Here is a 57,671-nt window from a genome sequence, read left to right on the forward strand (position 1 = left end):
CCGGGGGGGTCGGGGGGGGCGCCGGGGTGGGTGTCCCTACAACACCCCCCCTGGGGGGGGGGGGGGGGGCCCCCCCCCCCCCCCCCCCCCCGCCTCCTGGAAGTAGGCCGCCAACGATTCCGGAAGGCCGACATGGACGACCAATCGGACGTCCGGTCGGTCTATACCCATGCCGAAGGCATTCGTGGCCACCATGACACGGCATCGGGCCCGCATCCAATCCGCTTGGTGGCGCTCCTTCTGCCCGGTCCGCAGGCCTCCATGGTAGTGTGTGGCTGAAACACCGGCCCGTTCCAGCCGATCCGCCCATCGTTCAACGCCCACCCGCGTGCTGTCGTACACAATGGCTGGCCCCGGGACCGCCTCCAGGATGTCAAGCAGTCGATGCATGGGGTCGGCCACATGGAACACCGAGAACGTCAGGTTCGACCGGTCGCAGCTCCCTGTCCACCGGAAGAGCCGCCCCCTGCCAGGCCTCTTTCCCAACCCCAGCCCTCCTTTCACCCTCTTTCCCAACCCCAAGCCCCGGATCATGTCGCGCTGGACGGCCGGTGTAGCCGTCGCCGTGAGGGCCATGAGGGGGATGATTTTGGGCTGTTCACCCTTCAAACTCCCCAGCTCCGTCCGGAACGGACCGATCCGGCGGTACGACGGCCGGAAGGTGAGCCCCCACTCGCTCACGCAGTGCGCCTCGTCCACCACGAGCAGCCGGACATCCAGGTGTCGCAGGAGGCGCCGGAACGCTTTCGAAGGAAGGCGTTCCGGCGCCAGGAAGACGAAGAATGGCTCCGACCGCCGCGCGAAGGACAGGATGGTCCGGTACAGCAACGGAGAGACCTGCCCGGCGAGCGCGAACGCCGGAATGCCCCTGCCGACCAGTCCGGCGACCTGGTCGGCCATGAGCGCAACCAACGGGGATATCACGAGCGTACACCCCCCTCGCAGCAGCCCCGCCATCTGGTAACAGATGGACTTCCCGGACCCCGTAGCCAACAGGGCCAGCACATCGCGCCCGTGGACAGCCGGAGCAATCACCTCCCACTGGCCCGGACGGAACGCATCGTAGTGCCAATAGTGGCGCAGCAATGCCTGTGCTTGCTCACGGCCACCGCCGGAGCGCATCCACCACGTCTTCTGCCACATCCTTTGCACGCCGGTCCCCAGTATCCACCAGAATATCCGCTTGTTCGTAGACCGGAGATCGTGTGGCCAGCAGGGATACCACGCGCTCCCGCAACGCGGGACCCGTCAACATCCGGCCGTGTGCATCCAACAGCAGCGGACGCGTTCCGGCCCTGCGTGCCAATCGTCGGCAGAGTACATCCACGGGCGCGCGCAGGCCCACCAGGACCCCTTGCTCCTTGCAGAAGGCGAGATTCCGGGGATTCATGATGGTCCCACCGCCGAGCGACACCACCACGCCCTCCAAGCCGGAGGTCGCCTGCAGGGCCTGCTGCTCCGCATCCCGGAAAGCCTGCTCACCAAGCACATCGAAGATGGCCGGAATGGACATGCCCTCGGTCTCCATGATCATCCTGTCCAGATCCATGGAGTCATACCCCAGCAATTGTGCAACATGCGGCGACACGGCCGATTTGCCGGATCCCATGAAACCGGTCATGTAGATCCGTTTCCGACGCACGTGAACGCTAAATTCCGACATGATTCCGCAACAATGGATCCTTCAGTATGCCGACCTACCGGCTGGACATAGAATACGATGGTACGGATTGGAGCGGTTGGCAGATCCAACCGGATCGTCCGACCATCCAGGAAGCCATTGAACGCGCATTGCGGACGGCCGTTCGATTGGAAGACCTGTCCATCACGGGTTCCGGACGCACCGATGCGGGCGTCCACGCATCGGGCCAGGTAGCCCACTTTTCAACAGAGGCCGTGTTGGATCCGGTACGACTGAAGGCGAGCCTGAACGGCCTCGTCCCCCGCAGCATTGCCATCCGTGGGGTGTGCCATGTCGCGGACGACTTCCACGCCCGTTTCCAGGCACGCTGGCGACGCTATCGTTACCGCATTTCCGTTGAACCCATCGCGCTGGAACGCTCCTTCGTCTGGTATGTACGGCCTGAACCGGACTTCACCGCCATGAATTCCGCCGCCGCCCTGTTCATCGGACAGCACGATTTCTCTTCATTCTGTCGCACGAAATCGGAAACCACCAACCGCCGATGTCACGTATATGAGGCGTCCTGGTCGGCCGGACCGTATCCTGGCCGCTGGGATTTCGTCGTGCGGGCGGATCGGTTCCTGCATGGCATGGTCCGCTCCATGGTCGGCACCCTTCTCGACATCGGGCACCACAAACACGAACCAACCGTTATCCCTCATATCCTTGATGCCACGGACCGGACCCTCGCGGGTCCCGCGGCCCCGGCCCATGGCCTGGTCCTGGAAGCCGTGGGCTACGAACCATGAAACCTGTGAACATGCCGTCCCTGTTGTTGTTTTTCCTGCTGTTGCTTGGATGCAACACCGACACTGCTACGCCACCCTCAACCACGATCGAGGTGGTTTCCCCCGACCTTGCGCGGGCCTTGCCGGACTCCACGTTGGAATTGACCCTCCGGGTGACCGCCGAACGGAACGTGACGCGCGTGACCGTGAACTCGGTACCCATGGTGCGCGAGGACGCCGACGCATTGTGGTCCGGCAACGTTCCGTTGACCGGAGGTCTGAATACATTGAACATGGAAGTCTGGAGCGACGCTGAGGTCCTCCTCTCCGAGGAAACCCACACCTTGGTGGCCCGGGCCGAAGTGCGCGTCAATGAGGACAATACGCTGCCGTTCTACATGGGTGGTCACACGTTGACGCCGGTAACCAACGACTGGCTCATTCTTACGGGTGGGTCGTTCGGTGCAGGCGGCGAGGGGTACAATGACATCCACTTCCGCCCGGACGATCTTCCCCTTTTCGTACCGGATCAGAAAGGCATGGCCGCCGTGCGTGTCGGCCATACCGCCCTTGCGCTACCGGATGACCGCGTGATCGTGCTGGGCGGTGGCACGGCGGGCAACATCACCGATCCATCCGAGCTCGTCGAGATCGTGGAAATCGTCCAGAAAGAAGGGTATGCCATGGAAATTCCGGTCATCGGTGATCCCATCCGGCGCATGTATCATACCGCCAGCCTCAAGACCGGCGAAAACGGCACCTTCATAACACTCTTCGGCGGCCGCGGCGATGTCCAATACACGCCTGTGCCCGAGCTCGGCATCCGCAATGATGTTCGCCTGTTCGAACTCAGGAACGATACGCTCTTTGCCCGCACTACCGCCATCGGCCCCGGCATCGAGCCCATGGCCGGCCATGTCCAGGTCGCGCTGGACGATGCGCCGCTGGGCGAACACCGTCGGTACCTGGTCCACGGCTTCCGCATGGGAGACACCCTGGTCCCCGAAACCATGATCTTCGACGAGGATACCGAAGCAGGATTGCTGTTCGCATCCGCCCCGGGACCGGCGCACCCCCGCTTGCGGAGCGCCGCCGTTCATATACCTGGAGTGGGGGCCGCGCTCTTCGGCGGGCGTTCAGCCGACGGCTCGGAAATGATTTCCGAGATCGAACTGTTCGTGGAGGCGGCCAACCGCTTCTTCTCCATCCCGGTCGTCGGAGAGCTCATGCCGCAGCCACGATTCGGCCATACGGCCACGCGATTGGCCGACGGGCGTATTATCCTGGTCGCCGGATTCGACGAAACCAATGCCCCACGACGTGACGTGGACATCCTCACCCTTACCTTCTGAGTCCATGGACCCTGTAACCCTGCGCATACCCTCCGAAACGGCCCAGCTCAACCAGGTGATTGTCCACACCCCGGGTGCCGAAATGGACCTGGTTTCGCCCGTGAATCGGGAAGAACTGTTGTTCGAGGACATCCTGTTCGTCAGCCATGCCCGTAAAGAGCATGAACTGATGTGCCGGGTGTTCGAGAAAGTAATCGGATCGGACGGTTCGGTCGTCCAGATATCAACCCTGCTCCGGGAGTCCCTCGAGATGGCCGATGCACGCGAGCGGTTCGTGGAGGAGTTGTGTGCCGTATCGCCGGGCCGCAACCTGCAGGCCTACGCAGATGACCTGAAACGTCTCTCTCCTGACGAGTTGACCCATTTTGCCCTGGCCGGCAAGAGCTCGCTGCCCATCAACGCGCTGCCGCTGCCGAATTTGTTGTTCATGCGGGACCTGGCCGCCGTGGTGGGTGATCACATTGTCCTGAGCCACGCGGCCACCTCTGCCCGGGCACGGGAGAGCGTCATCATGAACGTGGTGGTCCAACACCACGGTGCATTCGAAGCCTATCGGGACCGGATCGTGACCCTCCCTCCCGGACTCACCTTCGAGGGTGGGGATTTGCTGGTCGCATCGGAAGACACCGTGCTCATTGGGAGTTCCGAACGCACGTCGTTCGGGGCGGTCGTGGCGGTAGCCCGGCAGCTGTTCGCCCGCACGCCCATCCGGAATGTCATCATGGTGAACCTGCCGAAGGAGCGCTCCTGTATGCATCTCGATACGGTGTTCACGTTTGCATCGCCGACGGAATGCGTGGTCTTCCCGCCTCTCATCGAGACCTCCGGGCTGCACAACGTGTTGCACATCACGCCGGGCGATGATCCGCTGGGATTCTCTTGCCGGATCCAGGACAGCCTCCATTCGGCCCTTGAAATGGTCCTGGATCGCAAAATCACGTTCATTCCCTGCGGTGGCCACGACCCACTCAGCCAACAGCGAGAACAATGGACGGATGGTGCAAACCTGTTCGCTATCGCCCCCGGCGTGGTCATTGGATACGAACGGAACGCCCGGACGTTCGACGAACTGGCGCGCCTCGGATACCGCGTGGTGACCGCGCAGGGATTCCTGTCCTATTACGAGGAGAGCAGCTTCAAGGCCAGCGAAAAGATTGCCATCAAACTGGATGGTCACGAGTTGTCCCGCGGTCGGGGCGGACCTCGATGCATGACCATGCCCCTGGCCCGAACGGAACCATGAGTCTGGAATCCCTCATTGCGCCGCACCGTCAATGGATGAAGACGGCCCTGCGCGAAGCCCAGCGGGCCTTCGACGACGGGGAAGTCCCTGTTGGCGCAGTGGTGGTCCAGAACGGACAGATCATCGGTCGAGGGCACAACCAGGTGGAGCGCTTGAGCGACCCGACGGCCCACGCGGAAATCCTGGCCATTACGGCCGCATGCGCCACGACGGGCAGCAAGCATCTGGAGGGGGCCACGCTGTATGTGACGCTGGAGCCCTGCCCCATGTGCGCAGGCGCCAGTGTGTTGGCCCGCGTGGAGCGGATTGTCTTCGGTGCATTCGATGCGAAGGCCGGCGCGGCGTCCACGCTCTACAATATCCCCCAGGATAATCGCCTGAACCACTATGTGGATATCCTGTCGGGCGTTGAAGAAGATGCGTCGGCAGACCTCTTACGGGCTTTTTTCGCGAAGAAACGAACCGGAAATGGCCAACACTGACGTTCCCGATACGCAGGAAACGGCCCGGCCCGCCTATGACACGGTAGTAGTGGGTGCCGGCCCGGTCGGGTTGGCGTGTGCCATTGAACTGAAGCGCATTGGGCATCGGGTCCTGGTCGTCGACAAAGGGGCACTCGTGAATTCCCTGATCGGCTATCCAACGAACATGGAGTTCTTTTCCACTCCGGAATTGCTGGAAATCGGGAATCACCCGTTTTCCACCCGCAATTACAAGCCTCGCCGGGAAGAAGCGTTGGACTATTACCGCAAGGTGGCGCAGACGGAAGCCCTGGAGTTGGCTTTGTTCGAAGAAGTGCTTCGCCTGGACGGCGAACAGGGCGCGTTTATCCTGCACACCGCGCATGCTCGTATCCGGGCCCGATTCGTGGTGGTTGCGACGGGCTTCTTCGACATTCCCAACCGGTTGGGCGTACCCGGTGACGAACGGGCCATCCACTACTACAAGGAGCCCTATGCGTACGCCGGACGGCGCGTAGTCATCGTCGGGGCCAAGAATTCAGCCGCCAAGGCCGCTTTGGATTGCCGGAGGAATGGTGCCGACGTCACCATGATCGTCCGGGGACCGGACATCGGGGCGTCAGTGAAATACTGGATTCGCCCGGACTTGTTGAACCGGATTGAAGAGGGCGCCATCCGGGCGTTCTTCAATTCCCGGATTCTTCGGCTTGGAACCGGCACGCTGACGTTCCAGACCGGCAATGAGCCATCGCAGACCATCCCGAACGATGTCGTCCTGGCACTGACCGGCTACCGTCCGAACTACGATCTGCTCAGCGCGCTCGGTGTGACCTGGCAGGACGACCATGCATGGACCCCGTTGTACGACCCTGAAACGTTCGAAAGCCATCGGTCGGGAGTATTCCTGGCGGGAACAGTGTGCGGCGGATTGAACACGAGTCGTTGGTTCATTGAGAACGGACGATTCCATGCGGCGCGTATTGCTGCCGAATTGGATGGTCGTTGACGCGCGGGTCCATTCAAAGTGCACCAAGGATCTGGCGGGCCAACTCCACACTTGGATCCTGTCTGAGGGCAGCCTCGGCTTCGCGTCTGGCCTGCACCATGTCGTCCAGGCGGAACCAGGCCAACGCCAACTTGGCCCGCGTCCCGGCCCGGTCAGGTGCCTGGTCCAGAGCTCGCTCCAGGAATTCAACGGCGAGGGATTCCCGCCCATTGTTCAGATGGAACGTGCCCAGGTTGTCCAGAGCCTCGAATTGACGCGGATTGATCGCGACACCCTGTTCAAAGGCGGTACGGGCACCTTCCAGATCATCGAGAGCAACCCGTGCGAAGCCCAGGTTGCTCCACGCAGGAACATACCGCGGATCGAGCTGGAGGGCATCCTCCAGATGGTTGACGGCTTCGTCAATTCGGCCGTCCTGCAGTCGGGCCGTGCCCAGGTTGAAATGTGCCAGGACGTTCCACGGTTCGTCCGCGATGGCTTGGATGTATTGAACAATGGCATCCTCGAGGCGCCCCCGTAACTCGAGGAATTGGCCGTAGTTCAACCGGACATCCACTCGCTTGGATTGAACCACCAGTGCCCGGCGATACAATTGCTCTATCTTTACGGGGTCGCGGCCGGTACGCTGATAAGCCTGGGCAAGGGCATTCAGTCGCTCCACGCGGTCCGGATCGTCCAGAAGTGCAGCCTCCAGCGCCGGGATGGCCTGTTCGTCCTTCCCCAGTAATTGAAGAGCATATCCGGTCAGGTACGATGCTTCTCCGCTCGTATGACCGTCCGATGCTGCAGAATCAAGCATATCGACGCCTTTCCGAATCAACGCCATGTCTCCGGTCTGGCGGCCCAATGTGACATTGGCCATGCCTTCGTACATCCGACCTTCTCCCGACGTGTCCCGTTCGAAGTACGGTCGCAGTGTGCCGGACTCGGCTGTCCGGATGGGGGCAGGTGCCCGTTCATCGTCGATTACGCGAATCCAGTGGTCCGTGAACGAAGAATGAGGGGCCTCCTCCAGGTCCGCCTTGGGCATGTGGCACGCAATGCAATTGGCGGTCGGCAGATGGTCCAGTCGAGCAGGATCGTCCGTGAACCGTGATTGCAGTTCATCCGGTGCGTGACACGACTGACACGTTACATTGAAGTAGGACGGGCCCTGGTCCCGGAATCCTTCGTGCGGATCGTGACACGTGGTACACTGCAATGGATCCGGCAAACGGAGGGTCTCTGTGAAGCAGGCGCTCTGCTTCATCCGGTCCGCATGGGAAATGACGCCAATGGCTCCTGTCGTACTCTGCTCATGGGTATCGAAGAAGGACACCCAATCGGCCAGATCCTGTGAAGGGCGGAAGTCATACGCCGTACGATCCGTACGCAACAGACTCACGGTACTGTTCAGGTGACACTGCTGACAGACGTCGAGTTGCCTGTCGAGAGACAAATGCGCCGGGTTGACAATGGTATAGTCCGGTCCGTCCTCCGGCTCCGGCGAAGCCAATCGTTCGTCCACGTGCAATTGGCCAGGGCCGTGACATTTTTCGCAACCGATCCCGAACGGAACCGAAGCGTACGCCCCGTCCGTCTGGGGAATGGACTCCGGGACCGAATTGTGGCACGCCATGCACCGGTCCGCAATTTTCCTGTCGAACCGCGAATTGTTGGACTCGTATCCCGGCGAGAAATCCCACGTCTCCGCATTCGTATACCACGTGATGGGCAACTCGTAGAACCATCCATTCTCCTCGGTCAGATACGTACGGGCAACGGTACCGGAACCGACAACGTATTCCATTTCCCGGACCAGCCGGTTCTGAACCGAACCGGACGGGGATCGCAGGACCTCTTCCATGAAGTAGCCCTCCGCTGTCTTGAACGTCCGGTACTCATAACCCGAGGAGCGGTCCACGATAACCGTGTCATCGAAGCGTTCCACGGCTGTGTCATTGGAAAGGGGGAAGAACGAATTCGCCATTCCGTGCTCCTTGAATCCGTTGTATTGCGATTCATGACACTGGAAACAGGCCACATCACCCACATAGCCGGTCTCCAGGTTCACATTCCTGAATTGCGATGCAGTCACATCCTCAGCTACCGCAGCGGCGTCTTCATCGGTGCTCCCTGAGCAGGCTGACAGGAACAGCGCTGTCGCCAGGAGCAGACCAGCGCTACCCAGACGAAGGAGTCCGGATGTTGGCAGTATGGACGTACAACGGATCATGCACATAAAAAAGCGGGGTGGATCAATTTGATCCACCCCGCCTTTCGATTCTTCTGTGACGGTGTGTTACAGGCTCACGGCAATGGTGAACATGGACACGTTGTCAAAGAAATCCGTTGAACGCAGAGCATAATCAATCTGGACGTTCGTTCCACCCATCGGCAGATCCACACCGGCACCGAAGTTGGTACCGTTGAAGAACGACAGGTCGGAGTCGCTGACCAGGTCAACGCCACCACGCAGGTAGAGAACGTCGAACAGACCGAGCTCGATACCGCCGCTGTACTGGTCCTGATCGAACGAGTTGGAGCGGAAGTTTCCGAGAACCGTCAGAACGGCGCCATCGCTGACTTCGCGGGCATAGGATACGCCCACATTCAGCAACGACGGCAGTTCAACGCCTTCAGCATCAATGATGAGCGCGTTGTTGTTCGCATTCGGCGGCTGATCCGTCAACTTGACAGAACGCGTGAGACCGACACCCGAGTACCGGATGGAAGAACCGATGTTCTTCAGGGCAACGCCGAGGCGAAGTCCCGTCTCACCGACGACATAGGTCATACCGGCATCGAAAGCGACAGCCGTGGCGGCTACGTCATCCATGTTCTCGTTGATGACCTTCATCGTGATTCCCGCCGAAATACGATCCGTGAACACACGTGCATACGTCACACCAGCGGTGATGAACGATGCGTCATACGTCACAGACGTGATTTCCGGCTGGATTTCCGTCTGAAGAGGAATGTCTCCAAAGTCCCACGAGGAGACCATGAAGGCCAGGTTGTTGTTGCCGAAGTTCTGCGCAACACCGAAGTAGTTGACGCCGATGTCGGCGACATACTCCATGCGGCTGAACAGTGCTGCCGTACCCGTGTTCAGGGCAAGGCCGGCCGGGTTGGCATAAAGGGCCTCAAGGCCGTTCATACCGGTGATTCCACTGGTGAGTGAAGCGCCCAGTGAGGCGCTGCGTGCTGTCATCGGTACAAGAAGCTGCGTTGCGCCAGCGGTACCGCGGCGCTTGTCATCTCCTGCATTCGCGTCCAGCGCGCTCATGCCGATCATTGCGACGATCAGCAGTGCGTTCAGAAAGATTCTGGACATATTGGTCATTTCAGTTGTCCTCCTAGTAGTCTCTATTGCGGTGTAAGAAGTGCATTGAGAGGCCGCTGTGAGGCGGGCGAACCCGCCTCACAGGACCCGTTCAACTAGAAGTTGTTGAGTTGGACACGCTTCTTGACGACGCCAAACTTGAGCACTTTCTCACCGAGGTCCGTATCGACGTGGATGATATACATACCACTCGCGATAGGCAGACCTTCATCGGTGGTCAGGTCCCAAGGGAACATGTTGGCTGGGCTGTTCTTCTCGAGCACCTTGATCAGCGTACCGTTCAGCGTGAAGACGCGGATGGTAGCCGTGTTAGGCATGTTCGTGAAGCGCACCTGGTCAACAAGCTGGCTGACTTCGTAAGCCGATGCACCTTTGTAGGGGTTCGGTACGATTCCGATGTTGTCCAGTGCTGCCGTGGCTTCCTCGGTGGTTTTGGCGCGAGCGCCGAGACCGTCCGTGGAGAACGTGAAGGCGTCACCGGGCTGGTTCGGCTTCGTCGTGGCTACACGGAAGACGGTTCCGCCCTCCGGCATGTCCGCATCGTAGACCTGGCCAGCTACGTCGCCGCCGTTCCAGTTCACGAACACCATGCGTGCAAACGTCTCCCGGCTGTGATTGTATGGATCACAGGAGCCGTTGTCCGGATAGCAGGTATCGATCAGCGTCTGCAACCATTCGTTGTGTCCGGATTCTCCCGGCGTCATGGATGGCGGCAGGTACCAATAGCTCCAGTCCGTCTGAGGATCGTTGTTGCCACCGGAAACGGGGTGATCGTCATGGTCGATTCCCCAACCATCGCCTACCCAGTCAATACCTGCGAGGACCATGCGGACGTCGTCCGAAGGATCATTCGGCGTGCCGATACCCGTGCGCCATACCTCGAATGGTACACGCAGCAGTGAATGACCGTCAAAGATGTTGAAGCGATCATAGGCATAGCACCCATCGACTGTCGGGTTCGTTACCAGAACTTCACCCGCGTCCTGTCCGGCGCGCCACGCGTTGTAGCACTCCTGCGTCAGTCGGACTTCGAAGTCATGAGGAACCACGTCATCCCAGCCATTACGCATGGCACGGCTCACGAACGTAGGATACGTGGCACTGTGGCCAGCGGAGCTGCTGCGGCCCGTGTGGAGTCCCCACGCAGAACCATTGACCTGCTGGCGCGACGTCGGGCGGTCCGTACCAGCCGAGAACGGGAAGCCGTTGCCGTTGAAAGCGAAGGCACCGTTTTCCGGCGGATCCAGAGGTCCGGCGGCATTCGCTACCACCAGGAAGGCTGCGATGTCATTCGGAGCGCCACCCACGTTCATGGACAGCCCTTCGAACTGGACGACATCGTTGCCCTCAGGAGCGGCGACGCCTGTCGCGGCTACTGCTGCCGTTCCGTCGAACACTTTCGTACCCGAAGTGGTGTTCGTCACGTCGTACGTAACGACCACGGCACTCGACGACTTGCCAAGCTTCCCTTCCGGTTCGCGTGCTGGTTTGCCATCGATGTCACCCTCTTCGAGACGGTAATCTTCAGTCTGGACAAACTGCTTGCCGAGCTCGGCCGTATCAACCGTGTAGAACTCGACAGCGTAGTTGCCGCCTGTGATTCTCGCCGGGTTGACGACGTTCGCGGAAATACTGCCATCACCGACGTTGGTCTCAGCGGCGGCTCCGACAATGTCAGCCTCTGCGTTGGCCCGCGTGGCGGCAATTGCTTCGTCAGACAGGATGAGATCCGTACGGCTTGGTACGGCGCTTACCCGGGTAATCGGACCGGCATAGACCTTCTGTCCGGACTCGGCGTTGTAGGCATAGGCCTGGACGCCGAACTCGTACGTGCGGTAGTTGGTCAAGCCATCCACGACGTGGAAGTGCTGGACGCCGCGGTCCGAACCGTCGGCCGTGAGGAACGTGAGTTCCGTGCCTTCAATGACGCGCGTGACGCCGTTGACTACGTCATACGTAGCAAGCACAACACCGTCCTGGTCGGACGTGCTGGCGTACTGGTACACGACATAGCCTTCGAATACGTAGTCGCGGTCGGCAACGTCCGGAGACAACAGCGGGTCAATCACGCGGTACGAATCCAGGTAGTTGTTGTCCGAAGGATTGTAGCCCCACTCGAGCAATACCTGGTTGCTGTTTTCCGTTACGGAGACACGCGGACCAGCCGGTGGCGACGGCAGCGCGAAATCGATGTCGAACACGGCCTGGGCCAGTACGTCATCGGCCTTCATCTGCGTCACCGAGTTCAGGTGGTTGCTCCCGAAGGAGGTCACGACACCGAACACCATTTCCTGCTCATCATTGGGCTGGATGGTGAAGGGGCCCGTGGACATCACGAACCGACGGTCAGCCGGAGCAATTGCGCTGCCCTGGTTGTCCGAGTTGACTTCACTCCAGAATTCGCCGCTTTCAGGGTCGCCCGGGAACATGAACGAGGTCGGAATGGACGAAAAGTCGCGACCATTGCCACCGAAGGTGAATCGCTGACCATCCTTCCAACGGCCCTGCATGTAGTTGTAGAAGTCAGGGCCCGTTTGCGGGTCACCTGTCACACCACCGCCGTTGTTGTAGTAGGCGAAGGCCGTCATGGACAGGCGCTCGCCCGGGTTGTCAACTACGCCATCGCCATCGTCATCGACTCCGTTGGAATCCACGAGTGGACCCTGGAAGAAGTCGTAGCCGGAGGCAGGTACGTTGGCACCATAAGCACCGTCGTCGTCGTTGTCGGCATTATAAACGAAACCCATACCCAGGGTGGTATCTGAACCGACATAGTCGTCAAATGCCGCGCCGAGGTCAGGATCGGAGAAGATGCCGAGGTACGCGTCCTCGAGCGGAGTCGTACCACGGTAGAACAAGCGGAACTTGTAGAACGTGGTGTTGCCGATGGCTCCTGCCGTGTTGAAGGCAAAGGCCGATCCATGGGCTTCCAGTCCAATAGGAGGAGTATCCGTATTGTTGTGGGAGTTGCCCCGGTCGTTCATGACCCACCAGAGCATCTGGTCGCCCAGGATCTGGGGACGTTCGCCCGCGCCGAGGTTGATTTTCCGGTCCACGCGGCTGGCCAAGGGCTGGTCGAGAAGCTCGATCAGGTTGCCGTCGGCATCCAGGGTCGGAGCACCGAGGCCGGTCGGCCAGTCAGCAAGATCCGGAACGGCAACGCCTGTGCCTTCGTAGGAGACCACGTCTTCCTTGGAGACCTTCCAGATCCGGTCCCACGGAGAACAGTCGGCCGGAGCCGTGCCGTCATCATTGAGGGGACCCGACCAGAATTCCCACGGGCCGTACGTGGTAGCAGCCATGCGCAGCTGACCTGCAACCTGGCCGCCCACCCAGATACCGGAGGCGAAGATGGCGTTGTGGCCACCGCCCTTCGGAATCTCGTAAACGTTGTTTCCACCGGCCCAGAAGAGGCCGCCGTTGTTCATGACAAGCGCCCGGACATTGTTGATGTCCAAGAAACGCTGTGCTGTCGATCGCTCGCAATTGCCGACGTTCTGGGCTTCAGCCGTCTGGCCGAGCAGACCCAGTGTTACCGCGGCAACCAGGAGTGTTATTTTTCTGATGTAGTGCATATTGTTCCGTGCATTTCGGTCAATAAAGGTACTTGAGTTCAGACAGTTGTGAGGAGGTAGGGGCGGACCCTGACGGGTCCGCCCTGCTACGTTCCACACATCAATCAGAAGTCAAGCCGGACACCAACACGCGTCAGGCGTGGGATACCGAAATTACCCAGGTTCCGCGTACGATGGCGGTACAGCTCCTCGGCGACCGGAAGGCTGCCGGACAGGAACGTGGCACCACCTGGCGTGGAGAGGAAACCGTCGTCATCCGGCAATCCTGTGGCGCGCCAGACACCGAACACATTGTCGGCATCAAGCAGGTTCTGGACCCAGATGAATGCGGACAGGTTCGTGCGATCGCCCACGGCGAACTTGCGGTCAATCCGGAGATCGATACGCGTCGTCCACGGGGTGCGGTCGGAGTTGATACCACCGGACGGGATCGGAGCCTTGGACTCGATCACGCTGAAGGGCTCAACCTGGGGCGTGTAAGGAAGACCGGACTTGCCGACTGCAAGCACGTTGACTCCGAAGTTCTCGAGCAGTTTGACACCGCCAACCGTCGGTCCCTGGCCCTTTCCGAGACGGTAGTCCACGGACAGGTTCAGGTTGTGACGCTGGTCGAAATCAAGCGGCGAAATGAAGTTCGGAGGCGTTTCGTTGATCCAGACAATCGTACTGGTCGTCGTTGAGCTTGAACCCGTGCCTTTCGCGAAGGAAAGGGTGTAGTTCGCGTTCAACGAGACATTGTTCGTCCGGCGAAGATCGAAATCGAACTCGAAGCCCTTCACGGTACCGAAGTCCCGGTTCTGGTAGGACGAGTACGGAATCGGCCGTGCCGTGGTAATGTCTTCCAGCTGGATCAGGTTCTTGATCTGACGGAAGAAACCGGAGATCGTGAGTGCGCTCCGCGTGGAGAGACGCTGGCGGAAGCCGAGCTCGTACTCAATCGTCTTCTCCGGCTCCAGGCCGTTGTTGTTGATCCGGCCACTGGTCCGTGACATGCCGGCGAGCGACGTGAAGTTGTTGCTCGACGGACGCTGTGCAACGACACCGTAGCGGGCGAAGAACAGCGCCTGGTCAGTTACCGGGAACGACACACCGATACGCGGCATGACCGTCACCTGCGGTTCGTAGTCGCGGAAGACTTCTTCCGTGACCAGGTTGCCCTTGGACTGCGGCGAGGCACCGGAAAGAAGGATTTCGCCAGCCTGGACAATCTCACCATTGGTGTTGTAGAAATTGCCTTCAAGGTCGCGGAAGCCTTCAACAGCGCCGCTGTTGTAGTACACGGCGAAGTCTTCACCGATGGCACCGGACGCAAGACCTGCCTCACCGGCACGGACAATCGGAAGACGGGAGAACTTGTCGAACAGCACGCGGGTGTTGTTGTCGAACACATCGACGCGGACACCCAGGTTCAACACGATGTCCCGGAATTCGATCTTGTCCTGGACGTAGCCGCCGTAGTAGATCGGCTCATGCGGCGCCACATTGTACGCTGCATCACCGAAATCGGCCGTGTTGTCCGTCACATAGGCATCCAGATTCTCGTCATCCACTTCCTTCGTTCCACGGAAGTTGTATCCGACATAGCCGACGCGGGACTCCAACTGGGTCCACGTCAACTGGTCGTAGGACGTGAATCCGGTTTCACCCGTTGCGAGGCTTTCAGGGCCGTCTGCATCGGCAACGAAGCGGGAAATTGAAAATCCATTGACCTCGTGGTTACGAATGGTTTGTTTTTCGAATTCCCCTCCGAATTCCAGCTGGTGGATGCCGATCTGCGTGGTCGCCATGGCATTCACACGAAGCTGTGTGTTGTGAAAGCGGAAAAGTCTTGATGCTGGCCCCAGACCGCCACTTGGCGAAACGAGCGAGGCGATCGTCTCAGAGTTCGGGAAACTGCCATCATCATAACGGAACTCGTAACGAGGAATCTGCACCGTGAACTCGGTGTCATCAGTCGCATCATCCGGCGTTCCGTGGTCGTCAATACGCGTCTCTGCGTCGAAACGAACGTTCTTGTAACCACGGATGGTTGCATAGGCCTCGTCCTCGAAGTCTCCGTAACGAAGGATGTCGTCGAACGAGTCACCGAAGCGCGGATCGTAGTTCTTGCCCGTGCGGTCGGTATAATCGACCTGCAGCTGGTAGAACGTGGAATTCGACAGATAGTGCGTCCACGTCGTGAAGAACTGGACGTCCGTACGAGGACGAACTTGTACGGGGTCCGGTGCAAATACGGAACTGCGCGTGGACTGCATATCAGTGGTTTCTTCTCCCACGTAACGCCCGCCTACACGGATGCGCACGTTCTCAATGAGGTTGAACGTCAGATTGCCGTTCAGCGCGAGACGGTTGTATCCGGCACCACGCTTGGATTCATCGAGCTTGAAGAGCGCCGGGTCAATGCGACCTGCGGATTCCACCATCTCAGGATTGCTGATAACCGTGCCTTCCGGGGCGCTGATCGTGGTACCATCGGAGAACCCGATGACGCCACCGACAGCAACCACGTTGCCGCTATTGTCCACGTACTGCGAACCTACGGTTGCGCCACCCGCCAGAGAGGCGGGTACGGGGATGACAACATCGTTGCCCTCACCGTCCACGCCCAGCAAGGATACCGGGAATGCATCCAACTGGTCCAGCACATCGCGGTCCAGACGGAGTTCACCGACGGCACGTGGAGCACGATCGGTTTCATCCGTATACTCGGCTGCCAGGAAGAAGTTGACCTTCTCGCCTACCAGCGGACCACCGATGGCCATGGAAGCCAGGTTGTAACCGAAGTCGTCAAGGGACTCGGACGTGACACCCTCGAAGGAACCGAAGAACTTCGGTGACCCCGACTTGGTCGTGATGTTGATGATACCGGACATCGCGTCGCCGTAGCGGGCCGAGATGTTACCGATGATCATTTCCTGCTCCTGGACGGCCGACTGCGGAAGTGCAGCAGAACCGACCACCTTGACGCCGTCAATGAAGAAGGTGACCTCACTGCCGCGACCACCGCGGATGTTCAGTGTATTCGATCCTTCCTGGGAAACGACACCGGCCTGGATGGACGCGACCGCAGTCACACCCCGCACAGGCAGGTTAACGATATCCTCGGCGGAAACGATTTTCGGGACACCGATGGCGTCCTTCTGGATAAGTGGACGTTCGTATTCGACAACAATTTCGTCGAGCTCGACACCGGCCCGAAGCGTGAAGTCAATGTCCTGGGCGGTGTAACCCGAAGACACTTCTACGCTTGCGATGACCGACGATGAGTAACCGACGAATGAAGCTTGTACGTCATAGGTACCTACCGGAACACCGATGATGAAATAATTCCCATCGATGTCGGTAATTGTACCCAACTGCGTGCCGACGAGAGCCACGCTGGCACCCGGCAGCGGGTCCCCAGTGTCTCCGTCGATTACGGTGCCTTCGATTTTACCCGTGTTCTGGGCAAAAGCCAAAGCAGGCGCAATCAGCAGCATGAGTACTGTCATGCCCCATTTACGTAACATAAGCTACCTCCTCTAGTGTATGATGTGTGGCTTATAATCATGTGCCACGAGTGGCACAATATGAGTCGCTGGATTCAGCAAGGCCAAAGCAGCCATGTATCGGCCAGCGAGTTTTCTACGGACAGAGGACCAAGCCTCCGGACTGAACGGACAGGGATCAAGCGTAACGCGCCACGTATCCTCTTCACGATCCAACAGGAACTGTCCCGAACGGCATCACCGTTCGTGACAGATTTCAGGTTTCGCTTGAAAGGTGGGGTTGGAAATGCTGTAACAGATGCCCAAATGCCGTTCTGGTCTGGTTGATGTGGTCGTGTCTTCGCTTTCTGAACTTGAATATAGAGGGACGATGAACCTTTGTCAAGGCAAGATGAACAGGGTATTGCGATTTGCAGACCCGGATCCCTACCCCAACAGCTGGTCGAGCCAGTCCATGAGTTCATTCCTGCCCCGTCCGTCATGAGCACTGGTCAGCACCACCGGTCGCTCCATGCCCAACGACAACATGGCCTTGCGGACACGCGATACCGATTTCTGCCGTTCATTCCCGGAAAGTTTGTCGGCCTTGGTCAACACGACCACGTGTTCTGCCGGGCTCTCGCGCAGCAGAATCATGACTTCCTTGTCGAGCGCGGTGGGTTCGTGCCGGGAATCAACCAACTGGAACACCACACGGAGGGTATCGCGTCCCGTCAGATAGGCACCGATCAGTTTTTGCCACGCCGCGCGATGGGCCTTGGACACCTTGGCGTATCCGAAGCCTGGCAGATCGACCACGTAATACGTGTCGTTCACCCGGAAGAAGTTGATCTCCTGCGTCTTGCCGGGCGTGGATGAGGTCCGTGCGAGCGCCTTGCGTTTCAGGAACGCATTGATGAGCGAACTCTTGCCGACATTCGATCGCCCGATGAAGGCAATCTCGGGCAACCCGTCCTCGGGCATGTGCCCGAGCTTCGTGGCGCCCCCGACGAATGTGACCGATTGGATATCCAAAGCGGTCAGAGCGTCCGCTTCACGGTCTCCCCGATGGCTGCCGGATTCAGGACGATGGTGGCGCCGGCGTCTTCCAGCGCTGCGAACTTGTCTTCAGCCGTTCCCTTGCCGCCCGAAATAATGGCGCCGGCATGACCCATCCGGCGCCCGGGAGGCGCGGTCCGTCCGGCAATGAATCCGAAGACGGGCTTGGTCATGTGGTCCTTGATAAAGGCCGCAGCTTCTTCCTCGGCCGTTCCACCGATTTCGCCGATCATCACGACGGCTTCCGTCTCATCATCGGCCTGGAACTTGCGCAGGATATCCACGAATCGGGAGCCGATGACCGGGTCACCCCCAATGCCGACGGCCGTGGACTGGCCCAGTCCCTGCCGGGTCAACTGGTCAACCGCCTCGTAGGTAAGCGTACCGGAGCGCGATACCACGCCAACCGAGCCAGGCTTGAAGATCATGGCCGGCATGATGCCCACCTTGGCCTGACCTGGTGTAAGCACACCTGGGCAGTTCGGACCAATCAGATCCGCGCCGACCTTCTTTATATAATGGTATACCGGAACCATGTCGCGGGGCGGGATGCCTTCCGTAATGCACACGATGGTCTGGATGCCCGCTTGTGCCGCTTCCAGGATGGCATCGGCCGCGAACGGCGGGGGCACGAAAATGATGGATGCGTTGGCCCCTTCCTGCTCGACCGCGTCGGCAACGGTATTGAAGACCGGCCTGTCCAGATGCTGCTGGCCGCCCTTGCCGGGCGTGACGCCACCGACAACGGTCGTACCGAATTCAATCATCTGCTCGGCGTGGAACGTACCCTCTTTTCCGGTGAATCCCTGGACGACGAGCCGGGTGTTCCGGTCAACAAGAATGCTCATGGCGACTGTATGGACAACGTGGACAAAACTGCGGGGCCGGCGAATTCAGGAAATGCCGGTCAAGCCCCCATGTTAACATATGCGCTGCAACCCTTCTGTCAACACCGGGCGAATTCCGGGCGGGATGAGCAAAAACGTGCCGCGCGTCCGGACTCAGTGCTGCGAGTGCTCGGTAGGCCTGGACGGCTCGGTCGGCCGGGGCTGCTCGGTTGACCGCGGCGTCGAATGCGGCGCCTGCTGCGGAGGCTGGATCCGGTTTGGATGGTCATCCACATTGAACTCATTGCTGATTTCGCGCGTGGCGGATTTGAACTCCTTGATACCCTTGCCCAGACCGCGGGCAATCTCGGGAATCCGCTTGGCTCCGAAAATCAGGAGAATGGCAAGAAATATGAGAACCAGTTCGAAAGGACCGAGGCTGCCCATGACGGTAATGGATTGGATGGTGATTTATCCGGATTGATGGAGAACACGGCGCGATCCCGCCTGTTCCATAGTCCCAAAAGAAGCACGACATGACCCGATCCGACATCCTGGCCTGGCCCAAGGCCGAACTCCACTCCCACTTCGACGGTGCCATGCGCCTGGAAACCATGCTGGACCTGGCCCGGAAGCTGGGCCGCATGTCCCTCCTGCCGGCAGATTCGGTGGAAGGGCTCCGCGAGAGCCTCCTGGGCGTGGATACGTCACAGAACCTGGAGGAATACCTGTCCTGGTTCAAGTACACCATCGGTCTCATGCAGGACGCCGCGACCCTGGAGCGCGTGGCATTCGAAATGGCCGAGGACTTTGCCCGGGAAAACGTCCGTTGGCTGGAAGTCCGGTTCGGCCCCATCCTGCACACCGAGGAGGGCCTCTCCCTGGAGCAGGTGCTCGATGCCGTGTTGGCCGGTCTCCGCCGCGCCGAGCTCGAGTACGGCATCCAGTCCGGGATCATTGTCTGCGCGCTCCGCGACCGGTACGTGGACGCATCGGTCCGACAGGCCCAGGCGGCCGTTTCCCGTCGCAAACAGGGCGTTATCGGGTTCGATCTGGCAGGCGGCGAAGCCGGCAACCCGGCAAAACAACACCTGGCCGCGTTCTATCACGCCCGCAATCACCTCCTGAGCCTGACCGTCCATGCCGGCGAGTCCTGGGGGCCCGACTCCATCCGGCAGGCGCTGTTCTACTGTGGGGCCCACCGGATTGGCCACGGGATTACCGCGGTGCAGGATCCCGAGTTGGTGGAATACCTTGCGGCGCATCGGATACCGCTGGAAATCTGCCCCACGAGCAATGTGCAGACCCACGTAGTGGACTCCTACGAAACGCATCCCCTGAAAGACCTGTTGCGAGCGGGCGTACCGGTGTCCATCAATACGGACAGTCGCCTGTTCAGCCATACATCGACGACCGATGAACTCTGGCTGGCGCACACGCGCTGCGGGCTCACGGAACAGGAAACCCGCCAGGTGGCCCGGGCCGCGTTCGACCACGCCTTCTTGCCGTGGGATCGGAAACAGGAGTTGATTGCCGGGCTCGACGACGTATGAGCACAAAAGACGATGTACGGACCGTCCAACCAGCCGGGATGCTGTCCGGAACGGTGGACCTGCCTGCCGACAAATCCATTGCCCACCGGACCGCGCTGCTCTCGGCGCTCGCCGACGGAACATCACGCATTGTGAATTACCCGGCGTCCGAGGATCCGCAGTCCACGCTGTCGTGCCTGCGTCAGCTCGGCGTTCGCGTGGAGCAGGAGGACGAGGCACTCCGGGTGGAGGGTGGTCGCCTTGCCGCGCCCGGCGCCCCGCTGGACTGCGGCAATTCCGGAACAACCATGCGCCTGCTGGCGGGTATCCTGTCCGGACAGCCGTTTCCGTCGGAATTGACGGGCGATGCGTCACTCTCCGCCCGTCCCATGGGACGGGTCATGGCCCCGCTCTCGGAAATGGGGGCCCGGATATCAGCCTCTGACGGGCGCGCCCCCCTCCACATCGCGCCCACCGATGCGCTCCACGGTATTGTATATCGACTGCCGGTGGCCAGCGCGCAGGTCAAATCGGCCGTGCTGCTGGCCGGGTTGTTCGCCGAGGGAGAAACGACCGTCATTGAACCCGTGGCCACGCGGGATCACACCGAACGGATGCTCGGATTGTCGTCGGTGGTCCTGGATGGGGAGCGCCACATTACCGTGGAAGGGGGCATGCGCATTGCACCCCGGCTCTGGACCGTGCCCCGTGATTTTTCCGCGGCCGCCTTCTTCATGGTGGCCGGAAGTATTGTGGAAAGCGGTTTGCTGAGGCTGCCCGGGACCGGGCTGAACCCGACGCGCACGGCCCTCCTGGACGTACTCCGGGCCATGGGTGCGGATATCCGGATTGAAAATGAACGGACGACGGGCGGCGAGCCGATCGGGGACCTGGTGGTGCGCTCCGCTGCGCTGTCCGGGGTGCAGGTTTCCGGGCCGGTCATCGCGAACATGATCGACGAATTGCCGGTGCTTGCGCTGGCCGCCGCTTGCGCGGACGGGGTCTCGGAAATCCGGGGTGCCGGCGAACTCCGGCACAAGGAGACGGACCGGATTGCCGCCGTGGCAGACGGTCTTCGGGCGCTCGGCGCCCGCGTCACCGAACACGAGGATGGTTGGACCATCCAGGGCGGCGGCCGCCTCACGGGTGGCCGGGTAGACGCCTTCGGCGATCACCGGATTGCCATGACCATGGGGGTGGCCGGCCTGGTGGCATCGGGACCGGTGCACGTGCACGGCGCCAGCGTGGCCGCGGTGTCGTTTCCGACGTTCTGGGAAGACCTGGCGCGGATTTCGGGATAAGCTACTCGGGTATCCAGAGGTGACGCTCCAGATCCACCACGCCGTCCTCAATGAAGTGGACCCCCTCTCCCCGCAAGCGTTCTTCCATGACGTGGGGGGTCTCGAAGTGGCGTCGGCCGGTGAGTCCCCCGTTCCGGTTCACCACGCGATGCGCCGGCAACCCGGTACCTGAGGACGCATTGAGCGCCCACCCGACGGCACGCGCGGCTTGCTTCGAGCCCAGGAACGCGGCGATGTGGCCGTAGGTGGTGACGCGTCCATGCGGAATCCGCGCCACCACCTGCCACACACGATCAAAGAAATCCTCGGCCATAGATGTGGATACGGGAGGACTGGAAGGCGGTTGAGGCCTACTGGTTGCCCAGGATGATCGGCAGCCCGTTGCCGCCACTTCCGATGACCACCGTCTTGGCATTCGTGCTGGTGGCCAACTGCTGAGTGGCCTCAATGCCCTTGAACTGAAGGAAGCGGTCCGACAGGCTGGCCGTGATAATCCGCTGGTACTCGGCCTGTCCGGTGGCTTCAATCTGCTTCCGCTCAGCCTCCAGGCGTTCTTTCTGGATGGTGAATTGGTAGCGTTCCGCCTCCTGCTCTTCCTTCAGCTTGTTCTCGATGGCTCCCCGGATTTGCTCGGGCAGGATGATGTCCCGGACCAGCACGGCATCCACGGTCACGTATTCGGACTCGACGGCGTTCCGGACCTGCTCGAAAATGGATTCCTGCAATTCCGTCCGTCGCGTCGAGTACAATTCTTCCGGAGTGTACTGGCCGACAATCTGACGAACGGAGCTGCGAAGCTCCGGCTGCACCAGCTTCCGGAAATAATCGGTGCCATAGGTTACATGGAGGTTGGCCAACTGGTCGGACTTCGGGCGCCAGCGGATGGAGGCGTCCATGCCGATGGAAAGGCCGTTCGACGACAGCGCGTTGATGTCCTCGAGTTGCTCCTGGACGCGCAGGTCATAGCGGATGAGCGTGACCCAGGGTGCATGCAACTGGATGCCTTCACCGTACAGCTTCTCGAGGTCGGTCCCTCCGAAAATGCTGTATTTGACCGCACCTTCCCCGGACGAGATGGAGGTGGTCATGCATCCACCGGCCAGGGCGACAATCATGAGAAAGCCAAAGATGGCTATTCCGAGCCGCGCCGCGGCCCGGCTGACGTTGGGGTATTGGTTCGCTGCCATTTCTTCTGTTGGAGGTTGGGTGTGGGGTATATTGGATGAACAACCGTTTACTTTGCGAACTGTTGCCTCGTGTCACGATTACGCACGCCCGAACTTCCGATCCATTGAAACCGATCGATCGCCTGCATACCGAATTGACGACCCGGTTGGGGCCGGGTCGCGTCCTTCGGGACGTCGTCCTGGCCCCGTACACCACGTTCCGGATAGGCGGTCCGGCCCGGCTGTTCGTGGAAGCGGGCTCGGCGGTCGAACTGGCGGACATCCTGAGGATCGCCCGGACGTCCGCGGTTCCCCATTTCCTGCTGGGACTCGGCGCGAACATTCTGGTGGGCGACGGCGGCTACGACGGACTGGTGGTCCGCAACCGCGCCGCGGCATTCAGCCTGGACGACGGCCAAGGTCCGGAGGCTGGCCTGCTTACGGCTGAAAGCGGGGCCATCGTCTGGCCGGACATCATCCAGGCCACGGTTGCGGCGGGTTGGTCCGGCCTTGAGCATTTTGCGGGCATTCCGTCCACCATCGGCGGCGCATTGTGGCAGAACCTGCACTTCCTGTCGCCGGCCCCGGAGCGGGAGCGGACCATGTTCATCGAGGAAGTGGTGACCGGAGCCCTCCTGCTTGGCGAGGATGGTGTGGAGCGGCATGTGGACCGGGACTGGTTCCGTTTCGGATATGACTGGTCCACCCTGCATGAAACCGACGACATCGTGCTCAGCGCATCCTTCCAACTCCGGAAATCCACACCGGAGCGGATGGATCGGATTGTCCGCGAGAATCTGGCGTGGCGGGCCGAGCGGCATCCGCCGCTCGATACCGAGCCCAGCGCCGGATCCATTTTCCAGAAAATCGAAGGCATTGGCGCGGGCCGCCTGATCGACGAGTGCGGACTGAAGGGCACACGCGTGGGCGGTGCGGAAATCACCACGCGTCACGCCAATATCATGATCAACCGGGGAGGCGCTACGGCACGGGATGTCCGGGAGCTCATAGACCACGTGATTGCAACGGTCGAGGAGCGGACGGGACACGTCCTGACCCCTGAAATCGCCTTTGTGGGGACGTTCACATGATGAACTGGCTGCGCGGATGTTGGGCGGTGTTCCTGAAGGATGCGCGCCTGGAGTGGCGAAACCGGTTCGCCGTGAACCTGCTGTTCATGTTCGTTCTGTCGTCGCTGCTCCTGATTGCGTTCTCTCTGGGACGCGAGGCGGTAGGACCCCGCGTGGAAGTGGCCCTGTTGTGGATGGTCATCCTGTTCTCGGCTGCGCTGGGCCTGGGCCGTTCCTTCGTGGCCGAGGAGGAACAGGGGACCGTGATGTTGCTGCAACTGAACCTGCACGGGAGCCAGGTGCTGGCGGGCAAGATGCTGTTCAACTTCCTGCTGCTCATGGCCGTGAACCTGACGGCCCTCGTCGTCATGCGCTTCCTGCTCACATTGTCCATTGAGGACACGGGCTTGTTGCTGGCCACGCTCGCCCTGGGCTCACTCGGTCTCGCGGCAGCGACAACCATGCTGGCAGCCATCATTGCGCGCGCATCGGCCAGCGGCCCCCTCCTGCCCGTGCTGCTGTTTCCCATGTTGGCCCCCCTCCTGCTGTCGGTGGTGCGGGCCTCCCGGCACGCACTCGAAGGAGGTCTCGGGTGGAGCGCATCGGGAAACGATCTCATAACGCTTGTGGCCTTTGCCGGCGTGGTCACAACGGCCGCCTTCATGCTGTTCGAACACGTGTGGACGGATTAGGAAAAACTTGACTTGTGTAACGGTCTCCGGGCCGGTAAAATACCAGCATCATGTCACGCACGTACAGCATCATTCGTAACGGAGTCTTCGCCTGGCTGACCCTGGTCATCCTGGGTGGATTCCTGCTGAGCATCCCGAAAATCAACATCCTGGAGCACACGGCACGGAACCTGTATTTCCACGTGCCCATGTGGTTCACCATGATGGCCGCTGTGGGGGTGTCGGCGTGGCATTCCGTGCGTTACCTGCAGACCGGGCATCCGCTGCGTGACATCCGGGCCCTCCAGGCCGCGCGGATAGCGACCCTGTTCGGGATCCTGGGTCTGACCACCGGCATCATTTGGGCCCGGTTCACGTGGTACGTGGGCACGAACGTGTGGTGGAATTTCGATCCCAGGCAGACGATGGCCGCCCTCCAGCTGCTCATTTACGGGGCGTATTTCGTCCTCCGGTCGGCCTTCGACGACCCGGTGAAACGCGCCCGGATTTCGGCGGTCTACAATGTTTTTGCGGCCGTGACCGTACCCTTCCTGCTCTACGTGTTGCCCCGCCAGATGGCCAGCCTGCATCCGGGCGCCGACGGAAATCCGGCGTTCTCGGACATCACGGCGCCGGTCATGCGTCTGGTCTTCTATCCGGCCGTCATCGGCTTCATCGGCCTGTTCTGGGTGCTGTACACGCAGCGCGTGCGGGTGGCCGTGCTGAAAAACCGACTCACGGCCGATCCTGAGCTGTAACCCTGCCCGACACCAACCCTGACGCCATGAACGAATCCGATACCCTGCAAGCCGTCCAGTCCACGGCCTATGACAGCATCTGGGCGGCCACGGACATCCCGACCAAACCGCCAACCCCGCTGGAACAAGTCATGCTGTCCGATGACAAGATCCTTGTGGTACTGGCCGTGGTGCTCCTCATCTGGATCGGAATCGTATTCATGATCTGGCGAACGGACCGTCGCATTGCGGAGTTGGAACGGACCGTCGATTCGCACATTGGAAACGAAGAACCCCTTTAAACGGCGGTCCAACGCCCACTGCCCAGCGCCATGAACGTCAAAAGCATTGCAGGATTCGTCCTCATCATCGGCTTCACCTCCCTCCTGCTCATGAATTTCGGCAGTTCCGTGGGAGGATACATGAATTTCGAACAGGCCGAGGCGGCCGACGCCAAGGCCCACGTCGTGGGCATGTGGATTGAACCCGAGGCCGTGCGTTACAATGCGCAGACGAACATTTTCACGTTCCGCATGAAGGACGAAGCAGGCAACGTGCGCACCGTCCGCTATGCGAATCCGAAACCGGCCAATTTCGAGGATGCCGAGCAGGTAGTCATAGAAGGTCGTCCGGGCGAAAATGGCGAGTTCATCGCCGAGACCATTCTGGTCAAGTGCCCGTCGAAGTACAACGACCAGACGGCCCTGCAGACCGCCGGCTAGAAGGCTATTGAAGAAGTGGAGGGCCCCTCGATTGCTTGAACGGCAGGGTTGAGCCCCCTACAAGTACAGCCAATTCGCCAGAAGGAAGAAGATCAGGATGCCCAGGATGTCGTTCGTGGTCGTAATGAACGGCCCGGTGGCGAGGGCCGGATCGATGTTCACGCGATGCAGCAGCAGGGGTACGATGGCCCCGAGCGTGGTGGCCAATACGATGACCAGCAGCAACGCGATGGATGCGGTCATGGCCAGTGTCAGGGCCTGATCTGCAGCAATCGTTTCCAGGAACGGTGCTACCGCGAGGATGACCAGGCCCAGCACGACCGATGCGATGACGCCGTTCAAAAGCGCCACGCCCAGTTCCTTCAGCGCGCGGTGCCCGAAGTCGGAGGCCCATACATCACCTGAAGCCAGTCCCTGCACGGCGATCGTGGAACTCTGGATCCCCGCGTTGCCGGCCGTCGCCATGACGATGGGAATGAAACTGGCCAGGATGGATGCGCGGGCCAGGGAGTCCTCGAAGACCATGATGACGGCCGCGGCCAGGGATGCGCCCACAAGACCGGCCATGAGCCACGGAAGACGGCCACGGACAATGCGGAAGACCGAATCGGTGGGTTCCTCGCTCCGGGCCACACCGGACATGCGCTGCATGTCCTCTTCGGCCTCCTCGCGCAAGACGTCCACGATATCATCGATCGTGATCCGCCCCACCAGACACCCGTCGTGGTCCACGACCGGCATGGAAACCAGGTCATACCGCTCCATGAGCCGGGCCACTTCCTCCTGGTCGACGGACGTCTTCACGGAAATGACTTCCCGCTCCATGACATCTGCAATCCGCGCCCTGGAGGGGGACAACAGCATGCGTTTCAGTGAGACGACACCGACCAGCCGCTCCCGTTCGTCGACGACGAAAATGGCGTAGATGACCCCCACGTTCTCGGCATTCCGGCGGACCTCCTCGGTGGCCTCCGCCACGGTGGCATCCTCGTGCACATACACCAGCTCCGTGGCCATGCGCCCGCCGGCCGTGTCCTCCTCGTATCCGAGCAGTTCCTGGACATCGGCCGCGTATTCCAGCCCGGGAATGACCTGGCTGGCCACGTCGGCAGGGAGGTCGGCGAGCACGTCCACGGCATCGTCCGTGTCCAACTCGTCGAGCATCTCCGTGATGCGCTCGTTGGAGACGTCCTCAAGGAGTCGCGCCCGGTACTCATCGTCCAACTCCGCAAGCACATCGCCTGCCACATCGGCCGGCAACCACTGCAGCAGCATGGACGCATGGTCGTCGTACAGATGCGTCAGCAGGTCCGCCAGATCGGCCGGATGCAGATCCGACACGATGTTCAACACCATGGCGGTCTGCCCTTCCTCGATCAATGTCTCGATGTTCTCGACCAGTTCATTGTCGAGATCGAGACCGGAGGGTATTACGGTATCGCGGGTGGTGTTGGGTTCCATTTCAGGCGGCCATCAGGGGCGGGGAGGCATGCCGTGAAGATACCTCGTCAGGGTCACAAAGTCGCTCGGAGACAGCTCCTCTGCCCGCTTCGAGGCGACGTCCTCCGGCAATTCACGACCCAGGGACCCGGTAAGCGCCTGGAGACTGTTGCGCAACGTCTTGCGTCGTTGGTTGAACGCCGTCCGGACGACCATCCGCAAATGTGCGGTATCCACGTGCAGGGCGGGATCCTGCTCGCCGAAGGTCAAACGGACCACGGCGCTGCGTACATCAGGCTTCGGAAAAAACACGTTCCGGGACACCGGGAAGAGGATTTCAGCCCGTGCCGCCTGTTGGACCGCCACCGACAGGATGCCATACTGCTTGGTGCGCGGTTGGGCAATGAGCCGCTCGGCGACCTCGTACTGCATCATCATCACGGCCTCCTTGACATCCCCATCCGCACCGGCATCCAGGAGATCGAACAAGATAGGTGTGGTGATGTAGTAGGGCAGGTTGCCGATCACATGCAATGGGGCTTCCAATTCCTTCCGGAGCGCCTGCCAATCCACATCCAGGATGTCCATGCGGCGGATGTCGACCGCGGGCCAGAGATCCTCTATGATCTCAGCCGCGCGTTCGTCCACCTCGATGGCCGTCACACGGTCGAAGGCATCGGTCAGGAGACCGGTCAGGGCGCCCGTTCCGGGACCGATCTCCACAACGGGGTCCCCTCGCTTGGCCACGAGGCCGGCCACGATGTTCCGCGCCGTGTTCGGGTCCTGCAGGAAGTTCTGTCCCAGGCGCTTGATGGGTCGGATCATGGCTGTGCCATCCGGTAGGGTGTCTCCAGGTAGTTCCGGGCGCGATCCCGGGATCCACCCCGCTCCGGCAGCTTGAGCACGGCGCGGTAGGCGGTTTCGGCCTCGGCCCGCTGGCCTTGCGCATCCAGGGTCATGGCCGTGCGCAACAGGGCATGGACCTTGAACCAGGAATGTCCGTCATACGGCGCTTCAAGGACCGGGACCTGCTCGAAGTGCACCCGGGCGGCTGGCCAGTTCCGGCGGGTCATCTCGATCCGACCCAGGTAATAGTGGGCTTGGGACAGGACGGCCGGCGGGACGGACGCGAAGGGCGGCGACGGGGCCATGTCGTTGGTGTCAGCACCTTCAACGGGTATCAGCGCCCGGAAAGTCGTCTCCGCCCGGTCCCACTGCCCCCAACGGAACAGGACGCGCCCCAGCATGGCCTGGAACAGCGGGTTTTCGGGATACCACGTGTTCAGCAGGGTGGCGTATTCCAGCGCCCGTTCGTAATCCGGCTCGAAGGCCATGTGGATCTGGAGCAGGAACCAGGCGGCCTCGGCGCGCACGTAGGTCCCGCGTCGGACCACGGTACGGAGCAGTCGCTTGCCATCTTCCTTGTCGCCGTCCGGAAAGAAGAACATGATGGGCCGCACGATCGGATACTGTTCCGGGATGGCCTCGGCAAAATACCGGTACACGCCCTCGCCGAACAGGAGGTCGGCGTTCGAGGTGTCCCGCTGGGCCAGATCAAGGACAAAGTCCAGGGCCCGACGCCCGTCCTGCGCCCCTTTCAGCCACGATTCACGATCGCCGTGCAGACGCCCCCTGAATCCGTGTGCGGCCCCCTGGAAAAAGTCGGCATCGTAGCCATATGTCCGCGACTTGCGGAGTTGCTCCGCCCGATCGATGGTCTCCTGCATGGCGCGGAAGAAGGCCCGATCGTGGGAGTGGTCCTCCACCGTCAGATTCGGCAGGATCTTCCACCATACGATGAGCCCGTCCAGGAACGGCCCTACGGGGTGTCCCGGATGGCGATCCCGGATCCGATCGGCGGCGGCCTCCGCCCGGTCGAACCGCATGTTGTACAGGTCTTCGAGCGCCTGGCTGGCGTCCCGATTCAATTCCGGGTCGGACAGGACGGAGGACGACAACGATCCGGGCGGGTCCGCTTGCTGGGCTGTGGCCGATACTGCCGGCCAGACGAGCCCGAGCAGCAGAATCAGAGGCGTCAACCTCATTGTCAGCGTCAGGCGCAGGAAATTACGCGCGGCGGTCACCCAGTCGACGAACGCCCGAGTACACCAGGCCCACGAACAGGATCTTGGCCAGATCCACCGGGATGAAGCGGAGCCATCCCTTGTCCAGTGACTCGAGCCACGTGGCATGGCCGGCCGCGAAATGCAACCAGGTCACACCCACGGTGAACAGGATGAGCGATGCGACCATGAGCGACACCATGCTGCCGGTGAGTGAATTCCAGCGCTTGGACAGGAATCCGGCCGCTGCGGCGGACAACGGGTAGGCCAACAGATATCCGGCCGATACGGCCGTCATGAGATAGGCCGGACCATATCCCTCCCCGGCGTAGACCGGCAGGACCATTCCGAGCAGCAGATACAAGCCCATGGCGAACAGTCCGTTACGCCAACCCAGAAACAGACCGCTGCCATACACGGCCAGGGTTTGCAACGTAAACGGCACCTCCCACAGGTACAGGCGGAACTGGGCGCCGAGCGCAGCGAGCAGGGCGAACCCCACAATGCCCGCCATCTGGGCCGTAACCGAAGCGGAATCGGCACGGAGCAGGTCGACGGTCGAGACGCGGGACGATTGGAGTCGAAGAGCGGTAATCATGGGTCGGATACAGGTTCGTGCGGGCGATGGCCCGAGGACAGGGAGTTTGCTTCCAAAGATACCACGGCGTTACGTCATGCGCACGTCGCCTTCACGGGGTGTAGTTCAGTCGACTGGACAACCACCGTTCCACGTCCTCCACGGGCATCTGTTTACGGGCCGCATAATCCTCCACTTGATCGCGGGACACTTCACCCACGTTGAAATAGGCGGCCTCGGGATGGGCGAAGTAGATGCCACACACGGACGATGCGGGATGCATGGCCAGGTGCTCGGTCAAGGTGATGCCCGTCCGGCGTTCGACATCCATGATCTGCCAGATGATGGGCTTCTCGGTATGATCCGGTTGCGCCGGGTAACCGGGCGCCGGCCGGATGCCGGCGTATTGTTCACGGATGAGGTCGTCATTCGCCAGCCGGGGCCCCGTTTCATAGCCCCAAACGTCACGCCGGACGTGCTCATGGAGGTATTCGGCATACGCCTCCGCCAACCGGTCGGCAATGGCCTTCAGCAGGATGACGTGATAGTCGTCGTGGTCCGCCTGGAACGCCGCCACCCGCTCGTCCACTCCGTGACCCGCGGTGACGGCGAACAACCCGATGTATCCACTCTCCGGCGCCACCAGATCGGACAGCGCCCGGTTCGGTTTGCCGTCGGCCTTTTCCGATTGCTGGCGCAGCGTATGGAGCCGGGTCTCCCGGCCATCCGGCCCGACGACAACAATGTCATCTCCATCCCGGTGGGCCTCGAAAATCCCGAAGACCGCCGACAGCAGACGATCCGAGTCGGATTCCAGGTCATCCAACAGGCCATTCGCATCGGCCATGAGCTTGCGCGCCTCGCCCCCCTTCTCGGGATGGTCCAGGATGGCGGGGTACTTGCCCCTCATTTCCCACGCCTGGAAGAACGGCGTCCAGTCGATGTAGGACCGGAGGGTCTGTACGGTGACCCCTTCCGGTTCGAAAATGCCCAGCTTCCGGGGCACGGGGTTGGTCGTGGCATCGAACGCGAGTGCCCACGGATTCGCGCGCGCACGGGCCAGCGACAGCCAGTTCGTGTTCCGACGCCGATCGGCGTGCCGCTGGCGCAGCATGGCGTATTTCTCCCGGGCTTCCCCGACGAATGCCGACTTGGTCGCTTCGCCCAGCAGTTGACCGGCCACGGTCACGCTGCGGGATGCATCGAGCACGTGGATGACGGGCGCCCTGTAGGCGGGTTCTATGCGGACGGCCGTATGCATTTCGGAGGTGGTGGCCCCGCCAATGAGCAGCGGCAGCGTCATGCCACGCCGTTGCATTTCGGTGGCCACGGTCACCATTTCGTCGAGGGACGGGGTAATCAGGCCACTGAGGCCGACGAGGTCCACTTCGTGCTCCACGGCCGCGTCCAGGATCCGATCCGTGGGCACCATGACGCCGAGGTCAATCACTTCGTAATTGTTGCACCCGAGGACGACGCCCACGATGTTCTTGCCGATATCGTGCACGTCCCCTTTGACGGTGGCCAGCAGCACCCGCGGACGCCGTCCGGACGTGCCGGCCTTCTCGTTCTCGGCTTCGATGTACGGGATGAGGTAGGCCACAGCCTTCTTCATGACACGGGCGCTCTTGACCACCTGGGGCAGGAACATCTTTCCTGCGCCGAACAGATCACCCACGCGACCCATCCCGGCCATGAGCGGCCCCTCAATGACCTGCAGCGCCGAACCCAATTCCTGTCGGGCTTCCTCGGTATCGTCCTCCACCCACTCCACGAGGCCCTTGACGAGCGCGTGCTCCAGCCGTTTCGACACCGGCTGATCGCGCCATTCCAGCGCGCGGGTATCGTCCTGCGGCCCTTTCTGGACCACCCGATCGGCGAGTTCGACCAACCGCTCCGTGGCATCCTCGCGGCGGTCGAAAAGAACGTCTTCGACCATCTGCAGCAGTTCGGGGTCGATTTCCTCATACACATCCACCTGGCCCGCATTCACGATGCCCATGTCCATGCCGGCCTGGACCGCATGGTACAGGAACGCCGTATGCATGGCCTCGCGGACGCGATCGTTGCCACGGAAGGAAAAGGACAGGTTCGATACGCCCCCGGACACCCGGGTGCCGGGCAGTTCGGCCTTTATCCACCTGACGGTCTCCAGGAAGTCGATGGAGTAGCGTCGGTGCTCCTCGATTCCCGTGGCAATCGCAAAGATATTGGGATCGAAAATGATGTCTTCGGGCGGGAATCCGACCTCTTTGGTCAGGATGTCATAGGCCCGCCGGCAGATGGACGTACGCCGCTCCACGGTATCGGCCTGGCCGTCCTCGTCGAACGCCATGACGATGACGGCTGCCCCGTAGGCTCGGGCCAGACGGGCCTGCTCACGGAAGGCATCCTCCCCCTCCTTCATGCTTATGGAGTTCACGACGCTCTTCCCTTGGACGCATTTCAAGCCGGCCTCGATCACACTCCATTTCGACGAATCGATGACCACAGGCACCCGGGAAATGTCGGGCTCGGCGGCAATCAGGTTCAGGAACGTGGTCATGGCGGCGACGCCATCCAGCATCCCCTCATCCATGTTCACGTCTATCATCTGCGCGCCGGCTTCCACCTGCTGCATGGCGACCGATACGGCCTCCTCGTAGTTGCCCTCCAGGATGAGTTTCGCGAAGCGGCGCGAACCGGTCACGTTCGTGCGTTCACCGATGTTCACGAAATTCAGGTCCTTGCGGAATTCCAGCGGCTCGAGACCGGAAAGCCGGAGCGTCCGGTGCGGCTCCGGTATGGAGCGCGGTGTGGAGGCATGCGCGACCTCGGCCATGGCCCGGATGTGGTCCGGCGTCGTGCCGCAGCATCCCCCCACGATGTTCAGGAATCCGGCATCGGCATATTGACGGACCTGCTCGGCCATGAACGCCGGCGACTCGTCGTACTCCCCGAACGCATTCGGGAGACCCGCATTCGGGTACAGACTGGTATGCACGGGCGCTATCCGCGACAGCGTCTCGATGTAGGGCCGCATCTGGGCCGATCCGAGGGCACAGTTCAGGCCGACCGAGAGCAATTCGGGCGTGTGGGCAATGGAAATCCAGAAGGCCTCGGTGGATTGACCGGAGAGGGTGCGCCCGCTCTGGTCCACGATGGTCCCGGAAATCATGACCGGAAGCCGGGTGCCGCGCCGCTCGAACACCTGGCGGATGGCGAAAATGGCGGCCTTTGCGTTCAGGGTATCGAAGACGGTCTCGACCAGCAGCATATCCACTCCGCCGTCCATGAGGCCCTCGATCTGGTCCGCATAGGCGGCAGCCACCTGGTCAAAGGTCTTCGCCCGGAATCCGGGATCGGACACGTCCGGAGACAACGACAGGGACACATTGGTGGGCCCGATGGCCCCGGCCACGAAGCGGGGGCGGTCCGTGGACCAATTTTCGGCGGCCCGCCGGGCGACGCGTGCGGCGTGCTCGTTGATGGTGCGGGCGTGGGCCTGCAGACCGTAATCGGCCTGGGAAATGGCATTCGCGGAGAACGTGTTCGTCTCAATGATGTCCGATCCCGCCTCCAGATACCGTTCGTGCAGGCCCTGGATGAGATCCGGGCACGTCCAGGACAACAGGTCGTTGTTGCCACTCAGAGCCTGGTCGTGGTCCTTCAGGTGTACCCCCCGGAAATCGGCCTCAGTGGGCTTCTCCTGTTGGATGAGGGTCCCCATGGCCCCGTCCAGGACAAGAATGTGCTTCTTCAGGGCGTCGCGGAGCAGGGCGGTACGATCGGACATGGTGGGATGTCAGGCGGGCAGGGTGTTCGGAAGGTCAGTCGACATTCTGGTCGGCACGATGGTACGCTCCGGCCGGGTCAGGTTTCCAGAAAGGCCATGACAAGTTCCCCGAAGGCCTCCGGCTCCTCGGCGTGCAACCAGTGTCCGGCGTCTGGCAGGACCTCCAGTTCGGCGTGCGGAAACAGGCGATGGATGGCCGGAAGGTCCTCCCGTGAGATGTAGGACGACCGACCACCGGCGATGAACAGCGTCGGGCCGTCAAAGGGCTGGAAGGACATCGATCCGCCACGCAGATGGTCGTAGGCCGCGCGGATGACGGGCAGGTTCATTTTCCACCGGTAGGCCTGGCCATCGCGATCCAGGTTCTTCATGAGGAATTGCCGGATGGCCGCATCGGGAATCCATTCGCCGAGCGCGGCGTCGATGGCGTCGCGGTCCTGATGGGCGGACGGATCCACACTCGAGAGCGCCTCGAGGATGGTATCGTGGGCCGGTGGATAGGTCTTCGGGGCAATGTCGGCCACTACCAGACGGTCCACCCGATCGGCGTGGGAAAGCGCCAGTTCCATGGCCACCTTGCCCCCCATGGAATGCCCCAGTACGTGAGCCTTGGAGATGTCCAGCCGGTCCATGAGTTCGACGACGTCCGCCGCCATGGCCTCGTAGGTCATTTCGTCGGAATGCGGACTTCGGCCGTGGTTCCTTAGGTCCACGGCCAACGTGCGATGTACGGTCCCGAAGGTATTGCGCGACAGGGTGCGCCAATTTCCGCTGGCGCCGAACAGGCCGTGCAGGATGATGAGGGGAGAGGGGCCTGAGCCGGTTTCCTGGTAGTACAGTTCCATGCCCGGAAGATACGGCGACGCGGAACGCCCGGCTGTCAGGATTCCCAGGGCCTAATTCTTACCCGTGCAGCAGCCCTTGCCGATGGCCAGCCAGATTCCGACGCCAATGAGCCCCCACGTCATGACGGAACCCAGACCGAACAATGAGAACGAAAGCAACCCGTCGCTGAGGGCCATGAACAAGGCCACGATGGCGATGACGAGGAAGATTTTCTGGTTGTCGCGCATGGCCGGGGTCCGATTGGTTCGTGCCCCCCTCCTACGGATGCGTGCGCCCGAGTGTTACGGCCAACGCGGTCAAGCCGGCAAGCGTCCATTTCGCCTGGCCTTCCGGTGGAGGGGGTTCCGGAAAGATCCGGTCAGGCACCATGAATGCGGGGAGCTCGGCGGTGAGGGCATTCCGGAGTCCCGCTTCATCGAATGCCGTGGACACCACGAACGCCACGGGTCGCTCGCCCCACGTAGGGTCCGGGACGCCGACCACCCGCGCCCGGTGCACGTCCGGCAGGTGCTCCAGGGCCGCCTCAATGGCCGCCAGCGACACGTTCTCCCCACCCGATATCAGCGTCCGGTCCAATCGTCCCGTGACCACCAGGCGGCCACCAGGCCCCGTTTCGCCCTTGTCTGACGTCCGGATCCAGTCCGCGAACGGCGTTTTCACGAAAATACGCCCGTCTCCACCGCCCGCATCCACGCGCACGTCGTATCCGTCCAGGGGCGTCCCGGCATGCACCCGGGACGGTTGTCCGTCGGGTCCGGAGCGCAGGGCTTCAACCTCGGTCGTCGTCCAGATGTCCGAACAGGTCACGGTCGATGCGGTCTCCGTCATGCCGTAGGTGGTCCGGACGGGAAACCCCATGCGGACGGCTTCTTCCAGGAGATGCGTCGCGAGCGCGCCACCGCCTACCATGATCGATTTCATTCCTTCCGGCGCCCGCCGATGCGCCGCGACCAACCGGGCCAACTGCACCTCCACCAGCGACAGGTGGGTCACATGATCGCAGACCACCGGGGCGTCCGGTACCGGAATGCACAGGGTGGCCCCGGCCTCGGCGCATCGGACGGGAATCGCGAGGCCGCCCACATGATGGGGCTGCAGGGTCCAGGCCCATGTATGGCCTGGCCCGAATGCCACCCGGTGGTTCACGGCACGGGCACTCTGCCGAAAGGCACCCCAGGCGTGATCCACGAAATGGGGGGCACCGGTGGATCCCGACGTCCCCATGAGCACGTGACCCTCGGGGCCGATGGTGGTTACCGTGCCCAGGATGCCCCCCTCAACGGGGCTCCCCGCCAGCGCACCGGCATCCAACACCTTGCCCGATGCCCTTGGATCGGCCGGATGCAGAATACAGCCGCGCCGCATGGCTGCGAACAGCACGACCAGGAATTCGGGCGTCCGTTCCGCCCGGACGTCCATGCGGACGTCCGGGCGGAACGCCGGATGCCGGCAGGCCTGCTCTATCCGGGCGTCGAGCTCGGCCCACGTCACGGTCGTGCCCTCCTCCGTCCGGACCGCGGTCCCCTGCGGATGGCGTCGGGCAGCCGTATGGACCGGGCACACGGATACGGGGGATTCAAAGGCAGATATTCCGGCCACGGAAAGGACCGTCTCCCGCAACCGCTTACAGGCCGGCCCCGGAACCAGGTCGCGGGCCAACCATGCGTGGGTGCCGAATCCGGCCGGTTCGTCCGACAGCGCGGCGGCCACGTGCACGAGATCGGCCATCCCGATGCCGCTCTCGAACGCGGACGAGAATACCACCCGCTTTCCGGTCGACCTGGCGTGCCGGACATCTTCTGTCAATCGGGCCCAGGATCCATGCAGGGAAGGTTTGAAGACTTGCACGTTCGCCCGCAACCGGGCCCGGGGCGCGTGGCGTACCGACGCGTCTGGATCCCGGAGTGACTCGTCCGCGGCCAGCGGGATGCCGAGGTCGTCGGCAATGTCGGCCAGGGCGTCCCAGTCGGCGTCGTCGGCCAGCGGCTCCTCCAGGAAGTCGATCCGGCCAGGAATGGCGGACAGTCCCTCCAGGAAGCGTTGGGCCCGGGCCAGCGTCCATGCACCATTCGCGTCGAGCCGAAAGCGTGCATCCGGATTCGACCGGGCGAAGGTCCGGATCCGGTCCAGATCCTCGTCGATGGTGCCGGATCCCACTTTCAGTTTGGCCAAACCGGGAATTGCGTCCGGATCGGAAGCAGAAGAACCCGTGGGGTCGGACACCAGGGCACTCAGCGTCGCGGTCCGGACCGTGGCGGTCGCCTCACCGCCGAGGTGGACGACGAGCGGCACGCCGGCGTCCCGCGCCTGGACTTTCAGGGCCAGAAGGTCCGCGGCCCAGGCCAGCGACGGGGGCAGGTCCAGCGTCCGGCAGATGGCGGGGTCCAGCAGGTCGGGAAGGCTGCCCTGGAGCGCATCCAAGGCCGCAGGCAGCGCGCGGAGCGCATCATCCAGGGTATCGACCCCATATCCGTCCAGCGGGGCGGCCTCGCTCCATACCGGGCCGTGGGGGGTATCTGCAGAGAGCAGGATTCCCTGGCGGGTGGCCACGGTATGCCGACCCGTCCGCACCGGCTCGCGGAACGGCAATTCGTACCGGAACGCGTGGACGCGGTACGTCACATCAACCACCCCAGCGAAAACAGGCCGCAGTACAGGAACAGGTTGCGCGCCGTCTGGCCCAAAAGCGGGTTCATTTGGGCCAGCGCGTGGTCCGGGACCGAGCGGACGGCCCGCCATGTGGAAACCATTGGAATCCCCGCCAGCAGCGTGGGCAGCACGGCCGTGGGCGCCAGTGCCGCGAGCCACAACCCCACCGGTACGGCCAGCGCGAGCAGCAGCAATGCGGCATACAGGTGCTGGCTGCGCTGCCGCCCCATGCGGACCACCAGCGTCCGTTTTCCGGCGGCCCGGTCCTGTTCCCGATCACGCAGGTTGTTGACCAGCAGGATGGCGACCGACAACGCGCCGGGACCCAGGCCGGCCCATACGGCTTCGGGAAGCCACGTCAAGCCCTGGACGTACACGGTGCCGGCCACGGCAATCGGGCCGAAGAACACGAACACGAACGCATCGGCCACGCCGAGCCAGGCCAGGGAGTATCGTCCGCCGGTGTAAGCGAGTCCGGAAAGGACCGATGCGGTCCCGATGGCCACGATGGGCCACCCGCCGCGGATCATCAGGTACATTCCCGCAGCCACCGCGAAGCCGAACGTGACGTACGTGGCCGTCCGCATGGCCCGGGGGGCAATCAATCCGGAGGCGACCAGGCGACGCGGCCCCAGGCGGTCCTCACCGTCCGCGCCTTTCTCGAAGTCGGCGACGTCGTTGTGGAAATTCGTGGCAATCTGGATGCAGAGCGCGGCCAGCAGGGCCAGCGTGGCCGCAAGGGCGTGGAACAGCTCCGCATGGACGGCAATGGCGACGCCGAGGACCACCGGAGCGGCGGCCGCCGGAAGGGTTTTCGGCCGGGCCGCCTCCAACCAGTGGGCCAGTGTGGGGACACCGGCCGGGTTCACGGCCGGTACGGGAATTTTCCGAAATCCGGTGGACGTTTCTCGTTGAACGCGTTGCGTCCTTCCTGGCCTTCCTCGGTCTGGTAGAACAGCAGCGTGGCGTTCCCGGCCAGTTCCTGCAAGCCTGCCTGGCCGTCACAATCGGCGTTCAGACCGGCCTTCAGGCACCGGATGGCCATCTGGCTGTTGGCCAGGATTTCGCGGCACCACGTGACGGTCTCCTCCTCCAGCTTGTCGAGGGGCACGACCGTGTTCACAAGGCCCATCTGGAGCGCCTGTTGCGCATCGTACGGGCGACACAGGAACCAGATTTCGCGGGCCTTCTTCTGCCCCACGATGCGGGCCAGATAGCTCGCCCCGTATCCCCCGTCGAACGAACCCACACGCGGGCCCGTTTGCATGAATTTGGCGTTCTCAGCGGCGATCGTGAGGTCGCACATGACATGCAGCACGTGACCACCGCCTACGGCCCAGCCGGCCACCATGGCGATGACGGGTTTAGGGCACGTCCGGATTTCGCGCTGGAAGTCGAGCACATTCAGGCGCATGACCCCGGTCCCCTCTTCCACATAGCCCGAATCGCCGCGGATTTTCTGGTCGCCGCCCGAACAGAAGGCGTCGGGGCCTTCACCGGTCAGGATGATGACGCCAATGCGGTGGTCATCGCGGGCATCCTGCAGGGCCTGCCGCATTTCCGAGACGGTCTGGGGGCGGAAGGCGTTCCGGACGTGGGGCCGGTTGATGGTGATCTTGGCCATCCCCTCGGCCTTCTCGAAACGGATATCGGTATAGCTGCCGGCGGATTGCCAATTCACTGCGGACATGGAGTATTCGAATGGGCTTGTTGAAGCAAGGAACAGACAGTGTCAAGATACGCTTCGGGCGCATCGCGGTGGACCGTGTGGCCCGCGTCGTCAACGACCATGACCCGCTCCCGCTCCTCGCCGCGGAACACTTCGTGGGCGATTTCCACATATTTTCGATCCCGGGCACCGCAGATGTATCCGGTGACCCGCTCCAGGGCCAGGGTCGACCAATCCGGCTGTATGCCCGTGGAAAACGCCATCATGGCCCGGGCCAGCATGGCCGGGTCCTGATCCAGCCGGGCGGCAATGCGCTGTTCGGTGTCGAGGGGCGGATCGCCATCGGGTGCGAAGACGTCGCTCCGGTACCACGATTCCAGGAAGGCCCGGAACGCGGTCGTGGTATGGCACGACGCCAATACGCGGGAGGCCTTCCGGTCGGCCGCCAGGCGATGGGCGCGGCGGCGGATGTCCGGAATGCCCGGGTGGGCGGACTCCAGGATGAGGTGTCCTACGGCTTCCGGATGCCGGGCGGTCAACGCGAGTGCCACGCGTCCACCCAGGGAGTACCCCACCAGATCGAACGGGGTACCTTCCACGGATTCAAGCACGGCGTCGGCCGCGCGTTCCAGCGACTCGGGCCAGACCTGTCGCGATTCGGCATGACCGGGCAGGTCCGGACACAGGACGGTTCGACCGGTGCGCTCGGCCAGGCGTTCCGCAACGGTCCCGAGATCCCGACCCGAACCCATGAAGCCGTGCAGCCATACAATGGGGCCGGTGGCGGGGGGCGTTCCGGGGTCGGGCGGCAGCGTTCGATGGACGGCAAGGTGACTCATGGCAGAGGGATCTCCGCCCGGAGGCTCGCCTGGAGGCCTGCCAACGCGTCGCTCTGGGCCCGGGCCGTTTCCGTCCGGTCGGTCGTGACTTCAATCAGGACACCTTTCGATGCCGTTCGCGCGTGTTCCAGCGCTTGGATGAGTTCAGGCATCGTTTTCGGGTTGTACCAGGCAAGATCGAAAAGGTCGGCTGCGGCGCGGAAGGTCCGTCCGTGCGGCGTCCCGAACCAGGGTTCGAAGACATCTTCCTCCCGGGCAATCGGCAGCAAGGAGAAAATGCCCCCGCCGTCGTTGTTGACGACCAGGATGGTGAGGTTGTCGGCCAGGGCCAACGAATTCAGGTCGTGCAGGAGGGCCAGGTCTCCCAGGATGACCGATGCACGCGTGTGCGATGCGACCGCTGCACCGGCCGCGGTCGCAATGGTCCCGTCTATGCCCGATGCGCCGCGATTGCACACCACCCACCGGCGCGGTACGGATCCGTCCGAGAACGTGTCGGCGTGCCGGATGGTATTGCTGCTCGCCAGGATGAGTGGCGTGTCGGGTGGAAACCGTCGCACGGCCTCCCGCACGACAGCCTGTTCCGAGAGTGTGTCCGGATGTCCGAGCGACCGGGACATCCAGTCCGCGGCCACCTCGTCCAAGCGGACCCAGGTCTGGGACCAGTCCGCCGGGGCCTTCGTGTACGGGAGCAGTTGGCCCAGGAGGTCCAGGGCGTCGCCGGGGCGAATGTGGATCCGGTATCGGGTTTGATGGTCGGGATCGAGTCGCCCTCGGCTGTCGTCCAGCACGACCGTGACGGCTTGGGCGTCCTTGAGGAAGGATTTCAGGCGCTTGGAGACCGGGGGCCGGCCGACCTGGATGACCAGATCCGGCGCCAACTGAGGCCACCGCTCCCGATCCCGGAGCAGGGCATCGTAGTGCGTGATGAACGGACGCGCCCCGTCGGCGTCCCCCGGGCCGGGATGTCGGAACTGGGAGGCGACATCCGGCAATACAGGTACGTTCCCGGAAGCCCACGCCGCGCTCCATTCCGTGAACGGGCGGACGGGCATGCGGCCAAGCACGACCAGGGGGCGTCTGGCGGCGGCAATGAGCTCCGCAAGCGTTCGTTCGGCGTCGGAGATCACGCCGGTAACTGGGCCAGAGCCGGAGCCGGACAATTGTCGCGTGTAGGGTGCTCCGGATTCCCACCACGCGTTCAGGTGGGTCGGAATGGGCGGGTGGGGCTGGCCTGCTGCAGACGCAATGTGGAGCGGCTCCCGGAACATGGCGTTCACGTGGACGGGCCCCTCGGCCGAGCGCCATACCGCGTGCGACACCGTCGTCAGCACGAAGGCAGGATTGATGTCTGCCGTGGGAACCGGAAGATCGGTCTCCCACGCCACGTGGGGACTGAATATTCCCGTCTGGCGGATGGTCTGGTTGGCGCCGGCATCCCGGAGTTCAGGCGGGCGATCGGCGGTCAACAAAATCATGGGCACCTGCTCCAGTGCGGCTTCCACGACGGCGGGGTAGCCGTTGGCCAGTGCCGTCCCGGACGTGGTTACCCAGGCAGCGGCCCGACCTGCCATCCGCCCGTACCCGAGGGCCTGGAAGGCCGTTCCCCGTTCATCCACATGCATGTGCAGTACGGCTTTCGGGTTCCGCGCAGCGGCCAGGATGAGCGGTGTGGAGCGGGATCCCGGGGCCGCGAAGAAGTGGCTGACGCCGTGCCGAACCAATTCTTCCACGATCAGGAACGCCCACAATTCGGCCGCTCGGGCCGTGGCGTCCGGCACGGAAGCAGCATCCGGTCCCGGCGCCGGCGGATTATGTGGGGTTTCGTACGGCAAGGCCCAGAATGCGGGTGAAGTCGGTGATTTTCTGTTCGATCTCAAGCCACTCGGCCCCGGGTTCCGATCCAGCCACGATTCCAGCCCCTGAATACAGGGTCAGCCCTGAATCCTGCACCACGCCGCATCGCAACGCCACGGCGAATTCGGCCGAATCCCGCCCCACCCATCCAATGGGACCCGCATACCAACCGCGATCGAAATCCTCCAGCAGGTCAATCACGTCCAGGGCATCTGCCGTAGGTGCACCGCCCACCGCGGGCGTCGGATGCAACGCGCCCAACAGATCGAAATCCGAAACCGTTTGATGCAAGGTCCCTGAAAGCCGGGAGTACAGATGACGCCCGCCGGCCAGTTTCATTTCCGATGCGACCTCGTCCACCGTTACGGCATCACAGAACCGGCGCAAGGTCTGTCGGATGCTCTCCCGGACATAGGCATGCTCGCGTTGATCCTTCTCGCTGGCAAACAGCGATGCCAGATACGCCTCGTCATCCTGGGAGGTCTCTCCCCGCGGACGCGTTCCGGCCACGGCCTCCGAGAACACTTCCCTGCCCCGCCGGAAGAACAACCGCTCGGGCGTCGCGCCCACGAAGCGGGCGCCCGTCTCCGATTCGAACAGGAAGTGGAAACAGTTCGGTGTGGCCTGCTGCAGGACGTTCAGCAGGGCAAGCGCATCGGGCTTTTCGGGAAAGGTGAAGTCCACCCGGCGGGCGAGGACCACCTTCTGGAGCACATCCCGTGAGAAGGCATCGAGCGCCCATCGGATTTGTGTGCGCCAGCCGTCGAACGGAGGATTGTCCTTCCGTTCCGTGGGCATGGGGACTTCGCTTGGCCAGGATGCGTCCGGCACGGTCATCCGGTTGATCTCATCCAGGATATCCGACAACCGGTCGGCATCTTCCGGCAACACGAGGTTGCAGCAAAGCACCGTTCCGGAACTGCGTTGATGCAGTTCGAACCGGGGCAGCACGAAGCGATACGCCGGAAAACCGAACCAATCCTTGTCGGCATGCCGCTCGGAGTCGAACCGGCTGCCCCCGTAGAACCGCAATCCGGCTCCTGGGCGCTGCAGGATGTCATCCAGTCGTGCCCCCAGGGCCCGCCAATCCGGTGACTGGGTACCTTCCATGATGACGGCAGCCCCGGCTGTGGCCACGCGGGAGTCCGCATGCCGGCCGCGCCAATACATCCGTTCGCCGGATTGGCGACCCATCCATGCGAACGGGCATCGGGCCTGGACCGGAACCTCAACGCGCACGAGTCGGCGCTCGCCGGGCTCCCATGCCGCGAGTTGACGCTCCACTCCGCTCCTCAGGCGCTCGGCCGTTCGATGTGTGTCTGTAGGTGGGGACTGGATAGCGGGCTGACGGGCTGTGTTCGGCGGCAATATACGGGTCATCCGGACATTCGATTCATCCCCGTATTCGATTCATCCGGGCATTCATATCCGGGCATCCGGCCATGATCATGACGTTTTCCCGCCGCCCGTCCCGGCGTTCTTGCGGTAATTCCAGATCTCCAGCATACGGCGCTCCATCTTGTCCACTTCACCCGTATTCCGGCCCATCTTCATGGCGTACCGGATAATCAGGTTGCGCAGGGTGCGGTCGGGCGCTGGCAGGGTTCGTGCCATGCCGGGCGCAACCCGGACGAGGGGGCGCACCAGCCGGTCCACCAGGCCCCACCGGAGCAGGATGAACCCTGCCAGACCGGCGCCCACGGCGCCGAGGCGCCCGCCCGGGGCGAGTGCGCTGAGCACCCCAACGTAGGCCAACCCCTGGAGCAAGGGCGATCCCGACCAGCGGACCAGGCGGGCGCCGCCCGGCCGCACCAGGAGCGGCCCCCAGATGGACAGGAAAACATGGGTCGCCAGCGCGGCCAGCGCGGCCTGGAGGGGTGAGGAGACCACGAGCGATACCAGCAACACCCAAACCGCCGCATGGGCAGGGAACCGCGTCCATGCCGATGCCTCCGATACCAACCGGTCAACGCCGGTCCGTTCGACTACATCGGGCGCAAAATCCCGGAGTCCATCCACCGTGGTGTGGAACCAGATTCCGTCAGCCGTGAACAGGCCGTGGGGCGTCTCCACGAACTCAGCCATCAGTCATTCACCTGGACATCGTAGTAGCGAAGTCCCAACGGTTCCCAGCGGGGCTGCACGACCAACAGCCCGGGCGGGGTGTGCAAGGTCGGGAAAACCAATCCCGTCACATCCGTACGGACGGATACATACGGGACGCTCAGATACAGATCGGTCGTTTCCAGGGCCTGATCGAATTGCTCAACGGGAATCTGGTACGTGAGCCGTACACGGGACGGATCGAGGGACACATCCTGACCCGGGGGGATATCGGTCACCCGTACATCCACCATCCTGGTGGCCTCCGTGAATTCCAACACATCCGCGGCATACCGGATGTACGACGCATCGAATGCCAACAACCCCTTCAGACTGTCCGTCAGGGCCAGTTGGACGTTCACGGTATCGGAAACACCCCCGATGGTCCGGCGGGCGGTCGGCCAGGACCGGATGCCACGGACGATGGAAGAGGCCCCGGAAACCGTAATCGAGTCCGGCCGGACCCGCACAGGAGGAATGACCCGATAGCCGGGCTGCAACTGCAATTCCACACGCGGTTCGACCGGCACGCGCCGCCATTCGACGGGTTCGGTGGTCAGCATGACCGTTCTCGGCATGACGGACTGCAGCGCCACACTCTTGACCGCTTCCTGAGCCGCCGGTTGGAGATCTATGAGATCACCCGTCACCGCAATCGGAATGGTGGGTCGATTGTAATACAGGCTCAGCAACTGAACCCCTTCCCCCTCTACCTGGACCCGGACCGTGGACGGCGGCAGCGAGGTCAACGCCGTCCCGTCGGGCACAGCCTGGATTTCCGTGGGCAATTCCAGGACCTGCATATAGGTTTCCTGGAGCGAGAAGACGAACCAGAGCAGGCACGCTGCCAGAATGCAGAGCGTAATGACCAGTCCCCGTCGCTGCGGACCCGAGTCGTTCAGGCGCGCGGACGGCTGCGGCTCGAACAACGAGCGCAACCGGTCGGTCAATGCCGAAAATGGGGATTCCACAGATTTAAAGCCCTCTAACCTGCCCGGGATCCAAGTGCCTTCAGCAGTTCCGCCTTGTTGGCGCGCGCGATCTCCCGTCCCTGTATGGGCAGGTTTTCCACGGTCCGGGCCAGCGCACGCAATTCCCGGACGGTCATGTCTTCAAGGTCCGGCGTACGCGTTCCCGTCTGCATCTCCATGGTCTCACGCGCCGGACGCGCAATCACATGGCTGGAAATGACTTCACCCACCCGCGCGGCTGCGGCCCGACCGGCATCGACGGCAGACTGGACTGCTGCGGTATCTCCTTCGACCAGCACCGTAATCATCGCCGCTTCCGTCCGCTCCATACCGACCAGCTCGACGCTTGCCGCCTTGAGCATGGCATCGGCGGCCTCGTAGGCTGCTACGAGCCCACGGGTCTCCACGAATCCGAGCGCAGCGCCGACCGACACGTCAGGAATCCAGACCGTGCGGAAGGATGGCTTCCACATCGTTGTGCGGACGCGGAATGACGTGTACCGAAATCAACTCGCCCACCCGCTCGGCAGCGGCCGCTCCGGCATCGGTGGCGGCCTTTACGGCACCCACGTCCCCACGAACCATGACGGTCACATATCCGCCGCCGATCTTCTCTTTTCCGACCAGATTGACCCGCGCTGCCTTGACCATTGCATCGGCCGCCTCGATGGCACCGACGAGGCCCCGCGTCTCAATCATTCCGAGGGCAATTCCGTAATCTTCTGACATTGCGCGTATGGGTTGTAAGGATGGGTCGCGCCAATATAGATGCGTTCCCAGCCTTTGTCAAAGGGGTGGCGTCAAAGGGTCAGGGGTGCCAACCGCCCATAGGCAGCGACGAGGTCCTGTGATGTCGCATCCCAGTTCCACCGTGCGTGCACGGCCGAATGACCGCTCTCGCCCATCCTGTGGCGCTGACCGGGATCCCGCAACAGCGACACCAACCGATCCGCCAGTTCGGTCGACTGCCCGGACGTATAGGTCACACCGGCCCCTGAATCCTCCAGGATACGAACGAGCGGACGGCAATCGGACGCCACGACCGGAAGCCGCATGTGCATGTAGTGGAACAACTTATGGGGTATGGTATGGTCCGTATGAACACTCCGCACATGCGGAATGAGTCCGATGTCTGCGACCGCCATGTAGGATTTCACCCGCTCCTGTGGCTGCCAACCGGGAAAAAGCACGGCGTCGCCCAACCCCAGCGCAGCGCATCGGTCGGCGAGTTCCAGACGGGTCGCGCCGTCCCCCACCAGGACCAGTCGCGCATCCGGGACGGCCGCCAGCACCTGCGGCATCGCATCGATCACCTCTTCCAGGCCCCGATGCCGATCCATTCCTCCCGTATAGAGCATGACCGGGCCAGCGCCCTGGATATCCGGAACGGGTCCCACAGGCCAGGAATCGAATGAGTCGAGCCGGATCGTGTTCGGCACCACGGTCATGTGGTCGGCCGGAACGCCGCGGTCCTGCAGGCGCTCTGCCATCTCCTCGATGACGACCACCAGGTGATCCACGGCGCGTGACCACCGGTCTTCGAGCACCTGCCACCGCCCGGGCCGGACCACCCACTTGCCGGGTGCCCGCGTGCTCCACGCATAGGAACGCAGGGCATCCACCCAGTTCTCGTGCATGTCGCCGACCACCTTCAGGCCCAGGCGACGGCCGCTCCAGAGCGCCGGCCCGAACAGGTACAGGTCGTGGGCATGGAGCACCGTGACGGGATGGTTACGGTGGATGCGCTTCACCTGCAAGTGGACGAACAGGTGCAACAACGGGACAGTGCCGGCGAGTCCACGCATCTTGTTGCGCAGTTGCCCGGGGATGCGCGCGCGTACGATCCGGACCGGACCGAGGGTGTCCTCCGCCGGCCGGGTATCGGGGGCCATGGACAGGACGGTAACCTCATATCCGGCCGCAGCCAGCGTCCGGGCTTCATTCTCCACCCGCAGATCGGGTGGGAAGTCCTGATCCAGGAGCATGAGGATATGCGGCGTACGACGGGTCATGTGCCGGTCTGCAGGAGGAGCCCGGCAATTGCCTGGCTGGCGCTGTCACCCAGGGCGCCCGTTCCGAAAATCGGTGCCGTCGACGTGGGCTCGGCCCGGGCTGCATCCAGGATGGCCTGCTCATCGGCGCCCGCAATGCGATTCCACCCGCCGGCCGTGGTCTCTGTCCACTCCGTCTCGTCCCGCAGCGTAATGCACGGCGTCCCGAGCCAGACGGCTTCTTTCTGAAGGCCGCCGGAGTCCGTGAAAGCCCGACGTGCGTTGCGCACCAGGGTCAACATGGAGAGATAGGGTACGGGCGTGAGCAGGCGGATGGACGGCGGCATGTCCAGGCCCTCGAGCCGCCCCCGCGTCCGGGGATGGAGCGGCAACAACACCGGTTCACCCAACTGCCCCAGCGCCCGGACAATGGCCCGCAGGCGTTCGGGGTGGTCGGTGTTCTCCGCGCGATGGATGGTCGCTATGGAATACCCCTTGGCCGGGACGTCAGTGAGGGACGACAGCGGATGCCGCGCCGCGGCACGCTCCGAGAAATGGAGGGTGGCGTCCAGCATGACGTCGCCCGTCAAATGCACGCCCTCCGTCCGCCCCTCGGCCGCCAGGTGGGCCACCGCTGTTGCGGTTGGGCAGAACAGCAGGTCGCTCAGCCGATCGGTAACAATGCGATTGATTTCCTCCGGCATGAGCCGGTTGAAGGAGCGCAGACCGGCTTCCACATGATCCAGCGGAATGTGCATCTTTGCCGCGACCAGCGCCGCTGCCAGTGTTGAATTCGTATCGCCGTAGACCAGCACGCGATCCGGTTGCAACGCCTCGAACGCCTGCTCCAGCGCCACCATCATCCGGCCGGTCTGATCGGCGTGCGAACCGGAGCCGATGCCCAGGTTCCGCTCTGGGGCAGGGATGCCGAGTTCGTCAAAGAACACGGCGCTCATGTCCCCGTCATAGTGCTGCCCGGTGTGGATGAGGGACTCCCGGATACCGACTTCGGACAGCGCATGGCTGACGACGGCGGCTTTGACGAATTGCGGACGGGCGCCCACGATGGAACAGAGGTGCATGTGCCTTGGGAGGTTCAGTTCGGCCGGCTCTTGCCGGCGATTTCGTTCAGGATGCCGGCCAGTCGACCGGTCTGTTCTCGGCGGGACCAGGGGCGGGCGGCGTCCGACGCGGCGCCGACCAGCGGTTTGCCTTCACGCCAGGCCGTTACGTGGCGCTCCAGCTCCGACCGGATGCCATCCCGATCGTCATAGGCGAACACCCGGCCGGCCCCACTTTCCCGAAGGATCCGGTCCGCCTCTCCTCCGGGGACGCCGAAGGCCAGGACCGGGCGGCCACTGGCTACGTATTCGTAGATCTTGCCGGTGACGATACCGGCGCCGTCCGTCACCCGATTGATGGGCAAGAGCAACAGGGAGGCCCCTTTCATGTGCCCAAGGGCCTCGGAATGGGGCACGTACGGATGCTCCGTGACTACGTCGGCGAGCGGGCCACTGGCCACGTGCCGACGGATGCTGCCGTCCACGTTCCCTACCAGCACGACGCGGACGTCCGGCCATGGACGCTCCGTGAGCACATCCCAGAGGGGTGCCGGATTGCGGGCGGGGGACAGGTTGCCGACGTGGACCACCGTGAATCCTGGCAACGATTTCGGTTCGGCCTGCTCGATGTCGTCCGGATCGAAGCCATTGGACAAGGTCCGGAACGGCAAACCGGTTTCCTGCTCCATGTACCGGGCCACCTCATCCGAAACCGTCACAAGGGCCGACGCCCGTTCCAGTGTGCGTTGTCGTACGGCCCGGTCGAATCGTGCCGCCAGGCTGCCGGTCGGCATCAGGTGGCCATAGGCGACGTCCGGCCACGCATCCCGGAGATCGGCCACCCACGGCGTACCCGTACGCTTTTGCAGCCAGGCCCCGACCAGATGGGCCGACTGAGGCGGACCGGACGTGAATACGGCATCCACTGGCTCGGACGCCAGCAACCGGGCGGACTCCCGGCGGGCAAAGGGCACCCAGCCTACCCGCGCATCGGGCAGGAATACATTGGCCCGGACCCACCGGGCGAAACGCTCGCGTCTGTCCGGACGCTCCGCATCGCCCAGGAATCCGACCCCGACAGCATTGGCCTTGGTCGCGCCTTTCAGGTGGGCATACGCGGCATACGGATCCCATGAACGGGTCTGGATCACTTTCACTCCGGCCGGAACGTCGGCCAGGAGTTCCTCGTCCCGATCCGGCCAGGCAGCATGATCCGGGTGGACGGTCAATACCACAGGCTCCCAATCGAATTCCCGGAGGTACTTGACGAATTTCAGCGTGCGCTGGACACCGGATCCTCCCGACGGCGGCCAATAGTAGGTAATGAGCAGCACCCTGCGCCGGGGGGTCATGGCTTTCTGCGTCGGACGGCCACGAATCCGAGAACCAGCAGCAGACCATACGTCAACATCACGGACAATGCCGTAATCCATCGCCCGCGTGTGAACGAGGCCGGTTCGAATTGCATGGTCAGTTCGTGGCTCCCGGCCGGGACCTCTATGCCCCGAAGCAGTCCGTTGACCTGGACGATGGGCACCGGCTGGCCGTCCAGCCGGGCGGTCCACCCGTCCGGATAGTACACTTCACTGACGACCAGCAATCGCGGTCTATCCGTTGCCAGACCGAAGGACATTTCCTGTCCCTGAACCCACGAAGCCAGCGTCGCGGTGGCGGTGCCGGCGGGGCCATCCAACCGGGAAAGGTCCGTCGCTACGATTGCCTCCGTGCGCGGGTTGAAATCGGGGGACTGGAGCGTGGACCAGATGGCCTCGGGACGGGCCTCTGTACGCGTTGAATCCACGAACCAGGCGCGCTGCCCGGGCGATGGGGATTCAAAAACCGACATGCCGGTCGCGTCGTCCTGGAAGGCCAGCGACCACCCCGGAAGGCCACGCTCTGCCACCAGGTAGCGGACGTTCATCATGTCCAGGGCCCGGGCGTTGATGCCACGGCGTCCGGACGTGAACAGGACATGGTCCAGAAAGTCCTGGTAATTGCGGAGTTTGGCGCCGGTATACCCGCCCAGGGACTCATGGTGGAACGACGGACGCCCGTTCACACTCGGATCCTGACCGAATTCCAGGGACAGGACGCGGAAGTGTCCGTACCCGCCCTGGGCCTGGCGCTGTCCGTTGAGCCATTCGTCGAACGGATAGGTGGCCACCGCTGCCTCCACGTCCCGGCTGTTGGTCAGGACCTCTTCGTTGATGTACCGACGCCCGACACCCGTCAGATCAAACGTGGCCAGCAAAACGGCCGTCAGGGCGAATGCCCACGGCGGAATGGTCTTTCGCAGGACGAGGAAGAGGGCGATGGCGAAGAGGGCCAGGACGATCAGCGTCCGTCGGGCATCCGTAGAGAAGGCCTCCATCCGGGCCTCCTTCCGTTTCGCGATTTCCTGGTTGATGACTTGCGCCACCTGCGGCTCGCTGCCCGTGACCTGCGGATACTGCGATTGGATCTGGGAAAGGATGACACCCGATTCATTGGGTCGTTCGAACCGGAAGAATACATCGCTGAATACGGTCAGCACCAACACGAGAGCCAGGGCGCCGCCGGCCACACGGAGAGCGGGGTGACGCCATGGTTTGTCCCATTCGACACGCGACGACATGATGCCTGCCAGTCCCACGCCCCCGGCCATCGCCACAAAGAGGGCCACGACACTCAGCCAGGTTTCCGGGACGCGGAACGACGAGAACAGTGGAAACCACGCATACATCGGCCGGTTGAGCAGTGCCAGATTTTCGCCCAGCGCAAACAGCGTCATGATGAGGGCGGCAGTCAGGAAGGCCGTGACATCCCGCGTCCGGTGGAAAAGGAATGCCACGAAGGCCAGAACCAGGACAATGCTCCCGAAATAGTGTGGACCAGCCGTCCAAATCTTCGCGCCCCAATACGTGCCCCCGCCGCCGCCATAGGCATCGGCAATGAGCAGGGTGATCAACTCGCCCACCCCTTGGCTCCACTCCATCGCATAGTCCCAGCCCATTCCCCCCGGTGCTCCGCCCGAAGCCGTGCCGCGAATGGTATGGGCCGCAAATTCAGCATGGGCCAGATACGGCTCAGCAACCATGGCCAGTCCGAGCAACGACCCGAGGGCCAGCCACCCCGTCACGGCCAACGCCTTGCGCAAACCATCCGTCCGCAGGGTGCCGGCCATGCCGAAAGCCCACCACACCAGGGCGCCGATCACGCCGTAATAGGTGATCTGCACGTGACCGGCGCGGAGATTGACGGCCACGCTGACGGCAAACAACAGTGCGGCCAGAAGACCCGGACGCCGCATGACATGCACGAAAGCCAACAACATCCAGGGCAACCAGGCCAGGGCAATGAACTTGCTGTTATGCCCTGCCATAAGGATGACCGGGATGTACGTGGTGAACCCGTAGGCCACGGACGTGAGCAGTCCAGCCACAGACGTCCGCGTCAGGTACCAACCCAGCCAATACGCGCCGGCCAGAAGCAGGAACATATGGGAGGTCGGCCACAACCAGGATCGCAGCCAGCGCAGCAGGTCGTCCACCTGCGGTACGCTCAACTCCGGGGAGATCATGTATCCCGGCATGCCGGAGAACGCTCGTCCGGCCCACAGCGCGGCGTCTCCGGTCTCCTGCTCGTATTCGATCATGGACTGGGCCATTCCACGCCAGTTCACGGTATCGCCCGCAATCAGACTCTTGCCGCTGAAATGGATGGGCGCGAAAAACAGGAGGGCAACGACGAACAGGAACACCAGCGACGCGCCATGGCGACGCCAGGGCTTCTCCAGCAGGGATGGATGGGATGGGGTCATGGACGGGCCGGTTGCTGATCAGATCCCGTCAAACTACGGGACGGGTGCGCGCGGTTCCACACCTCCAGTTCGTGCTGCATGGCGGCCCGGACCCTTGAAGACAGGGCTTCCAGTTGCTTCCTTCCTGAATCATCCAGGAAAATGGGCTCTCCGACCACCACGTGGACCCTTCCGGGCCTGGCCGACCGGGTTTTTTCGTTGAATACCTGCCAGGCATTCAGGATGGTGACCGGAACAATGGGGACGCCAGCTTCGACCGCCAATTGGAAGGCACCCCGTTTGAACGCGGCCAGCTCCGGTCCATGGGATCGTGCGCCTTCGGGAAAAATGATCACGGACAGTCCATTACGGATCCGCTGCCCCGCAAGTCGCATGCTTTCGATGGATTTCTTGGGATGGGACCGATCGATGAAGACGGATGGGGATGCCCGGACCGCAGGCCCCAGGAACGGGGTCCGGGCCAGCTCAGCCTTGGCCACCCATCCGAAGGGGCATGGAATGGCCAGGCTCACCACAGGGATGTCGATGGCTACCTGGTGATTGCAAACAAAGACATAGGCCCGGTCCGGATCCAGGGCGGACCGAACCTCGGAATGGACGCGGATACCCATTCCGACAAACATGGAGCGACTCCAGAACCGGGACCAAAGACGAAACACGCCTTTGTTCTTGGACAAAGCCTGGTGCGTTATGGAGCCGACGGCCGACACGACCGTCATGAGTGACGCCCAGATGGCACACCAGAAAAAAAAGAGCCGTGAACCCATGGCCTCGATCGTGGACGGGTAATGTTCGGACGGGAAAGGTACGGACCCGGATTTGCCTTTCGGGAGTGCAAGCACGTCCGTACGTTGATTGCGTTCCATGATTCCATCGGTTGCCCGACCCATACCATGATTCGTCCATTGCTCCTTGTCGTCCTGCTGGCCGCGTGTATTCCGGGCGCCCATGCACAGTGGCGTGCCCAGTTGTATGCGGGTGTCGCCGGTTCATCGCTCCGGGGCAATATCGAAGCAGAGCGCTCGCCCATCCATCGGCTGTCCGGTGGAGCGGGCATGCAATACCAGTCGCCGACCGGCCTCGTCTTCGAGCCCACGGCTCGCTACACCATGAAGGGCGCTGTCCTGGACGGTACCATCGACGGCATTCCGGTCAACGCCGTCGAGGAAATCGCCTATCTCGAATTCCCGGCGCTGATTGGATACCGCTGGCGGGGCCGGGGAGGATTCCAGCCGAAAGTGCTGTTCGGACCGGTCTATGCCATCCGTTTGGATGCCAACATCACGGTCCGACCTGCCTCCGGAGGCACGGAACAAACCGAACCCGACACCACCATCCGGGGTGCGGACTGGGGACTTGCCCTGCTGGTGGCCGGTGAACAGACGCTGGGTGGAGAAACGCTGGTGGGAGGCATTTCCGGGACCGCCGGGTTGAAGAATGTCCGCACCGTCGATCCTCCTCTGCGCAACGTTTCCATCGGTTTGTTCGTGGGACTCGTGTTCTGAGGACTCCCGGACGGTTGCTCAACCCGTCGCCAGACCGGAGGCCCGCATGGCGCGGATGAGCGTCGTGAACAGGCGCAATCCGATTTTGCCGGCATCCCGGGACCCGAACTCGACCACGATGTCGCCGGAGAACCCGCGGGCCTTCAAGTCCGACAGGAATCCGATCCAGGACTTCTGGACGGTGTCCTGGTCAAACTCGGGGACAGGTACGGCCGCGAGACGCAGGAGACCGACGGTCGCTGGATCGCCGGTAACGGAGGGCTCGTGAAGCCCGGTCGTCACCGCGCGTGCAACCGGTTGTCCGGCGAGCTCTTTGAGCAGTGTGACGACCCGTTCGTCGTCATCGTCGGCAACGAGCACGGATTGCCCGGCCGCTGCCGCCCGTTCACACAATCGAAGATAGGGCTCAACCGGCAACGCATCTGTTCCGGACAGGGGCCCGAGAAGCGTTGCTCGTACGCCCAGCCTCCGGTTGAAGGCCACCATATCGGCATATTGTGTCATGTCATTGAGCCATGCCGACCGGTCCTCCAACCCGCACGTCAGCCATCCCGGATCGCACACGGAAATGGACAGCTCACCGGCCGAGACGCGGTGTCTGATGGGGGCTTCGTTCACCCATGGAACGCGCTCAAGGTGTTTCCCGACCGTCCGGAGTTCCACACCGTCGGCACCCCAGAGGCCCGCGTAATGCACCATGCGGTCGAGGTCGGAAGTAATGGGTTCCGGCTGCCAGATCAACAAGCTCATTTCGATTGGAGGATTGTACGGGTGGTTTCCTGTATCCAGATGGTTGCGGCCGGCAGCATCCGTGCCGTGCGGTCACGGGTCAACAAATCCTGCCGGGGAACCAAACCGTCGTCGTCCGCCGGACCGCGGATGCCGGATTTCCACCATCCGTCCGGTGCCGGAATTGTGGTGGCGCGCGAAAAGGATGCCGATGGGTCTACGCAAGCGTCCAACGATCCCAGCAGGATGATCTGCCGGATGGCGCTCCGGTCCCATGGCAGATGCTGTTCCATCCATTGCACACCCTGGCACGCTTCGGTTACACCGGATACGAAGGCGAACAGCACCGAGAATGGGATGGAGCGGTCCAGGTCCTGGGCTACCGCCAATGTCCGGGCAGTCTCGAGCAGGACCGCAGCATCGAGTCCGGAATCCGTACCGTCGGTCCATGTGCCTGCCCCCTGAATGCCGTTTCCGTCATATCGGGCCATCACCAGGACCAGGCTGTCCCGCTGGACCGGATGGGAGCCAGGCAAGAAACCAAGGACATGGATGCCCGACACCCGTTCCTCCGAAATCCGTACCTGTACGTGAATCGACCCTTCCCGGGATACCGTCCGCCCGAGGACGGTCCGAGCCGGCGGAAGCAGGCCCAATTTCAACGGGGCATGGATGTTGGTCACGGGACCCGGACGGAACCCGTCCGGATTGACCTGGATGCCCCGGGCCAGCACGTCCAGGGGCCGCTCGTCCGGGCCGAACGCTCCGGACCACGTCCCACTCCCGGATGCCTGGTCAACCAGGAACGCCGTGCCCGGAATGAGACGCAAGGTGTCCTCCAGAACCACATGCAGGCTGGCATGCTCCAAAATCGGTTTTTGCAACGGATAAAGCCAGCGATATTCATTCTCCAACGCAGGTTGGAGCAAGTCGGATCGAAGGACGCCCGACACGTAGGCGGACGCCCGGGCACCACCGAGCCGACCGGTTTCACGTCCTTCCAGATCGGAAGAATTCAACGTTTCGACGTGGCTCCGGACACCGGACAGGTCCACTGCTCGCGGATCCGACATTCCCGGGATCTCGGCCGACGTTCCACAACCGGCCACCATGAGGGCCAGGAAGACCGCAACCCGTCGCGAACATGTCTTCGAAAGCTGTATCATGACCGCATGGAAAAAAACGCCGTAGATAGCCAATCACTGGAAAGTACGCTACATGAATGGATGTCTGAGTGCAGATCGGAAGAACACATCCAACTGTGGCTTATTGCGTTGTGGACCGTGTACCTGGTTGTGACGGGAACGGTCGCCCCGGCACTTTGGACGGGACTGGCCATCGGGGTACCCGCGGCGCTGGCGCTCGCTTGGACGGCACTGGAATGGAGGCGTGCGGTCCATCAGCGTCAACAAATGCAATTTGAACAGGCGTTCGTTCAATCCATGACCTCCACCCGGGGCGTGGCGGATGTCATGGATGACCACGGGTTGTTCTGGCGGAATAGCCTCCTGGCCAGCGCGTTGACATCGGCGGGCGTGTCCAGCCAACTGGACGTTCACGTCCGGGAGTCCCTCGAGTCCGATCTGGCCGGCATCCTGAAGCATGCCATCCACCCCGTATACGCACCCGAAGATCATTTTGGATTGATCCTGGATTGTCTGGCCGGTGCCGGACTGTTGTTCACGTTCCGGACCGCCACCGACTCCGGATCCTTGGCGGTTGCCCTGGCGGCCACGTTCTGGCTCATCGGCCTTATCGTGCTTGACGTGCAGGCTCGTCGCCGCCGGATGCGACGCAACCTGGAATTGCCCCGCTTGGTTTCCCGCGGCGCACGATGGCTGTCCGAATGGGTGGAATGGGTTATTACAGATCCGCCGGAACGCAACAAGGCGTTCCGGCGGTCCGAATTCTATCGTCAACTTCCCTGGGTGCGCGCAAAATGACGCGCCCCGGAGCAGGACTCAGTTCATCTTGCCCTTCTGGACATCCGTGTTCAACTCGGCATTGAACTGTTCCAGGGCGCGACGGACGGCAGCCCGTTGCTGTTCCAGCATGTTGTCGGGCCGTGAACGTGCGTAGCGGCTGCGAACGGGATCCACGATGCGGGCTTCAATGGCAATGACCAATTCCTTCTGGGTGACCTGCCGCTGGGACTTACCAAACACGTAGCGCAGACCGAAAAACCAACCCGGAAGGTCCTTGAGCAAGGGAATGCCACTCCGTGAGATCGTCTCATCGGTGGAAAACAATCCGCCGATCACCGTCTGCTCGCCGTCCAGCAACACCACCTGGGTATTTGCGCTGCTCCGATCAATGACCGGCCCGGCTGCGGAGGGTCGACTGCCCGATTTCTCAACCTGGATGGCCAGGTGCAGGAAATCGACGGTCGGTGAGCCCAAGGTATCGGCCAGGGCTTCCGTGATGAGCGTCGGGGTCACATTCACGATGATCCCGGTCTTGAACAGCTCTGTGACCGTATTGCCGGAAAAGTCTCTCGTTTGGACGGGCACGTCTGAACCTATCTGGATGTCGCCGGCCACGCCGCTCTGCACGGTCACCGATGGACTGGCCACGGTCTCACCGAATCCCTGGGCTTCGGCCAGGCGGAACAGCCGGTTCAAATCGGAGAATTTGATTTCACTCGGACTCGTAATGATGTCCTCGAAACTGGAAAACAGTTTCTCGGTCTTCAGGGAGAAATTGACGCCACCGGCCGATGCATCGCCACTGGCAGATGCACCTCCTCCCCCACCGGCACCCGCTGAGGCACCACCGGACGTGCCTCCCGTGCTTCCGAAAATCAGGCTCCAGTCCATGCCCGATTCGCGTGCCTTGGTATGGTTGACTTCGAACAGGACGGCATTGATTTCAATCTGGCGGGAGTCCAGGTTCGCAAGGGACACGGACGTCGGAACCGCCCCCGCCGCACTGGCAACCGCACCCGAATCGCGGATTTGAGGCTGCACCGGGACCTCCTGGATCATGAAGTACCGTTCGGTCTCCCGGTATTGCAGGTTGTTGTATTTCAGGACGAGTTCCAGTGCATCCAGGAAATGCATGGTGGAGATCGAAATACCGATGGGCTGATTCCGCATTTCCACGTCAATTACTTCCTTGCCTGTGACCCGGCGAAAAATCGGATTCACGAACTCGACGAACGTATTGAACGGTGTCGACGGAAGGAATGACACCAGCTGATCCTCGGGGACGTACGTGCGGATCATCCGCTCGGCAGCATCCTGAGCGGCCGCGCGACCCGGAATGAGCAACGCAAGCAGGATCAAGGCAAATGAAAGCAGGTTGGCGGGCGTACGCATGATTCGTCAGTTTTTCTGTGTAGGTGCGATCTGGCTCGACCCGATCGCCTGGCGGAACCGCTCTCCGGTGTCCAGGACCAGGACGACTTCGTCGATGATGCCACCCTTGTTCAGCCGGGCGGTCACTCGTTCATTCATGGGATCGACTGAAATGATCTGTCCTAAATAGACCGATTCACCTGCCCCCACCGACACGAAGGAATCCTGCCACTTGAAGACAGCCTCGCCGTTCGCGATGAACACCAGCTCAGCCGATTCCACGTCGACCAGATTGTGGGTATTCGGGGGGATGAGTTCCAGGATATGCGGGTAGAACGGGTTTCCGGCCGGCTCCCGTGCCGGCAGAACCGAAAGAGGCACCTGCGGCAGATCCTGCGTGGGGTCAATGCTCTGGGCCAGCACGGGGAGGGCGTCTCCCTGCTCCGCTTCATCGGTCGCACTGAGCCCTGCCACTCCGCCGAAGTAGGATATCAGCGTGAAATCAAAGCTGACCATGACATCCATGACCGGCCGTTGGGTACGCGGATCGACCGTGCGGATATCGATATGGTTCA

At 62.5% G+C, this 57,671-nt stretch carries 51 protein-coding genes (1 of these 51 running past the window's edge); 14 read left to right on the forward strand and 37 right to left on the reverse strand.

The features are described 5' to 3' along the window. Positions 1-36: 36 nt before the first annotated feature. Complete coding sequence (locus RIE53_00285) at positions 37-1,143, reverse strand: RecQ family ATP-dependent DNA helicase (GenBank protein ID MEQ9103110.1); 1,107 nt, start codon at positions 1,141-1,143, stop codon at positions 37-39. After that, positions 1,100-1,663 (reverse strand): shikimate kinase, encoded by a 564-nt coding sequence (locus RIE53_00290; protein ID MEQ9103111.1) that lies wholly within the window; start codon positions 1,661-1,663, stop codon positions 1,100-1,102. The genes RIE53_00285 and RIE53_00290 overlap by 44 nt, the downstream gene beginning before the upstream one ends. Before the next feature lie 26 nt (positions 1,664-1,689). Here RIE53_00290 and truA point away from each other — a divergent pair, with 26 nt between their 5' ends. Genes truA through RIE53_00315 form a run of 5 tightly spaced genes read left to right on the forward strand, consistent with a single transcriptional unit; the run spans position 1,690 to position 6,474 of the window. Then, on the forward strand, positions 1,690-2,433 hold the full coding sequence (gene truA / locus RIE53_00295) for a tRNA pseudouridine(38-40) synthase TruA (protein ID MEQ9103112.1): 744 nt from the start codon (positions 1,690-1,692) through the stop codon (positions 2,431-2,433). Beyond that, entirely contained in the window at positions 2,430-3,764 is a 1,335-nt protein-coding gene (locus RIE53_00300; GenBank protein ID MEQ9103113.1) for a hypothetical protein, read from the forward strand. The genes truA and RIE53_00300 overlap by 4 nt, the downstream gene beginning before the upstream one ends. A 4-nt stretch (positions 3,765-3,768) precedes the next feature. Then, complete coding sequence (locus RIE53_00305) at positions 3,769-5,007, forward strand: arginine deiminase family protein (GenBank protein ID MEQ9103114.1); 1,239 nt, start codon at positions 3,769-3,771, stop codon at positions 5,005-5,007. Beyond that, positions 5,004-5,489: a tRNA adenosine(34) deaminase TadA gene (gene tadA, locus RIE53_00310; GenBank protein ID MEQ9103115.1), complete on the forward strand. Its 486-nt coding sequence runs from the start codon at positions 5,004-5,006 to the stop codon at positions 5,487-5,489. The genes RIE53_00305 and tadA overlap by 4 nt, the downstream gene beginning before the upstream one ends. Then, positions 5,476-6,474 (forward strand): YpdA family putative bacillithiol disulfide reductase, encoded by a 999-nt coding sequence (locus RIE53_00315; GenBank protein ID MEQ9103116.1) that lies wholly within the window; start codon positions 5,476-5,478, stop codon positions 6,472-6,474. The genes tadA and RIE53_00315 overlap by 14 nt, the downstream gene beginning before the upstream one ends. Positions 6,475-6,487: 13 nt before the next feature. Here RIE53_00315 and RIE53_00320 read toward each other — a convergent pair whose 3' ends face one another. The 7 genes from RIE53_00320 to RIE53_00350 all read right to left on the reverse strand — a co-directional run bounded on the left by RIE53_00320 (position 6,488) and on the right by RIE53_00350 (position 19,174). Continuing rightward, positions 6,488-8,689, reverse strand: a complete 2,202-nt coding sequence (locus RIE53_00320; protein ID MEQ9103117.1) for a tetratricopeptide repeat protein — start codon at positions 8,687-8,689, stop codon at positions 6,488-6,490. Positions 8,690-8,755: 66 nt separating this feature from the next. After that, positions 8,756-9,790 (reverse strand): PorV/PorQ family protein, encoded by a 1,035-nt coding sequence (locus RIE53_00325; GenBank protein MEQ9103118.1) that lies wholly within the window; start codon positions 9,788-9,790, stop codon positions 8,756-8,758. A 104-nt stretch (positions 9,791-9,894) separates the two neighbouring features. After that, positions 9,895-13,374, reverse strand: a complete 3,480-nt coding sequence (locus RIE53_00330; GenBank protein ID MEQ9103119.1) for a T9SS type A sorting domain-containing protein — start codon at positions 13,372-13,374, stop codon at positions 9,895-9,897. A 104-nt stretch (positions 13,375-13,478) separates the two neighbouring features. Then, positions 13,479-16,865: a carboxypeptidase-like regulatory domain-containing protein gene (locus RIE53_00335; GenBank protein MEQ9103120.1), complete on the reverse strand. Its 3,387-nt coding sequence runs from the start codon at positions 16,863-16,865 to the stop codon at positions 13,479-13,481. A gap of 423 nt (positions 16,866-17,288) precedes the next feature. Then, positions 17,289-17,876, reverse strand: a complete 588-nt coding sequence (yihA, locus tag RIE53_00340; GenBank protein ID MEQ9103121.1) for a ribosome biogenesis GTP-binding protein YihA/YsxC — start codon at positions 17,874-17,876, stop codon at positions 17,289-17,291. Between the two features lie 5 nt (positions 17,877-17,881). Continuing rightward, positions 17,882-18,748: a succinate--CoA ligase subunit alpha gene (sucD, locus tag RIE53_00345; protein MEQ9103122.1), complete on the reverse strand. Its 867-nt coding sequence runs from the start codon at positions 18,746-18,748 to the stop codon at positions 17,882-17,884. Between the two features lie 153 nt (positions 18,749-18,901). Next, the gene (locus RIE53_00350; GenBank protein ID MEQ9103123.1) at positions 18,902-19,174 is read right to left on the reverse strand and encodes a twin-arginine translocase TatA/TatE family subunit; all 273 of its coding nucleotides are present in this window, start codon (positions 19,172-19,174) and stop codon (positions 18,902-18,904) included. An 89-nt stretch (positions 19,175-19,263) separates the two neighbouring features. Here RIE53_00350 and add point away from each other — a divergent pair, with 89 nt between their 5' ends. Beyond that, positions 19,264-20,280, forward strand: coding sequence for an adenosine deaminase (gene add, locus RIE53_00355; protein MEQ9103124.1), 1,017 nt, complete (start codon positions 19,264-19,266; stop codon positions 20,278-20,280). Further along, on the forward strand, positions 20,277-21,560 hold the full coding sequence (aroA, locus tag RIE53_00360; protein MEQ9103125.1) for a 3-phosphoshikimate 1-carboxyvinyltransferase: 1,284 nt from the start codon (positions 20,277-20,279) through the stop codon (positions 21,558-21,560). The genes add and aroA overlap by 4 nt, the downstream gene beginning before the upstream one ends. A gap of 1 nt (position 21,561) precedes the next feature. Here aroA and RIE53_00365 read toward each other — a convergent pair whose 3' ends face one another. Both RIE53_00365 and RIE53_00370 read right to left on the reverse strand, forming a co-directional pair. Beyond that, positions 21,562-21,873, reverse strand: coding sequence for an MGMT family protein (locus RIE53_00365; protein ID MEQ9103126.1), 312 nt, complete (start codon positions 21,871-21,873; stop codon positions 21,562-21,564). A 37-nt stretch (positions 21,874-21,910) separates the two neighbouring features. After that, positions 21,911-22,675, reverse strand: a complete 765-nt coding sequence (locus RIE53_00370) for a prohibitin family protein (protein MEQ9103127.1) — start codon at positions 22,673-22,675, stop codon at positions 21,911-21,913. Between the two features lie 176 nt (positions 22,676-22,851). On the opposite strand from RIE53_00370, the gene murB reads away from it, so the two are divergent. Genes murB through RIE53_00395 form a run of 5 tightly spaced genes read left to right on the forward strand, consistent with a single transcriptional unit; the run spans position 22,852 to position 25,926 of the window. Continuing rightward, on the forward strand, positions 22,852-23,817 hold the full coding sequence (gene murB, locus RIE53_00375) for a UDP-N-acetylmuramate dehydrogenase (GenBank protein MEQ9103128.1): 966 nt from the start codon (positions 22,852-22,854) through the stop codon (positions 23,815-23,817). Next, positions 23,814-24,488 carry a heme exporter protein CcmB gene (locus RIE53_00380; GenBank protein ID MEQ9103129.1) on the forward strand — a complete coding sequence of 225 codons (675 nt, stop codon included), beginning with the start codon at positions 23,814-23,816 and terminating at the stop codon, positions 24,486-24,488. The genes murB and RIE53_00380 overlap by 4 nt, the downstream gene beginning before the upstream one ends. A gap of 50 nt (positions 24,489-24,538) precedes the next feature. Next, entirely contained in the window at positions 24,539-25,225 is a 687-nt protein-coding gene (locus RIE53_00385) for a cytochrome c biogenesis protein (GenBank protein ID MEQ9103130.1), read from the forward strand. Between the two features lie 26 nt (positions 25,226-25,251). Continuing rightward, the gene (locus RIE53_00390) at positions 25,252-25,506 is read left to right on the forward strand and encodes a hypothetical protein (GenBank protein MEQ9103131.1); all 255 of its coding nucleotides are present in this window, start codon (positions 25,252-25,254) and stop codon (positions 25,504-25,506) included. A gap of 30 nt (positions 25,507-25,536) precedes the next feature. Continuing rightward, complete coding sequence (locus RIE53_00395) at positions 25,537-25,926, forward strand: cytochrome c maturation protein CcmE (protein ID MEQ9103132.1); 390 nt, start codon at positions 25,537-25,539, stop codon at positions 25,924-25,926. Positions 25,927-25,983: 57 nt separating this feature from the next. On the opposite strand, the gene mgtE is transcribed toward RIE53_00395, so the two are convergent. The 22 genes from mgtE to RIE53_00505 all read right to left on the reverse strand — a co-directional run bounded on the left by mgtE (position 25,984) and on the right by RIE53_00505 (position 52,432). Continuing rightward, positions 25,984-27,387 (reverse strand): magnesium transporter, encoded by a 1,404-nt coding sequence (mgtE, locus tag RIE53_00400; protein ID MEQ9103133.1) that lies wholly within the window; start codon positions 27,385-27,387, stop codon positions 25,984-25,986. Positions 27,388-27,399: 12 nt separating this feature from the next. Beyond that, positions 27,400-28,191 carry a 16S rRNA (adenine(1518)-N(6)/adenine(1519)-N(6))-dimethyltransferase RsmA gene (rsmA, locus tag RIE53_00405; GenBank protein ID MEQ9103134.1) on the reverse strand — a complete coding sequence of 264 codons (792 nt, stop codon included), beginning with the start codon at positions 28,189-28,191 and terminating at the stop codon, positions 27,400-27,402. After that, positions 28,188-29,411 carry a tetratricopeptide repeat protein gene (locus RIE53_00410; protein MEQ9103135.1) on the reverse strand — a complete coding sequence of 408 codons (1,224 nt, stop codon included), beginning with the start codon at positions 29,409-29,411 and terminating at the stop codon, positions 28,188-28,190. Before RIE53_00410 ends, rsmA begins: the two co-directional genes overlap by 4 nt. 22 nt (positions 29,412-29,433) lie before the next feature. After that, complete coding sequence (locus RIE53_00415) at positions 29,434-30,027, reverse strand: biotin transporter BioY (protein MEQ9103136.1); 594 nt, start codon at positions 30,025-30,027, stop codon at positions 29,434-29,436. Between the two features lie 91 nt (positions 30,028-30,118). Then, on the reverse strand, positions 30,119-33,781 hold the full coding sequence (gene metH / locus RIE53_00420; GenBank protein MEQ9103137.1) for a methionine synthase: 3,663 nt from the start codon (positions 33,779-33,781) through the stop codon (positions 30,119-30,121). A 77-nt stretch (positions 33,782-33,858) separates the two neighbouring features. Beyond that, positions 33,859-34,626, reverse strand: a complete 768-nt coding sequence (locus RIE53_00425) for an alpha/beta fold hydrolase (GenBank protein MEQ9103138.1) — start codon at positions 34,624-34,626, stop codon at positions 33,859-33,861. A gap of 51 nt (positions 34,627-34,677) precedes the next feature. Further along, entirely contained in the window at positions 34,678-34,854 is a 177-nt protein-coding gene (locus RIE53_00430) for a hypothetical protein (GenBank protein ID MEQ9103139.1), read from the reverse strand. Between the two features lie 31 nt (positions 34,855-34,885). After that, positions 34,886-37,249 carry an o-succinylbenzoate synthase gene (gene menC, locus RIE53_00435; GenBank protein MEQ9103140.1) on the reverse strand — a complete coding sequence of 788 codons (2,364 nt, stop codon included), beginning with the start codon at positions 37,247-37,249 and terminating at the stop codon, positions 34,886-34,888. Beyond that, positions 37,246-38,145: a 1,4-dihydroxy-2-naphthoate polyprenyltransferase gene (locus RIE53_00440; protein ID MEQ9103141.1), complete on the reverse strand. Its 900-nt coding sequence runs from the start codon at positions 38,143-38,145 to the stop codon at positions 37,246-37,248. The genes menC and RIE53_00440 overlap by 4 nt, the downstream gene beginning before the upstream one ends. After that, positions 38,142-38,966, reverse strand: a complete 825-nt coding sequence (gene menB / locus RIE53_00445) for a 1,4-dihydroxy-2-naphthoyl-CoA synthase (GenBank protein ID MEQ9103142.1) — start codon at positions 38,964-38,966, stop codon at positions 38,142-38,144. Before menB ends, RIE53_00440 begins: the two co-directional genes overlap by 4 nt. After that, positions 38,954-39,784, reverse strand: coding sequence for an alpha/beta fold hydrolase (locus tag RIE53_00450; GenBank protein MEQ9103143.1), 831 nt, complete (start codon positions 39,782-39,784; stop codon positions 38,954-38,956). The genes menB and RIE53_00450 overlap by 13 nt, the downstream gene beginning before the upstream one ends. Continuing rightward, complete coding sequence (menD, locus tag RIE53_00455) at positions 39,781-41,565, reverse strand: 2-succinyl-5-enolpyruvyl-6-hydroxy-3-cyclohexene-1-carboxylic-acid synthase (GenBank protein MEQ9103144.1); 1,785 nt, start codon at positions 41,563-41,565, stop codon at positions 39,781-39,783. Before menD ends, RIE53_00450 begins: the two co-directional genes overlap by 4 nt. Positions 41,566-41,596: 31 nt before the next feature. After that, positions 41,597-43,021 (reverse strand): isochorismate synthase, encoded by a 1,425-nt coding sequence (locus RIE53_00460; GenBank protein MEQ9103145.1) that lies wholly within the window; start codon positions 43,019-43,021, stop codon positions 41,597-41,599. Between the two features lie 66 nt (positions 43,022-43,087). Beyond that, positions 43,088-43,726, reverse strand: a complete 639-nt coding sequence (locus tag RIE53_00465) for a hypothetical protein (protein MEQ9103146.1) — start codon at positions 43,724-43,726, stop codon at positions 43,088-43,090. Next, positions 43,726-44,715: a CdaR family protein gene (locus RIE53_00470; protein ID MEQ9103147.1), complete on the reverse strand. Its 990-nt coding sequence runs from the start codon at positions 44,713-44,715 to the stop codon at positions 43,726-43,728. The genes RIE53_00465 and RIE53_00470 overlap by 1 nt, the downstream gene beginning before the upstream one ends. A gap of 14 nt (positions 44,716-44,729) precedes the next feature. Then, on the reverse strand, positions 44,730-45,188 hold the full coding sequence (locus tag RIE53_00475; GenBank protein MEQ9103148.1) for a BMC domain-containing protein: 459 nt from the start codon (positions 45,186-45,188) through the stop codon (positions 44,730-44,732). Beyond that, positions 45,151-45,444 (reverse strand): ethanolamine utilization microcompartment protein EutM, encoded by a 294-nt coding sequence (gene eutM / locus RIE53_00480; GenBank protein MEQ9103149.1) that lies wholly within the window; start codon positions 45,442-45,444, stop codon positions 45,151-45,153. The genes RIE53_00475 and eutM overlap by 38 nt, the downstream gene beginning before the upstream one ends. Before the next feature lie 71 nt (positions 45,445-45,515). Continuing rightward, complete coding sequence (locus RIE53_00485; protein MEQ9103150.1) at positions 45,516-46,727, reverse strand: glycosyltransferase family 4 protein; 1,212 nt, start codon at positions 46,725-46,727, stop codon at positions 45,516-45,518. Further along, the gene (gene wecB / locus RIE53_00490) at positions 46,724-47,788 is read right to left on the reverse strand and encodes a UDP-N-acetylglucosamine 2-epimerase (non-hydrolyzing) (GenBank protein MEQ9103151.1); all 1,065 of its coding nucleotides are present in this window, start codon (positions 47,786-47,788) and stop codon (positions 46,724-46,726) included. Before wecB ends, RIE53_00485 begins: the two co-directional genes overlap by 4 nt. Before the next feature lie 14 nt (positions 47,789-47,802). Further along, positions 47,803-49,119 (reverse strand): glycosyltransferase family 4 protein, encoded by a 1,317-nt coding sequence (locus RIE53_00495; GenBank protein MEQ9103152.1) that lies wholly within the window; start codon positions 49,117-49,119, stop codon positions 47,803-47,805. Next, complete coding sequence (locus RIE53_00500) at positions 49,116-51,566, reverse strand: hypothetical protein (protein MEQ9103153.1); 2,451 nt, start codon at positions 51,564-51,566, stop codon at positions 49,116-49,118. Before RIE53_00500 ends, RIE53_00495 begins: the two co-directional genes overlap by 4 nt. After that, positions 51,563-52,432: a lysophospholipid acyltransferase family protein gene (locus RIE53_00505; GenBank protein MEQ9103154.1), complete on the reverse strand. Its 870-nt coding sequence runs from the start codon at positions 52,430-52,432 to the stop codon at positions 51,563-51,565. The genes RIE53_00500 and RIE53_00505 overlap by 4 nt, the downstream gene beginning before the upstream one ends. Positions 52,433-52,459: 27 nt before the next feature. Between RIE53_00505 and RIE53_00510 the strand changes: the two genes are divergently transcribed. Next, the gene (locus tag RIE53_00510) at positions 52,460-53,071 is read left to right on the forward strand and encodes a hypothetical protein (GenBank protein ID MEQ9103155.1); all 612 of its coding nucleotides are present in this window, start codon (positions 52,460-52,462) and stop codon (positions 53,069-53,071) included. An 18-nt stretch (positions 53,072-53,089) separates the two neighbouring features. Here the strand turns inward: RIE53_00510 and RIE53_00515 are convergent, their stop codons facing one another. Both RIE53_00515 and RIE53_00520 read right to left on the reverse strand, forming a co-directional pair. Continuing rightward, entirely contained in the window at positions 53,090-53,821 is a 732-nt protein-coding gene (locus RIE53_00515; GenBank protein ID MEQ9103156.1) for a hypothetical protein, read from the reverse strand. Then, positions 53,818-54,966 carry a hypothetical protein gene (locus RIE53_00520; GenBank protein ID MEQ9103157.1) on the reverse strand — a complete coding sequence of 383 codons (1,149 nt, stop codon included), beginning with the start codon at positions 54,964-54,966 and terminating at the stop codon, positions 53,818-53,820. The genes RIE53_00515 and RIE53_00520 overlap by 4 nt, the downstream gene beginning before the upstream one ends. Positions 54,967-55,026: 60 nt before the next feature. Here RIE53_00520 and RIE53_00525 point away from each other — a divergent pair, with 60 nt between their 5' ends. Continuing rightward, entirely contained in the window at positions 55,027-55,743 is a 717-nt protein-coding gene (locus RIE53_00525; protein MEQ9103158.1) for a hypothetical protein, read from the forward strand. An 18-nt stretch (positions 55,744-55,761) separates the two neighbouring features. Here RIE53_00525 and RIE53_00530 read toward each other — a convergent pair whose 3' ends face one another. Together RIE53_00530 and RIE53_00535 are read right to left on the reverse strand one after the other, a co-directional pair. Beyond that, positions 55,762-57,117, reverse strand: a complete 1,356-nt coding sequence (locus RIE53_00530) for a type II and III secretion system protein (GenBank protein ID MEQ9103159.1) — start codon at positions 57,115-57,117, stop codon at positions 55,762-55,764. Between the two features lie 6 nt (positions 57,118-57,123). Next, positions 57,124-57,671: the 3' portion of a hypothetical protein gene (locus RIE53_00535; protein ID MEQ9103160.1), read on the reverse strand. It continues 448 nt past the right edge of the window; the window shows 548 of its 996 coding nt (coding positions 449-996); its start codon lies beyond the right edge, outside the window; it ends in the stop codon at positions 57,124-57,126.

This window comes from Rhodothermales bacterium, from assembly GCA_040221055.1.
Taxonomy (GTDB): Bacteria; Bacteroidota; Rhodothermia; order Rhodothermales; family UBA10348; genus 1-14-0-65-60-17.

Excerpts from the sequence above, each read along its gene's own strand:
- RIE53_00285 (MEQ9103110.1), bottom strand. The coding sequence starts at position 1,143 with ATGTGGCAGAAGACGTGGTGGATGCGCTCCGGCGGTGGCCGTGAGCAA.
- RIE53_00290 (MEQ9103111.1), bottom strand. The coding sequence starts at position 1,663 with ATGTCGGAATTTAGCGTTCACGTGCGTCGGAAACGGATCTACATGACC.
- truA (MEQ9103112.1), top strand. The coding sequence starts at position 1,690 with ATGCCGACCTACCGGCTGGACATAGAATACGATGGTACGGATTGGAGC.
- RIE53_00300 (MEQ9103113.1), top strand. The coding sequence starts at position 2,430 with ATGAAACCTGTGAACATGCCGTCCCTGTTGTTGTTTTTCCTGCTGTTG.
- RIE53_00305 (MEQ9103114.1), top strand. The coding sequence starts at position 3,769 with ATGGACCCTGTAACCCTGCGCATACCCTCCGAAACGGCCCAGCTCAAC.
- tadA (MEQ9103115.1), top strand. The coding sequence starts at position 5,004 with ATGAGTCTGGAATCCCTCATTGCGCCGCACCGTCAATGGATGAAGACG.
- RIE53_00315 (MEQ9103116.1), top strand. The coding sequence starts at position 5,476 with ATGGCCAACACTGACGTTCCCGATACGCAGGAAACGGCCCGGCCCGCC.
- RIE53_00320 (MEQ9103117.1), bottom strand. The coding sequence starts at position 8,689 with ATGATCCGTTGTACGTCCATACTGCCAACATCCGGACTCCTTCGTCTG.
- RIE53_00325 (MEQ9103118.1), bottom strand. The coding sequence starts at position 9,790 with ATGTCCAGAATCTTTCTGAACGCACTGCTGATCGTCGCAATGATCGGC.
- RIE53_00330 (MEQ9103119.1), bottom strand. The coding sequence starts at position 13,374 with ATGCACTACATCAGAAAAATAACACTCCTGGTTGCCGCGGTAACACTG.
- RIE53_00335 (MEQ9103120.1), bottom strand. The coding sequence starts at position 16,865 with ATGACAGTACTCATGCTGCTGATTGCGCCTGCTTTGGCTTTTGCCCAG.
- sucD (MEQ9103122.1), bottom strand. The coding sequence starts at position 18,748 with ATGAGCATTCTTGTTGACCGGAACACCCGGCTCGTCGTCCAGGGATTC.
- RIE53_00350 (MEQ9103123.1), bottom strand. The coding sequence starts at position 19,174 with ATGGGCAGCCTCGGTCCTTTCGAACTGGTTCTCATATTTCTTGCCATT.
- add (MEQ9103124.1), top strand. The coding sequence starts at position 19,264 with ATGACCCGATCCGACATCCTGGCCTGGCCCAAGGCCGAACTCCACTCC.
- aroA (MEQ9103125.1), top strand. The coding sequence starts at position 20,277 with ATGAGCACAAAAGACGATGTACGGACCGTCCAACCAGCCGGGATGCTG.
- RIE53_00365 (MEQ9103126.1), bottom strand. The coding sequence starts at position 21,873 with ATGGCCGAGGATTTCTTTGATCGTGTGTGGCAGGTGGTGGCGCGGATT.
- RIE53_00370 (MEQ9103127.1), bottom strand. The coding sequence starts at position 22,675 with ATGATTGTCGCCCTGGCCGGTGGATGCATGACCACCTCCATCTCGTCC.
- RIE53_00380 (MEQ9103129.1), top strand. The coding sequence starts at position 23,814 with ATGATGAACTGGCTGCGCGGATGTTGGGCGGTGTTCCTGAAGGATGCG.
- RIE53_00385 (MEQ9103130.1), top strand. The coding sequence starts at position 24,539 with ATGTCACGCACGTACAGCATCATTCGTAACGGAGTCTTCGCCTGGCTG.
- RIE53_00390 (MEQ9103131.1), top strand. The coding sequence starts at position 25,252 with ATGAACGAATCCGATACCCTGCAAGCCGTCCAGTCCACGGCCTATGAC.
- RIE53_00395 (MEQ9103132.1), top strand. The coding sequence starts at position 25,537 with ATGAACGTCAAAAGCATTGCAGGATTCGTCCTCATCATCGGCTTCACC.
- mgtE (MEQ9103133.1), bottom strand. The coding sequence starts at position 27,387 with ATGGAACCCAACACCACCCGCGATACCGTAATACCCTCCGGTCTCGAT.
- rsmA (MEQ9103134.1), bottom strand. The coding sequence starts at position 28,191 with ATGATCCGACCCATCAAGCGCCTGGGACAGAACTTCCTGCAGGACCCG.
- RIE53_00410 (MEQ9103135.1), bottom strand. The coding sequence starts at position 29,411 with ATGAGGTTGACGCCTCTGATTCTGCTGCTCGGGCTCGTCTGGCCGGCA.
- RIE53_00415 (MEQ9103136.1), bottom strand. The coding sequence starts at position 30,027 with ATGATTACCGCTCTTCGACTCCAATCGTCCCGCGTCTCGACCGTCGAC.
- metH (MEQ9103137.1), bottom strand. The coding sequence starts at position 33,781 with ATGTCCGATCGTACCGCCCTGCTCCGCGACGCCCTGAAGAAGCACATT.
- RIE53_00425 (MEQ9103138.1), bottom strand. The coding sequence starts at position 34,626 with ATGGAACTGTACTACCAGGAAACCGGCTCAGGCCCCTCTCCCCTCATC.
- RIE53_00430 (MEQ9103139.1), bottom strand. The coding sequence starts at position 34,854 with ATGCGCGACAACCAGAAAATCTTCCTCGTCATCGCCATCGTGGCCTTG.
- menB (MEQ9103142.1), bottom strand. The coding sequence starts at position 38,966 with ATGTCCGCAGTGAATTGGCAATCCGCCGGCAGCTATACCGATATCCGT.
- RIE53_00450 (MEQ9103143.1), bottom strand. The coding sequence starts at position 39,784 with ATGAGTCACCTTGCCGTCCATCGAACGCTGCCGCCCGACCCCGGAACG.
- RIE53_00460 (MEQ9103145.1), bottom strand. The coding sequence starts at position 43,021 with ATGACCCGTATATTGCCGCCGAACACAGCCCGTCAGCCCGCTATCCAG.
- RIE53_00465 (MEQ9103146.1), bottom strand. The coding sequence starts at position 43,726 with ATGGCTGAGTTCGTGGAGACGCCCCACGGCCTGTTCACGGCTGACGGA.
- RIE53_00475 (MEQ9103148.1), bottom strand. The coding sequence starts at position 45,188 with ATGTGGAAGCCATCCTTCCGCACGGTCTGGATTCCTGACGTGTCGGTC.
- eutM (MEQ9103149.1), bottom strand. The coding sequence starts at position 45,444 with ATGTCAGAAGATTACGGAATTGCCCTCGGAATGATTGAGACGCGGGGC.
- RIE53_00485 (MEQ9103150.1), bottom strand. The coding sequence starts at position 46,727 with ATGACCCGTCGTACGCCGCATATCCTCATGCTCCTGGATCAGGACTTC.
- wecB (MEQ9103151.1), bottom strand. The coding sequence starts at position 47,788 with ATGCACCTCTGTTCCATCGTGGGCGCCCGTCCGCAATTCGTCAAAGCC.
- RIE53_00495 (MEQ9103152.1), bottom strand. The coding sequence starts at position 49,119 with ATGACCCCCCGGCGCAGGGTGCTGCTCATTACCTACTATTGGCCGCCG.
- RIE53_00500 (MEQ9103153.1), bottom strand. The coding sequence starts at position 51,566 with ATGACCCCATCCCATCCATCCCTGCTGGAGAAGCCCTGGCGTCGCCAT.
- RIE53_00505 (MEQ9103154.1), bottom strand. The coding sequence starts at position 52,432 with ATGGAACGCAATCAACGTACGGACGTGCTTGCACTCCCGAAAGGCAAA.
- RIE53_00510 (MEQ9103155.1), top strand. The coding sequence starts at position 52,460 with ATGATTCGTCCATTGCTCCTTGTCGTCCTGCTGGCCGCGTGTATTCCG.
- RIE53_00515 (MEQ9103156.1), bottom strand. The coding sequence starts at position 53,821 with ATGAGCTTGTTGATCTGGCAGCCGGAACCCATTACTTCCGACCTCGAC.
- RIE53_00520 (MEQ9103157.1), bottom strand. The coding sequence starts at position 54,966 with ATGATACAGCTTTCGAAGACATGTTCGCGACGGGTTGCGGTCTTCCTG.
- RIE53_00525 (MEQ9103158.1), top strand. The coding sequence starts at position 55,027 with ATGTCTGAGTGCAGATCGGAAGAACACATCCAACTGTGGCTTATTGCG.
- RIE53_00530 (MEQ9103159.1), bottom strand. The coding sequence starts at position 57,117 with ATGCGTACGCCCGCCAACCTGCTTTCATTTGCCTTGATCCTGCTTGCG.